Genomic DNA, 54,267 nt, shown 5'->3' with positions numbered 1-54,267 from the left:
CCGGACGGCGAGGCCGACCGCGGTCGCCTCGTCGGGCGCGAGGTCGATCTCGCCGAGTTCGTAGTCGCGGCGCGCGATGCGGTAGCCGTCGATCGCGTCGAACGCGGAGTTGCGGCCGGTCTCCAGCGGGATGCCGAGTTCCCGCAGTTCGGTCTTGTCGCGCTCGAACATGCGGAAGTAGGCCTCGTCGCTGGCCGCGTCGGCGTATCCGGGCACGATGCCCCGGATCCGCTCGGCGGTGAGGTACTGCCGGGTGGACAGGAGGGCCAGAACCAGGTTGACCAAGCGTTCGGCGCGTGCGGTGGACACCCGGCTACCCTAGCCCGCGCCGTCCGACCCGATGGTGAGAGCCGCCGATCGCGCGTCGTACCGGTTCCTGGCGGCCTCGACCTCGTCGAACCGGCTCTCGGCCCAGTCCTTGACACAGGCCAGCAGCGACCGGAGGCTCCGGCCGAGATCGGTCAGTTCGTAGTCGACGCGGACCGGCACGCACGCGGTGACCGTGCGGGTCAGCAGGCCGTCCCGTTCCAGGGCCCGCAGGGTCTGCGTGAGCATCTTCTGGCTGACGCCCGCGATCCGGCGGGAGAGGTCGCTGTAGCGCTGGGGCCCGTCGCCGAGGGCGACGAGGATCAGGCTGACCCACTTGCCCGAGACCTCGTCGAGCAGCTTCCGGGCCGGGCAGGCCGCGAGGTAGGCGTCGTAGGCCTGTTTCTCCTCGTCGCGACGTTCCTGTGCCGTGCGCGTGACCACGGTGCACGTACCTCCGCGTCGGTTGGGCACCTCGAGGTGCGTACTTCCCGATGGAGAGTAACTCCCCATACGTTCGCCTGGAACGACACCTTGGAGGAGAACGATGCGCGCAGTGGTGATCCGCCGGTTCGGCGGCCCGGAGGTCCTGGAGTTCACCGAACAGCCGACGCCCGTACCCGGCACCGGACAGGTCCGAGTGAGGATGGCGGCGGCCGCGGTCAACCCGGTCGACGCCGCGACCAGGTCGGGCTTCCTGACCGAGGCGGGGATCATCCCGCCGCGTGACGTGCTCGGGATCGGCTGGGACGTGGCCGGGATCGTCGACGCGATGGGCGACGGCGTCACCCGGTTCGCCACGGGCGACGCCGTGATCGGCTTGCGGGACCGGCCGTCGGCGGCTCTAGGGACGTATGCCGGGTTCGTCGTCCTCGACGCCGGCGCGATCGCCGCCGCCCCGCGGACCGTGTCACTCGCGGAGGCCGCGACCCTGCCCTTGAACGGTCTCACCGCACTGCAGGCGCTCGATCTGCTCGACGTGCCACCGGGAGCGACGGTCCTGGTGACCGGCGCGGCGGGCGCCGTCGGCGGCTACGCGGTCGCCTTGGCGAAAGCTCGCGGTTTCCGGGTGGTGGCGGTCGCCGGTTCCGCGGACGAGGCCTTGGTCCGGGGCGTCGGCGCGGACGTGTTCGTGCCTCGCGGCGACTCCCTGGCCGACCGGGTGCGGGCGGTGATCCCCGGCGGCGTCGACGCGGCGCTCGACCCGGCCCTGCTCGGGCTCGAAGCCTTGGACGCCGTCGCGAACCGTGGCCGGTTCGTGGTGTTCGCGGCCGGGGCGGCCCCGATTCCCTTGCGCGGCATCAGGGTCGACCATGTCTGGATCCGCGCGGACGGCGCCGCGCTGACGGAACTCGCGACCTTGGTCGACAACGGCGTGCTCACCCAGCGGGTCGCGGACACCCTGCCCATGGCGGAGGCGGTGAAAGCACACGAGCGCCTGGCCGAGGGCGGGCTTCGCGGACGGCTGGTCCTGACAAACGAATAAGTTGACGCTTAATTAAGCCCACGGTTATCTTCACCCCATGGACAACGACGTGACCCGGCTCGAACTCCGCCGCGAGTACCCGGACCCCATCGAAGACGTCTGGTCGGCGCTCACCGAATCCGACCGCATGGCGCGGTGGATCGGCACCTGGACCGGCGAGGCCGGGGTCGGCAAGACGATCATGCTGCTGATGACCGCGGAGAAGGAAACCGAACCGGGACCCGCCGTCATCCGTGAATGCGATCCGCCGAAGCACCTGGTGGTGGATCTCGGCGTGACCGATCAGCCCGCGTGGCGGGTGGAAGTGACCCTGACCCCGCGAGGCGACGGCACGGTGCTCGACTTCGTGCACCATCTGCCCAAGACCGACTGGGACACCTCGGACATCCTCAAGGGCTGGCATTTCTACCTCGACCGGCTCGGTGCCTCCCTCGTCGGCGAACCGGTGCCCGAGTGGGACACCTACACGCCGCCTAGTTTGGACACATGAAAGATCGAGTACTGCTGATCACCGGCGCCTCCCGCGGCCTCGGCGAGGCCACCGCACGCCGGGCCGCGGCCGCAGGGTTCCGGCTGGCGTTGCTCTCCCGCGACCGCGAGGCGCTGCTCCCCCTCGTCGCCGAGTTCGGCGAGGACCGCGCCCTGGCTCTCGCGGCGGACGTCACCGACTGGGAGTCGCTGTCCTCCGCCGTGGAGACGGTGAAGAAGACCTTCGGCGGCTTGGACGCGGTGTTCGCCAATGCCGGGCAGAGCGTCGTGGTCTCGTTCTTCGGCGATGGCGGCGCGGATCCCGAACAGTGGCGGGACATGGTGCTGACCAACGTCTACGGCACCGCTCTGACCGCGCGGGCGACCCTGCCGTCACTGGCGGAGTCGAAGGGACACCTTGTGCTCACCGGTTCGGTCGCCGGGCGCTACCACCGGCCGGGGAACCTCTATTCGGCGACGAAGTGGGCGGTGACCGGGCTGGCCGGTTCCATCCGCGAGGAAGCCATCGGCACCGGCGTCCGGGTCACCGTCGTGCAGCCTGGCCTGGTGGACACCTCGATGATCCCCGAGGACTCGAAGTCCAAGCCGAAACTGGACCCCGACGACATCGCGAGGGCGGTGCTCTACGCGCTGGAGCAACCGCCCTCGGTCGACGTCAACGAGATCGTGGTCCGCCCGACCGGCCAGGTCCGCTAGCGGTCAGGACACCAGCGACTCGGCCAGCCGCCGCCAGTGCGGCATGGCCGACTCGCCGGGTCCGACCCCGATGACCTGGATCCCGACATGGTCGGCGCCGGCGTCGAGGTGCCCCTGCAGTTTCGCGGTGACGGTGTCGAGATCGCCCCAGAACACGAGATCGTCGACGAGCCTGTCGCTGCCCCTGCCGCCGTCGATGTCGGCCTCGCTGTACCCGAGGCGAAGGAACTTCGCGACGTTGTACTTCGACGTCAGGTAAACGTGCAGATGCTCGCGGGCGATCTCGCGCGCCTTGGCCGGGTCGGTTTCGAACAGCACGGCGTGCTCGACACCCAGGAAAGCCTTCTCCCCCAGCACTTCCCTCGCCTGGGCGGTATGCGACACCGGAACGTGATACGTGTGCGCACCCTCGGACCGCTCACGGGCCAGTTCGAGCATCTTCGGCCCGTACGCGGCCAGGAGCCGCCGCATCGGCGCGGCGGGCAGCGGGTTCGCGCTCGTGACCGCGTCGAGTTCGTCGAGGTAGTCGTTCATCGCTTCCAGCGGCTTGACACCGGTTTGCGCGCCACCGAAGCCGAGCCCCAGGACGTGCCTGCCAGGGTAGGCATCGGCAAGCAGGACCGCCGCGCCGCGGGTCCAGCGCGCACCGCGGGATCCGATCCGCGCGATCCCGTTGACCACGGCGATGCGCTCGGTGGACGCGAGCAGGAATCCGGCGTGGGTCAGCGCTTCACGGCCGTCCCGCTCCGGGATCCAGATCGCGGGCCAGCCGAGTTCTTCCAGCTCCCGCACCGAATCCCGGAGCAGGCTCGCGGGCTGCTCCTCGAAGTCGAACGTCCAGATCCCGAAACGCCCCAGTTCCATCTGTCTCTCCTCAGTCGAGTCCAACATATCGAAGTATCGCAGATTCTCGATATGTTATTCCCGAGCGGGCTCAGATGGAGCGTCCCAGCAGGTCGACGAGCTCCCCGATCCGCTGTTCGTCGCGCCGATAGTGCGTCCACTTCCCCACACGGGTGGACTGGACGAGCCCGGCACGCTGCAGCAACGCCATGTACGCCGAGACCGTGGACTGCGCGAGCCCGAGCTTCTCCTGGAGATGACTGACGCAGACGCCGACCTCGTTCTGGTCGGCGATCGCCCGCTCCGGCGGGAAATGCCGGTCCGGTTCGCGCAGCCACCCGAGCACCTGGAGCCGGATCGGGTTGGCGAGCGCCTTCAGCACCTCGACCAGGTGCTCGGTGGCGTCTTGGCCGGGTTCGGCGTATGCGGTCATGGTCCTTCGAGTTTAACCCCGCCGAGCCGCGCGGCCCGCCCCTTCGCGCCGCTCGCCCAGCAGGCGCCGCGAGCGCAGTCGACCGAGTCCAGCGATCCGGTGTCGAACGCCTTCCAGTGCCGTCCGCCGTCCGCGCTCAGATCACTCCCGCCGGGACCGACGGCGATGACCGTGTTCCCCAGCCACGCCAGACCGGACCGATAGCCGACCGGGGCCTCCTGCGGCGTCCGCCAGGTGCGTCCCTTGTCCGCGCTCAGCGCGACCGCCGGACCGGGCGCGTTCGGCGCCGCGTAATCGCCGCCGATGGCCACGCCGTGCCGCGGGTCCCGGAACGTCACCGAGAAGACGCCCGCGGAGGCGCCGCTGGGCAGCGGGGTGTCGGCAGCCTCCCAGGTCTTCCCGCCGTCGCCGGAGTGCAGGACACGCGCGCGGGCGCCGCCGCCGGTGGCGATCCAGGCGTCATGCGGGCCTGCCGTGGTGAGGCACTGGCCGCTGGCGGCGAACCCGGACTCGCCGTCGAGTGCGGGGACCATGCCGTCGGCGGGCACGGTCTTCCAGGTACGGCCACCGTCCGAAGTGGACTGCAACCGGAACTTGCCGTCCACCGGATCGCTCATCGCGAGGCCGCGCCGGTGGTCGAAGAACGCGACACAGTCGTAGAACGCCGCCGGATCACTGTTCTGGAAGGACAGTCGCCAACTCTTGCCGCCGTCGTCGGTGCGGTAGATGCGGGACGCGTCGCCGGGCCCGATGGACAGGGCGACCGCGCGGTCGGCGTCGAAGGCTTCGATGTCACGGAAGTCCAGCGCCTCGGTACCGGCAGGGGCGACGGGCTTCCAGGTACGGCCGCGGTCGGTGGTGCGCAGGATCGTGCCCTTGCTGCCACTGACCCACGCCGTACGGGAATCCACCGCGGAAAGCCCGCGCAACTGCGCGTCCGTGCCCGTCGGGGTCTCGGTCCACGCGAGATCGGGGCATCCCGGCGCGGCGTGCGCGACGCCGGTGAACGCCAACGGGACGATCGCTCCCAGCACGACCAGCAACGCACGGCGCATCGGCGCACCTCTCCCTCGGTCGAAGAATCGCGCCGGTCACCCTAGCCTGGCCGACGGCGACCTGGCGAGACCCGCGTCAGCCGGACTCCCGCGCGAGATGCTCCTGCACCTTCTTGACGGTCGGGAAGAGCAACCGGTGGGCGACGACGAGGTTCACGACCGTCAGGATCATCGCGAGCACCGGCAGGAGCGTGTACATCACGATGCCGGGCGTCACCTCGATGCGATCCTGCGGGTTGTACCGCCCCGAACCGGCAACCCCCGGAACATAAAAGAGCAAGAAGACCGTCATTGCGAAGATCGCTCCTGCGCACAATCCCGCCTCGAATCCTCGCAGGAGGATGGCGCCTTTCGTATCGACATACCCGGTTCTCACGAGCGTCCGTGAAATCAGCATGACGATGCCCGACAACAGCGACGCACCGGCCGTGAGAGTAGCCATCCCCATGGTGACGACATTGGCACCGTCACTCGCTGTCGGAAGAATCCGCCCGGCGATCTGTATGACGATCACCATGACCAGGCCGACAGCACCCGTTCCGGCCCCGAGACTGGTGGCGATCTCGCGGATCGTGCTGATCATCCCTGCCGGCAGCCGACGATACGGCTCTGTCGGCCACGCGGTCGAATACGTCACGACTGCCGTTTCCAGTCCGATGAATGCGACATCGATTCCGTGTTGGTCCTGGGCCACGCGGCACCCAGGGAGTCCACCTTGTCCTGAATCGCGGCTTGTTCCACCCCGATGCTGTTGGTAAGCGAATCCACCGCGCTGATACTGGTGAAGATCGACGCGATGCCGGCGCCGATCACGCCGATCAGAATCACGATCGCGGCCGGGAGGCCGACAATGGTGATGGCACTGACGGCCGCCGCGGCGACAGCGATGCCCAAGCCTGCGAAGGTTCCATAGATCTGGGTCCAGAAGCTGTCGAGACCGTTGGCGAGGTTGACCAGCGAGTTCCGGATCTGCAGCCCGAGATCCTTGAGCGAGTTCAACCCTGCGATCTGAGCGGGAACGGTGGCCTTGTAGGTCTCGGCCGCTTTGCCGCTCCATTCTATGTTCGTCTTGAGCTTGTCAAGAGATACCGAACCGGCGATCTCACCGATAACGCCACCGATCTGATGCGACCATTCGGCGGCCACTTGCCTCAGCTTCGCGGGATCTCCTCGGTCGACAGCGAACTTCTTGATCGCGTCCCAGAACTCGGTCATCTTCCCGTTCAGCGCGTTCATGACCCGGCGGACAGGTTCGATAAGATCCGAGAGGACGTCCGGCACCCAGCTCAGCACGTCGTTCACTTTGTCGAACAGCTCACGGATCTTCTCTTCGATTTCACGAAGCTTTTCCATCGACTGGTCGATGACCGGATTGGCTCCAGCGGCCGTCATGGTGGATTCCCCTCGGGTGAGTCGTCAGTTGCGGCCGGCGCGATCGATGTCGTGCGCACGCTGATCCTCGTCGTGGGCATACCGATCAGCCGCCGCGCGCAAGGAAGCGGACAAGGCCCGGAAGTTACTTCCGGCCTGGTCGATCATGTCCTGAATGAGGGCGCGGGCCTGGTTGTACTGCTTGTCGAGTCCTTTCGACGCCGCGTAGGACATGACGTCACGTGGCGTCAGGCCGAGCGGATCGATCGCCGCGCGAGGAGCGGCGAGATCGTCCGCCGCCGCGTCCCAAAGGCCCGCGTCCGACCGAAGTGCGTCCAGCGCCAACGCGATGTCGTAAGCGTCCGCCATTACGACTGCTCCCCACTGATCGAAGGTTCGAGACCGACACGCCGAGCCATTCGATGTGGGTCGAAGAGCAATCCCATGATCTCGGCGATCGCAGGACCTTGCGGACCGTCGGCGAGACCCAGCGGAACGGCGGCCTTACGAAGCTGACGGAGCACGTCGAGGATTTCGCTCTCGCTCTCCCCTGTTCGGACCTGCGCCACCCATGACGGGTCGATTTCCATGGCGACGATCTGCCCGTTGACCACTGTGCCGTGGACATGGCCGCCACGGCTCCCGGCGGTGATGCGGCGGTCGACGACCGCGGTGGCCCGTTGGGTGAACTGCGCCAGCTCGGCTGTCGCGGCCTCCACGAGTCGGAGCATGTCCTGAGTGCCGAGGGGCGACTCGTCAGCATTGGACGCGGGCGTCGCGCCGAAGGTCGGCATCGGCGGCGGGTTGCGGGCGACGTCGTCAACTTGACGCCCCAGGGCGGCGATGGTGGCGGCGTTCGCGGCCGCTGTCACCGCACTGTGCAGTCCGCGTGGGTCGACCGACTGTTTCCACTCCGGCGCGAGGATCACCGAGAGGACATCGGCATCGGGTGACACGACTACGGTGACGACACCGTCCTGGTCCTGCCCGCTGATCCGGTCTTCCGCAGGAACCTGTTCAGCGGCCGACGACCTCGGTGGATCGTCGTCCCGTTCCAGCTCTTCCTCGAAAGCCCACCGCTCGTCGTCCATCCTCGCCCTCCCCGGCTCAGAACCAACAGCGACCAACACCGTACTCGGAGTGATGGTCGCGTGTCAGCCGGTTCTGAGCCGGGTGTCGATCAGAGCGAGGAAATGAGCCTTTCGACCCGTTCGTCCACCGAACGGAACGGGTCCTTGCACAGCACGGTCCGCTGCGCCTGGTCATTCAGCTTGAGGTGCACCCAGTCCACGGTGAAGTCACGTCCGGCGGCCTGCGCGGCGGCGATGAAGTCACCGCGCAGCTTCGCCCGCGTGGTCTGCGGCGGGGTGTCCTTGGCCAGTTCGATCTCGCCGTCGTCGGTGATGCGGCGCACGAGCCCCTTGCGCTGCAGCAAGTCGAAGATGCCCCGGCCACGGCGGATGTCGTGGTAGGCCAGGTCGAGCTGAGCGATCCGCGGGCTCGACAGGTCGAGATCGTGCTTGTTGCGGTAGCGCTCGACCAGCCGGTGCTTGATCGCCCAGTCGATCTCGGTGTCGATCTTGCTGAAGTCCTGCTGCTCCACCGCCTCCAGCGCCCGGCCCCACAGTTCGACGACGCGCTCGGACTGCGGCGACGAACCGGTCTCCTTGACGTGCTGGACCGCGCGGGCGTGGTACTCGCGCTGGATGTCCAGCGCGGACGCCTCACGGCCGCCGGCGAGCCGCACCTGGCGGCGGCCGGTGAGGTCGTGGCTGATCTCGCGGATGGCCCTTATCGGGTTGTCCAGGGTGAAGTCACGGAACTGGACGCCTGCCTCGATCATCTCCAGCACCAGATGCGCCGACCCGACCTTGAGCATCGTGGTCGGTTCGGCCATGTTCGAGTCACCGACGATCACGTGCAGGCGCCGGTAGCGTTCGGCGTCGGCGTGCGGCTCGTCGCGGGTGTTGATGATCGGCCGCGAACGGGTGGTGGCGCTGGAGACACCTTCCCAGATGTGTTCCGCTCGCTGGGACAGGCAGTACACCGCGCCACGTGGTGTCTGCAGCACCTTGCCCGCGCCGCAGATCAGCTGCCGGGTCACCAGGAACGGCAGCAGCACGTCGGCGATCCGGGAGAACTCCCCGGCACGGGTCACGAGGTAGTTCTCATGACAGCCGTAGGAGTTGCCCGCCGAATCGGTGTTGTTCTTGAACAGGAAGATGTCGCCGCCGATGCCCTCGTCCGCCAGCCGCCGCTCGGCGTCGACCAGGAGGTCCTCGAGGATCCGCTCCCCGGCCTTGTCATGCGTGACGAGCTGCACGAGGTCGTCGCATTCCGCCGTCGCGTACTCCGGGTGGGAGCCCACGTCGAGGTAGAGCCGCGAGCCGTTCGACAGGAAGACGTTCGAGGAACGCCCCCAGGACACGACACGCCGAAACAGGTAACGCGCCACTTCGTCCGGGGAGAGCCTGCGTTGCCCGTGAAAGGTGCACGTCACCCCGAACTCGGTCTCGATGCCAAAGATCCGCCGCTGCATCCCACCAGAGTAGGCGGTGAGGACCCACTGAAGGTGCGCCGTTCGGGCGGCGACACGCGGTCGGTACGTTGCATTCGGTGAAAGGTGTGCGGGAAGTCCCGATCGGGTATCACGCACATGACGTCCCGGCCCGGAAGTGGGGAACCCGTGTTAAAGCAGCTCAAACGCCCTTTCCGCAAGGTCGGCCGGACCGACCGGCGGCTGATGGCACGGAGCGCGGCGCTCCCGAGGACCAAGGCCGACGACGTGATCACGTCACTCTCCAAAAGTGCGGACAAATCCAAGCTCTGGTGGTGTGTCGCGATCGCGCTGGCGGCGAAGAAGGGCCCGACACGCCGAGGCGCGCTCCGCGGTGTGGCCGCCATCGCCGGGGCGAGCGCGGCGGCGAACCTGATCGGCAAGCCGCTGTTCCCCCGCCGCCGCCCCGCGGCCGAGGAAGTGCCACTTAACCGGCGCCTCGTCCGGCGTCCGACCTCGTCGTCGTTCCCTTCCGGCCACTCGGCGTCGGCGGCCGCCTTCGTCACGGCCGTCGCGATGGAATCGCCCAAGACCGGCGCGGCCCTCGTGCCGCTGGCCGCAGCCGTCGCCTACTCGCGGGTCCACACCGGCGTCCACTGGCCCAGTGACGTCGGCGTCGGGATCGGCATCGGTGTCGGCGCCGGCCTGCTGACCCGGCACTGGTGGCCGCTGAACCCCGACGTCCCCGGCCGCACCGCGCACACCGCCGAAGCACCCGAGATGCGCGACGGCGAGGACATGCTCGTCCTGGTCAACCCCCACTCCGGGATCGACGGCCAGGACCCGACCGAGGAAGCCCGGTTCGCCTGGCCCAAGGCCACCATCCTGTACCCGGATCCGAAGCGGGACCTGCGCGACCAGCTCGGTGACGAGATCGCCGCCCGCGACAACACGGTGCGGGCGCTCGGTGTCGCGGGCGGGGACGGGACCGTCGCCGCGGTGGCCGCCGTCGCGGCCGACCACGACCTGCCGCTCGCACTCATCCCGGCCGGCACCCTCAACCACTTCGCCCGCGACGTCGGCATGCGCTCGATGCCCGACGCGGACGCCGCCACCGAGGCGGGCAACGCCGTCGGCGTCGACCTCGGCGAAGTCGAGATCAACGACGACGATGACCACCGCTACTTCGTCAACACCGCCAGCCTCGGCGGCTACCCGGAAATGGTGCGGATAAGGGAAAAGCTGCAGAAGAGGCATCCGAAGTGGCCGTCCGCGGCGATCGCGCTCGCCCGCACCCTCCGGCGCGCGAAACCGCTGGAAGTGACCCTCAACGGCAAGCACACCAGCATCTGGCTGCTGTTCGTCGGCAACGGCACCTACTCGCCGAAGGGGTTCGCGCCCTCGCACCGCCCGGCGCTCGACACCGGTCTCCTCGACGTCCGCTACCTGCGGGCCGACCTGCCCTACTCGCGGGCGCGCTTCATTCTCGCGACGATCACGAACAGCCTCAACGCAAGCCACGTCTACCAGGAACTCGACGTCCCGGAACTGCACGTCAAGCTGCTCAACGGCAACCGGCGCGTCGCCACCGACGGCGAGGTCGGCCCGCTCGGCAACGACTTCCTGTTCCGGTCGCGGCCCAGCGCGCTCACCATCTATCGGCTTTAGGCGTCCAGCAGTGCGCTGCCCAGCGGCGTCAGCGAGTGCAGCACGGCGTTGCGGTCGCGTTCGGTGGTGATCAGCCCCGCGCGCCGCAACACGGTGGTGTGCTTGCTGGCCGCCGACGGCGTCACTCCCAGCCTGGCGGCGAGCTCCGACGTGCTGCAGCCGACCGCGAGGACCGCGAGCGTCGCCGCACGGGTCGGCCCGAGCAGATCGGCCAGTGCGGTGTCCGGGGATCTCCGCACGTCGCGGCCGTAGCCGGTCGTCGGCGCGGCCTGCCGCACCGACGGGTACAGCAGCCGGACCGGTGCCTTGCCCGACGCCGGGACGAGCACCGGGCACACCGCGAAGTACGTCGGCGAGATCATCAGCCCGGCGCCACCCGCGCCGCAGGAACCGACGATCCCGTCGCCGATCTCCAGCACCGGGGACAACCAGCGCACCAGTGGCCGCAGACTTGCCAGTGCCGCGTCGACCCCGTCGTGCAGCAGCAGCTGCGCCCGCATCCCCCGGTCCGCGTCGACCTGGGCACGCGCCGGTTCCCATCCCGGCGCCAGCGACAGGTCGAAGTAGTCCTGCATCGCCTGGACGAGCTTCGGCAGCCCGGCGGTGTCCCCGTCCGGCAGCCCTGCCGCCCAGGCGGGCAGCTCACGATTGACCGGGGCGTCCCGCAACGCCGATTTCAGGCACACCGGATCGGTTCTGGCGATCTCCGCGAGCCCGGCTTCCAGACCGCTCTCGTCCACGTCCGGAACGAGAAACGCCGGGATCGGCGCGTACGGACGGCACAGCCACAGCAACACCGAAGCCGACTCCGCCAGCCCGAGCCGGACCCGGTGCCGCCACCGGTTGAACAACGCCGAGCCCGCGTCGCGCCGCTGCAGGATCTGCAGGCTGGAAACCAGCTCGGCCAAGGGGTCGGCTTCGGGCGCGAGTCGGACGCGCGTCAGGTCCTGCAACGTCAGCTCGATACGCACGGATGTCCTCGCCTTGATCGAAGTCGTTGCCGTGTGATCGTGATCCAGGCCATTCCGTTACATGGCTGAACTGCTCTATTGCCGCTCCCGGAAATCTTCTCGACGGCTGTGGTTCAGACCTGAATGATGTTCGCAGAAGGTCCGCTTCTCGGGGGTTTACGCGGAGCCTTCCACGAGGGGGATTCACCGGAAAGGCCACGAGGCCGCGCTTTCGTCGCGGCCTGACGAACCCTGCCGTTCCCCTTCACCTCACTGGGAGAAAACGCTTTCCGTAAAGGGGAAAGAAAATGACCAAAATGAAGCGCCTTGCGGTAATCATCGCCGCCGCCGCGGGTGTCCTGACCCTGGCCACCGCACCCGCCACCGCGGCGCCGCACTCCACGGGCGACGGGTTCAAGACGGTCACCGTGAACGGCATGAAGCTCATCCCGGTCAAGCGCACCTCCACCGGCGCCCGCACGCAGGCCGCCGGTGTCGCCGAGGCCGACATGTTCCTCATCCCGTCCGGACTCGACGCGAACAAGTGCTGGGACGCCGACCTGAACAGCATCAACCGCAACGGCACCAAGATGCAGGTCTGGGACTGCAACATGGACGCGGACCACCAGGCGTTCTACATCACCCAGAACCCCGAGGGCTACACCCGCTTCCAGAACGTGGCCAGCGGCCGCTACCTGGACGCGGACCTCAACTCCATCAACAAGAACGGCACCATCGTCCAGCTCTGGGACTTCATCGCCGGCGCCAAGAACCAGTGGTGGGGCGGCACCGTGAACCCCGAGGGTTACGTCCGCTTCCAGAGCCCGAGCAGCGGCCGCTACCTGACCGCGGAAGGCAACTCGGCCAGCAACGGCACGCGGCTCCAGCTGTGGAGCTTCATCGCCGGTGGCCGCAGCCAGTGGTGGGGCACCGGCCCCGCCTGATCCCAGGCGGCCGCTGATCCGTCCCGGCCCAACGCCGTGAAGGCCTCCTTCCCTACTGTCAAGGTAGGGAAGGAGGCCTTCACGGGCTTTCGACCTGGGTTGCGTCCACCGTGTACAGCGGCCGGGCAGGCGAGGCTCAGTCCTTCTTGGACTTACCTTCGGGCTTGTCGCCCTCCGCTTCGTCTTTCGCCGGCTCCTCCGGCTCGGGCGGCAGCAGCGCGTCCAGCGCCGCACCCGCGACCCGGCGGAACTTGCGGCCACGACGCTCCCGCTCCAGGACGGCGACCTCGAGCTTCACCGGATCCGAATCACCGTTGGCCGGGGCAGGGGTGTTGTCGCGCAACGCCTTCACCGCGACCCCGAGCGCCACCTCGAGCTCCAGGTCCGGCTCGTAGCTCTCCTTCAGCTTCGTGGAGAGCGTGTCGGCCTGACCACCCATCACGACGAACTTCGGCTCGTCGAAGATCGAGCCGTCGTAGGTCAACCGGTACAGCTGGTCCTCGGCCGCGGTGGCGCCGACCTCGGCGACGCAGACCTCGACCTCGAACGGCTTCAGCTGCTCGGTGAAGATGCTGCCCAGCGTCGCGGCGTACGCGTTCGCCAGCGCACGCGCGCTGACGTCCCGCCGGTCATACTGGTAACCCTTCAGATCCGCGTGCCGGATACCGGCGACACGAAGGTTCTCGAACTCGCTGTAGCGGCCCACGGCCGCGAAACCGATCCGGTCGTAGATCTCAGACACCTTGTGCAACGTGGCCGAAGGGTTCTCGGCCACGAACAGCACGCCACCGCGGTACTTGAGCACGACCACGCTCCGGCCGCGCGCGATGCCCTTGCGCGCGATCTCGGAACGCTCCCGCATCAGCTGCTCGGGAGAGGCGTACAACGGCATCGTCACTGTGGTGCTCCGCTCTTTCTGGCTCTCATCGGAAAGGGACAGGGAGGACGGCTAACGGCCGCGCTCGGCTCGCGCGGCCACGATGGCCTCGGCCACCGCTGTCGTCTGCTCGAGCGGCAACGTCACCGCACCCTGCTCCGCGGTGACCGTCACGATCGTCGGGAAGATCCGGCGCACCAGATCCGGTCCGCCGGTCGCGGTGTCATCGTCCGCCGCGTCGTACAACGCCTCCACCGCGACGCGGATCGCGCCTTCGGCGTCCGCGTCCGGGTCGTGAAGCTTCTTCAACGAGCCCTTCGCGAACAGCGAACCCGAGCCGATGGCGTGGTAGCCGGCGCTCTCCTCGTAACGCCCGCCCGTCGCGTCGTACGAGACGATGCGGCCCGCGTGCTTCGCGTCTTCCGCGTCGAGGTCGTAACCGACGAACAGCGGCAGCACGGCCAGCCCCGCCATCGCCATCTCGAGGTTGGATTTCACCAGCCCCGCGAGCTTGTTCGTCTTACCGTCGAGCGAGAGCGAAACACCCTCGATCTTCTCGTAGTGCGCCAGTTCGACCGCGTACAGCCGCACCATCTCGATCGCCAGCCCGGCCGAGCCCGCGATGCCCACCGCCGAGTACTCGTCGGTGACGTGAACCTTCTCCATGTCCCGCGAAGCGATCAGGTTGCCCGACGTCGCCCGCCGGTCACCGGCGATCAGCACCCCGCCCGCGAACTTGACCGCGACGATCGTCGTCCCGTGCGGCGCGTCCAGCCCGCCCGCACCGGACGGGACACGCCGCTCCGGGAGCAGCTCGGGCGCCTGAGCCCGAAGGAAGTCCGAGAACGACGAGGTCGCCGACGAGAAGTACGCGGCGGGCAGCGCAGACTTACCCGAGGTGTGTTCCATACGTGCTCAAAGTTCCAATCTGTGTGATCCGCCGGCTCCGCACAGGCGGCCGCGGGGGCCGCCGCAAGACGGTTACTCGCCGCCCTTTTGCACGTATGCGCGAACGAAGTCCTCGGCGTTCTCCTCGAGGACGTCGTCGATCTCGTCGAGGATCGTGTCGACGTCCTCGCCGAGCTTCTCGCGTCGCTCCTGGCCCGCCGGACCGCCGCCCTCGAACTCTTCGTCCGAGTCGCCTCCGCCGTGCTTTTCGATCTTTTCCTGAGCCATCTCGCCTCCCGGTGTGGCCGATGTTTCCTAGCCTACCCAGCGGTCCCGACATTCCGTGGGATCCGTGATCGCTTAACCCCGATGAAAGGAAATACCGCTAGTCCGAACCGGTGAGCGCCTCCACCAGCTCCTCGGCGGTCGCGGAGTCGTCCAGCAACTTCCCCACGTGGGCCTTCGTGCCCCGCAGCGGCTCCAACGTCGGGATCCGCACCAGCGATTCCCTGCCGACGTCGAAGATGACCGAGTCCCAGGAAGCCGCGGCGATGGAGTTGGCGTACTTCTCCAGCGTGCGGCCCCGGAAATAGGCCCTGGTGTCCGAAGGCGGGGTCGTGATCGCCTCCAGCACCTCCTCCTCGGTCACCAGGCGCTTCATGGAACCCCTGGTGACGAGCCTGTTGTACAGGCCCTTGTCCAGCCGGACATCCGAGTACTGCAGGTCGACCAGCCGCAACCGCGGCGCACCCCAGGCCAGCTGGTCGCGCGCGCGGTAGCCCTCGAGCAACCGCAGCTTCGCCGGCCAGTCCAGCCTGTCCGCGCATTCCTGGGGGTCCCGCGCCAGCGCGTCCAGGATCTCGCCCCAGACCCGCAGGACCTCCTTGGAGGCCTCGTCCGCACCGGTCCGCTCCAGGTTCGCCGACGCGATCTCGTGGTAGGCGAACTGCAGGTCCAGCCCGGTGTACTTCCGCCCGTTGGCCAGCGACACCTTCGCCTTCAGCGTCGGGTCGTGGCTGATCTGGTGCACCGCCCGCACCGGCTCGTCCAGTTTGAGATCGTCGAACCGGATGCCGGCCTCGATCAGGTCCAGCACCAGCGCCGTGGTCCCGACCTTGAGGTACGTCGAGTATTCGGCCAGGTTCGCGTCGCCGATGATGACGTGCAGCCGCCGGTACTTGTCCGCGTCGGCGTGCGGTTCGTCGCGGGTGTTGATGATGCCGCGCTTGAGTGTCGTCTCCAGGCCGACCTCGACCTCGATGTAGTCGGAGCGCTGCGAGAGCTGGAAGCCCGCCTCCTCGCTCTGCTGCCCGACACCGACGCGACCCGAACCGGTGATCACCTGGCGGGAGACGAAGAACGGCGTCAGCCCGGCGATCACCGCGGTGAACGGCGTCGAACGCTGCATGAGGTAGTTCTCGTGCGTGCCGTAGCTCGCGCCCTTGCCGTCGACGTTGTTCTTGTACAACTGCAACGGCGGCTGGCCGGGGACGGTGGCGGCCTTGCGCGCCGCCTCCTCCATGACCCGCTCCCCCGCCTTGTCCCAGATGACCGCGTCGCGCGCGTTGGTCACCTCGGGCGCCGAGTACTCCGGGTGAGCGTGGTCGACGTACAGCCGTGCCCCGTTGGTCAGGATCACGTTCGCCGCGCCGAGGTCCTCGACGTCCGGGTCGTGCCCCGGACCGCTCGGGCCGGTCAGGTCGAAACCACGGGCGTCGCGCAAGGGCGATTCCACCTCGTAGTCCCACCGTGCCCGCCTTGCCCGCGGGATGTCCGCCGCGGCCGCGTAGGCCAGCACGACCTGGGTCGAGGTAAGTACCGGGTTCGCCGTCGCGTCGCCCGGCACCGCGATGCCGTACTCGACTTCGGTTCCCATGATCCGCCGCATACCCACCACCCTACGGGGTCGGAGCCGTGCGACGATGCCCCCCATGTCAGGCAGTGACGAACTCGTTGCGCTCTATGACCTCGCCGGAACCGTGGTGGGAGCGGCAACTCGCGCCAGGGTCCGCGCCGAAGGGCTCTGGCACGCGGCGGGCGTGGTGTTGGTCCGTTCGGGTGACGGAAGCCGCGTCTACGTGCATCTCCGTACGGCCACCAAGGACGTCTATCCCTCCACATGGGACTGCTGGGCGGGCGGCATCGTCGCGGCGGGCGAGACGCCGGAGGAGTGCGCGCGCCGTGAACTGGCTGAAGAACTGGGTGTTCACGGAGCGGAACTGCGGCCGCTTTTCGTCCATGTCACCGACGACGAGACGATCCGGGCCCACAACTTCGCCTTCGAAACGCGCTGGGACGGCCCCTTCGTCCATCAGGAGTCCGAAGTGGTCGAAGGACGCTGGCTGACGTTGCCCGAGTTGCGTTCGTGGCTCGACGATCCGGAGAGCCGGTTCATCCCGGACGGGCGCCTGGGCGCGTTGGAGTGGTTCCGGCGGGAAGACGAGGGCTAGGCCGAACGGAGGCGCTGCGCGACGACCGGCAGCAGCCGCTTCGCCGCGTCCGTCGCCCGAGCCTCGGTTCCGGCGGTCACGCTGAGGGCGGAGACGAGTTTCCCCTTGGCGAGCAACACCGTGCACGTGGTGCCCGCGCACCAAGCGCGCTGGGCTTCGATGCCGGATGGCTTCGTCAGCGTGAGCTTCTTGCCTTCGCAGTCCGCCTGGGTGACGACGTCGGAGGCGTCGCGGTCGGTGTACTCGGTGACCTGATGCTCCAGCGTCGAACCGCTCGGGTACGACCACGTCGCCGAACGGCTCGTGCCGCGGGTCAGACCGGTCAGACAGCCGGACACCTTGCTCTCGCCGGGGACGACCTCTTCCTCGGCAACGTCTTCGTCGGTGAGCAACGCGGCGGAAACGGCGACGGGGACCGGAGCCTGCGTCGACGGCGGCGGGACCGGGGCGGCCTGCGGCTTGACCGAAGGCTGCACGGGTTCGACCGTGGGCGTCGGTGACGGGTCGTCGTAGTAGGTGTCCAGGTCGTTGGGACGGTCCGCGCATCCCGACAGACCGAACAGCGCGACCGTCGCCACCGCGAGCACCTGCCGATGACGCACCCTCGAGCCTCCCCGGTGTCCCACCTGACGTTTGCCGCGAGACTAGTCCAGCCCCTCAGTGCCAGCCGAGGCAGGACCTGTGCCGCCAGTAGGCGACCGGTTCTTCGGCGAGCGCGGCCAGCTCCTCGAGTTCGCCGTCGGTCGGCTTCGCCTTCGTGGCAAGGAGGTTCTCCGCCAGCTGGGCCGTGCTCGACGGCCCGACGACGGCGACCGGCCGCCAGTCCTGCGCGAGCACCGCCGCGATCGCCACCGCGTCCGGGCCGACCTCGTGCTCCCGTGCGATCCGCGCGAGCGTCGGCGGCGGCTCGACGACAAGCCGTCCGTTCGCGACGGTTTCCTTGACCAGTACCCGTTTCCCGGCGGCTTGCGCCTCGGCGAGCGCCGGCCCGACGGAGGGTTCGAGCAGGTTCCACGTCGACTGCACGGCACTGAAGACCGGCGTTCCGGCCACTTCCAGCTCGAACGCCCGGCGGACCGCGTCGGCCTGCGCGGGGCCGGACGTGGAGAACCCGACCGGGACACCGTCCGCGGCGAGTTCCGCCAGCGCGCCGATCAGCCGCTCGTCGGCGAACAGCGGACTGTCCACAGTGAGCGAATGGACCTGGTAGAGCGAGACGGCTTTCCCCAGCAGGTCAACGGTTTCCGCCCACTGCTCGGCGAACCGCGCCGCGGTGTGCTCCTTGACCTCGTGCACCTCCGCGTCGAGTTTCCACTCACCGACGTAGCGGTAGCCCCATTTACTCGACACCGTCACGTCGTGGTGGGCGCGATCGGCGAGCCAGCCGGCGAGGAACTCCTCCGAGGAACCATACGAACGGGCGACGTCGATCCACCGGACGCCCGCGCGGTACGCGTCGTCCAGCACGGCATAGGTCGCCGCGCGCATCGCCCCGAACTCGCGTCCGGGCGGCAGCGCTTCGACCCGGCCGAGGTTGATGTACGCGGGCCTGCCGAGCGCCGCCAGTCCGACGGCGATCCGGTCGCCGATCTCCGAGTCTGTCACCGGGCTCCTTCGTTCTTGTGGCGGAGGATCGCGAGCCACTGGCCCGAGTTCTGCGCCTGCCGGTGGAGCTTTTCGAGGCGGGCAGCCGGAGCCCGAACGTAACCCTTGCCGAAGACCGGCGCGATCTGACGGAGGCTGGCGCCCTCCTCCCTGGCGGCGAGCAGCGCCCAATCGGACGCGTCGGCGCAGGCCGCGGAGGCGCGTCGCAGCTCCCCCAGGATTTCGATGAGCTCGGGGGCGCTCACCTCCCCCGCCTGGACGGCGGCAGCCGTCGTTTCCAGCCACGCCAGGACATCGGCTTCGGTGATCGGCGCGCGCGGGCGCCCGGAGGATTCGCTCACAGCCGGTCAGTATAGGTCGTTATACGCCCGACACGGCGTACCGCCACGCGCGAGGCCTTGAACACATCGTCCGAAAACCGCTGGAGCGCAAAGTGGATTCCCGATTCACTGGGCTCGAAGTCAGGAACTCGAGAGAAGGACAATTGGGACGTTTCGGTATCGCGATCCGATTCGCGGCACTCGCGATCGTATGGGGCGCGAGTTTTCTGTTCATCAAAATCGGCCTCACCGGTTTGTCGCCCGCCCAGGTGGCGCTTTCCCGTGTCTGCCTCGGCGCGGTGGCGCTGATCGTCATCGCGGCCTGGCGTCGTAAACCGCTCCCCCGCGATCCGGCCGTCTGGGGCCATCTCGCGGTCGTCTCCGTGCTGCTGTGCGTCATCCCGTTCCTGCTGTTCTCCTGGGCGGAGCAGTACATCTCCTCCGGGCTCGCCAGCATCTTCAACGCGACGACGCCGCTGATCACCATGCTCATCGCCGCGGCCGCCCTGCCGTCCGAGCGGTTCACGAAGGCCAGGACGAGCGGCCTCATCCTCGGCTTCCTCGGCGTGCTCACCATCGTCGGGGTCTGGCAAGGGATCGACGTCTCTCACGAACTGACCGCGCAACTGGCGTGCCTCGGCGCGACGACCTGCTACGGGATCTCGTTCGTCTACGTGCGGCGGTTCATCTCCTGGCGGAACCTGGACGCGCCGACCATCGCGCTCGGGCAGGTCAGCTGTGGCGCCGTCGTGATGCTGGTGCTCGCGCCGTTCATCGCGACGACACCGGTACACCTCGACACGACGATCGTCCTCAGCATGATCGCGCTCGGGGCGCTGGGCACCGGGCTCGCGTACGCCTGGAACGCGTCGATCATCGCCGCGTGGGGCGCGTCGAACGCGTCGGCGGTGACCTACCTCACACCCGTCGTCGGAGTGCTGCTCGGCGTCCTGGTCCTCGACGAACCGTTGGCGTGGAATCAGCCCGTCGGCGCGTTGCTCGTCGTTCTCGGGATCCTGGCCGCGCACGGGCGACTGAGCCCGCGCAAGAAGGTCGAGGAAGCCGTAGCCGCATAGCCGAAGGGCCCTTCACCGCGTGTCCTGCGGCGAAGGGCCCTTCGGCTTGCTCTTACAGGTACTGACCGGTGTTCGTGGCGGTGTCTATCGCCCGTCCCGAATCCTGGTTCTTGCCGGTGACGAGCGTGCGGATGTAGACGATCCGCTCGCCCTTCTTGCCGGAGATCCGGGCCCAGTCGTCCGGGTTGGTGGTGTTGGGCAGATCCTCGTTCTCCGCGAACTCGTCGACGATCGCGTCCAGCAGGTGCTGCACGCGCAGGCCGGGCTGCTTGGTCTCCAGCACGGACTTGATGGCCGACTTCTTCGCCCGGTCCACGATGTTCTGGATCATCGCGCCCGAGTTGAAGTCACGGAAGTACAGGACCTCCTTGTCACCGTTGGCGTAGGTGACCTCGAGGAACCGGTTCTCGTCCGTCTCCTCGTACATCCGCTCGACCGTGTGCTGGATCATCGCGTCGAACGTCGCCCGCACATCGCCGCCGAACTCGGCGAGGTCGTCCGAATGGATCGGCAGACCGTCGGACAGGTACTTGGAGAAGATGTCCTTCGCGCCTTCGGCGTCCGGACGCTCGATCTTGATCTTGACGTCGAGCCGGCCCGGCCGCAGGATCGCCGGGTCGATCATGTCTTCACGGTTGGAGGCGCCGATGACGATGACGTTCTCCAGGCCCTCGACACCGTCGATCTCCGAGAGCAGCTGCGGGACGATCGTGGTCTCCACGTCGGAGGACACGCCCGAACCGCGGGTGCGGAAGATCGAGTCCATCTCGTCGAAGAACACGATCACCGGGGTGCCCTCGGAGGCCTTTTCCCGAGCCCGCTGGAAGATCAGGCGGATATGCCGCTCGGTCTCCCCGACGAACTTGTTCAACAGCTCCGGACCCTTGATGTTCAGGAAGTAGGACTTCCCGTCCGCCGCGTCGCCGCGTGCTTCCGCGACCTTCTTGGCGAGCGAGTTGGCCACCGCCTTGGCGATGAGGGTCTTACCGCAGCCAGGAGGCCCGTAGAGCAGCACGCCCTTGGGCGGGCGCAGCTGGTACTCCTGGTAGAGATCAGCGTGCAGGAACGGAAGCTCGACGGCGTCGCGGATCTGCTCGATCTGCCGGGTCAGGCCACCGATGTCCTCGTAGCGGACGTCGGGCACCTCCTCCAGCACGAGATCCTCGACCTCCGCCTTCGGCACGCGCTCATAGGCGTACCCGGCTTTCGAGTCGACCAGCAGGGAATCACCCGGCTTGAGGGGCTGTTCGGCCAGCGGATCGGAGAGCAGGACGACCCGCTCCTCGTCCGCGTGCCCGACCACGAGCGCACGGGGACTGCCGCCCTCGACGTCCGGGGCCAGCACCTCGCGCAGCGCGCAGACCTCGCCGATCTTCTCGAAGTCACCGCCTTCGACGACGGTGAGCGCCTCGTTGAGCCGCAACGCCTGTCCGCGCTGCAGCGACGAGACCTCGACCGCGGGTGAGACCGAAACCCGCATCTTGCGGCCCGCGGTGAACACGTCCACCGTGTTGTCCTCGTACGCGGTCACGAACACGCCGTAACCGCTCGGAGGCTGGGCCAGCCTGTCGACCTCCTCTCGCAACGCGAGCAACTGGCCACGCGCCTCGCGGAGCGTCTCGACCAGTTTTGTGTTGCGTTCCGTGAGTTGGCTCACGCGTTCCGACGCCTCGGCGAGTCGCTGCTCCAGCACTCGGTTCTGACGTGGCGAATCGGTGAGCTTCCGGCGCAGCAGGGCGACTTCCTCCTCGAGGAAGCGAATTTGACGTGCCTGCTCGTCGGACGTGGTTCCAGCTCCGGTCGTTTCTGAAGGGTCGGCCTCCTCGCGCCGACCTCCGGGAAGGTCATGATGCATTGGGCACCTCCTCGGAGTGCTTTTCATTCCACGGTACCGGCGATCACCGACAATAAAAGGCCTTTCCGCATCACAAGATCGGCGCGTCGCGTTCCGGACGACCTGACAGCACGTACGTTCAGGCCGCGCAAGAGGCCATCCCGGTGCCGGGTCCGGCACTCTCATGGTCACAATCCGTCCACCTACCCTGACCTGCGGCGGGATACCCGGCTCCGTCCGGGTGCAAACGGGTTTCCGGTATCAGTTCGGCCCTAATCGAGCGGCGATCCGGCTCGGTGGCTAGCATCGGGCCGACGTTCGCCGGGGAGGCGGACCGGCAGGTCGTGTTGAGCATTTTCGCAGAACAGCTAGGGGGCAACAGCCATGACTTACCCGCCGCAACAGCCCGGCGGCTACGGACAGGATCCGTACGGCCAGCAGGGCGGGTACCCGCAGAGCGGTCCCCAGCCGCAGCAGGGATACCCCGGTGGCGGCCAGTACGGCCAGCAGCAGCCCGGTCAGTACGGGCAGGACCCGTACGGCCAGCAGCAGGGCGGCTACCCGCAGAGCGGCCCCCAGCCGCAGCAGGGATACCCCGGTGCCACGCAGCAGTTCGGCCAGGCGGATCCGTACGGACAGCAGCAGGGTGGCTACAACGCCTACCCGCCGGAAGGCGGCGGCTACGGAGGCGAGCCGCCCAAGAAAAAGAAGACCGGACTGATCGTCGGGATCGCGATCGGCGCGGTCGTGCTGGTCGGTGGCGGTGTCACCGCTCTCGTCATCGCGCTGAACTCGGGCGACGACAACAAGACCGCGGCGCCCCCTGCCAGTTCGAGCAGCGCGGCCCCGACCGGTTCGTCGTCGTCTTCGAAGCCGTCCACGTCCTCGACCCGGAGCAAGTCCAGCTCGCCGAGCACGTCGTCGACACCCAAGGGGTCGGGCCCGGCCCCGCTGGGCAAGGCGACGCCGGAAGAGGTCTCGGAGGCCGTGTTCAACGCATACAACACGGGCGACGGCAAGACCGTCGCGCAGTCGGCCTGCCGCAGTGTGAACACCAAGGACGACATCTCGATCGCCAAGGACCTCAAGCTCACGAAGTCCGGGGACCTCGCGACCAGCGGGGACACCGCGAAGCTGCCGATCACGGCCACCACGAACGGCAAGACCGAAACGGGAGTCCTCAACTTCAAGAAGGAATCCGACCTCTGGTGCTTCACCGGCGCGAAGCGCTGATCAGGAACCGGTGTCCAGCAGGCTGATCGCCGTTCTCGCCGGATGCGGCGCGGTGGTGGCCGGGATCGTGGTGGGGCTGCTTCTGGTGGCCCCGTCCGGTTCCGACCCCGCCGCGCCGGACTCGGTGACACCCACGTCGTGGCCTGGTTCGTCCCGTCCGGTCCCGGTGGATCCGGACGTGGCGGCGGTCGAGGTGGTCGGCAAGGCGATCGCCGCGGCCATCGTCAACCACGACGCGACGGCGTTCGGCAAGCTCACCTGCGTCCAGCAGTCGTCGGCCGATCTGGCCGCGCTCAAGCGGAAGTGGGAGGCGGCGGGCAAGGTGTCCGCGACGGTCCCCGGCCCGCCGTCGGTCGGCGGCGACTCCGCCACCGTGACCGTGCACGTCGAGGGCGCCGGCGGCCAGAAGGACACGCCCTTCCCGCTCAAGAAGCGCGATGGCAAGTGGTGCGTGCCGTGACTTCAAGTCCGTGAAGGCCTCCTTGAGGGACTCTGAGTCCCTCAAGGAGGCCTTCACGGACTTCGAACCAGGGCAGCTCTCGGCCGGGTCAGCCTTTGCCGGAGCGGCGGTGGACCCGCGGCGAGACCGTGCCGTCGGCCAGACGGCGCGCCGTCAGCAGGAACGCGGTGTGCGCGACCATCCGGTGATCCGGCCGGACCGCGAGACTCACGACGTGCCAAGGCCGCATGAGGGTCTCCCACGATTCCGGCTCGGTCCAGCACTGCTGATCCCGCAAGGCTTCGGTGATCCGCGAAAGCTGCGTGACCGTCGCAACGTAGACCGTGAGCACGCCGCCGGGCACCAGATGCGCGGCGACCGTCTCAAGCTGGTCCCAGGGCGCGAGCATGTCGAGGACGACACGGTCGACTTCGCCGGTGTGCGTCGACAGGTCCGCGACCGTCAGCGACCAATTGTCCGGTTTGTGGCCGAAGAACTTCTCCACGTTCCGTTCGGCGTGTTCGGCGTGGTCGTCCCGGATCTCGTACGACTGCACGGTGCCTTCCGAGCCTACGGCCCTCAGCAGCGAACAGGTCAGCGCACCGGAACCGGCGCCCGCCTCGAGCACCCGCGCGCCGGGGAAGATGTCGCCCCACATCACGATCTGCGCGGCGTCCTTCGGGTAGATCACCTGAGCGCCGCGCGGCATCGAAAGCACGTAGTCCGGCAGCAGCGGACGCAAGGCCAGATAGTGGCTGCCGCCTGCCGAAGTGACGACCGAACCCTCCTGCGCCCCGATCACGTCGTCATGCGCCAGTGCGCCGCGATGGGTGTGATACTGCTGTCCCTCGGCGAGCACCATGGTGTAGTGCCGCCCCTTGGAGTCGGTCAGCTGAACCCGGTCACCAACACGAAACGGCCCACGGACCGACACTGAACCTCCATACGCACAGACACTGATCGACGACCGATCCTCGCAGGTGGCCGGACCGCGCTACGCCGGGGGTCGGCTGCGGGTCATCGCGGCGCGCAGGTCTTCGCGCCGGAGGACGCCGGCGGGCCTGCCTTCGTCGTCCACCACGAGGAACTGCCAGGCGGCGGTTTCCCGGACCCGCTCGGCGATCTCCTCCCCCGACTCCGAGGAAAGCAGCACGGTGTCGGCCCGGATCGGCTCCGCGGCCATCTCCGCGGGCGCGTTCGGCGACGTTCCGGCCAGGTGCGCGGCGGCCGTCTCGTCGAGCAGTCCGGCCGCGACGCCGTCGGCACGCACCAGGACCACCCCGCGGCCTGCCGAAGCGGCCAGCGCGTCCGAAACGGGGCTTTCCGCGGGAAGCTGGAGAACGGGCCGGACGAGCTCGCTCAGCCGCACCCCTTCGGGCCACCCCCGGCGTGTTTCGGCGGCGAGTTCGCTTCGCGCGCCGAGGATCACGAACCACGCTGTCACGACGCAGACGCCGAGCCGGAGCCAGCGGTCCTCGCTGCCCGCCATCAGTCCCCACAGCGCCCAGAAGACCAGTCCCGCCGCGACGACACCGCCACCGACGACCGCCGCCCGCGTGCCCTTCTCCCGGTGGCCGGTGGCCGCCCAGACCCCGGCGCGCACCAAGCGCCCGCCGTCGAGCGGAAGCCCTGGAAGGAGGTTGAAGAGCCCGACGGCGAAGTTCGCGACGGCGCATTCGGCGATGAGCAGCCATGCCGCGCTCTCCGCCGGGACGGCGAACATGAGCAGACCGCAAAAAGCCCCGAGCAGCAACGAAACCACCGGCCCCGCAGCGGCGACGAGGCCTTCCTGGCGCGGCTGGCGGGGAGTTCTCGCGACCTCGGAAAGGCCACCGAGCAGGAACAGGCGCAGACGCCGGACGGGGATACCGAGCCGCAGCGCCACCAGACAGTGCCCGAGTTCATGCGCGAGCACCGAGAGTCCCAGAAGGACCGCGAACGCGGCCGCCAGCAGCCACGAGGTCAGCGTCGTCGCGCCGGGCAGCAGCCGTCCGACCAGCGGCGTGTAGAGCACCACGATGATCAGGGAGCCGATCCACCAGGAAGGGGCGAGCAGCACGGGGATCCCGGAGACGCGGAACAGCAGGAGCCCGCCCTCCGGTGCCACGCCTCGTCGAGGCGGGCCGTGCTCACCTGTCACCGCCATGTGTCAGAGCGTAGATGCCCAGGTGTGGGGTGCGGGTGACCCGCCCTTCCCGTCCGGGTGGTGTCGGTCATGCCGCTCCGGTGCGTTGCGGTCCCGAAACTGTCGGTGCCCGGCGATACGCTTCATCCATGCCCGACACCGACACGGTCACCGCCGATCCGCCGCCCGGCGCCGAAGTCCCGCGCCGTCGGCCGGCCCTGTCCCCGTCGCGTGCCAGCGACTTCAAGCAGTGCCCGCTGCTCTACCGCTTCCGCGCAGTCGACAGACTGCCCGAGATCCCGACGAAGGCCCAGCTTCGAGGCACGCTGGTGCATTCCGTGCTGGAGCGCCTGTTCTCCCTCCCGCAAGCCGATCGCACCCCTCCGCAGGCCAAGGAGCTGCTCGCGCCGGCGTGGGAGGACCTGTCCGCGGAACGTCCGGAGTGGATCGAGCTGTTCGATCAGGAGGATCCCGAGGCCGTCACCTCGTGGCTCTCGTCGGCCGAGCAGCTCGTCGACACCTACTTCGGCCTCGAGGATCCGAGCCGTCTGGAACCCGAAGCGTGTGAGCTGCACGTCGAGATCGAACTGGGCTCCGGGGTACTGCTGCGGGGCTACGTCGACAGGCTGGACGTGGCGCCGACCGGCGAGATCCGCGTCGTCGACTACAAGACCGGCGCCGCGCCCCGCGAGATCGGCGAGGCCAAGGCGATGTTCCAGATGAAGTTCTACGCCGTGGTCCTCTGGCGGCTTCGCGGTGTCGTGCCGCGCCAGCTGAAACTGATGTACCTCACCGATGGCCAGTCACTCGCGTACACCCCCGACGAGGGCGAGCTGATCCGCTTCGAGCGCACGCTGGAGGCGATCTGGCAGGCGATCCTCAAAGCGGGCAAGACCGGCGATTTCCGGCCCAATCCGAGCAAACTGTGCGCGTGGTGCGATCACCAGGCGCTGTGCCCGCAGTACGGCGGCACTCCCCCGCCCTATCCCGGCTGGCCGGAGCCGGATCCCGGCGAGGAGTCCGTATTGGACCGCGCGGACTAGGGTACCTGTGTGACAGAAGCCTTCTACGTACCGTCAGACGAGGGCCGGTTCCTACCGACACAGCACACCGCCGGCCCGTGGACCCCGGACGCGCAGCACTTCGGGCCGCCCTCGGCGTTGCTGGTCCGCGCGCTCGAAGAGGTCGAAGCGCCACACGCGAGCCAGCTGGCACGGGTCACGATCGAGATCCTCGGGCCCGCCCCGCTGAAGGAGCTTTCGGTCCGGGCCTGGGTGGAGCGACCGGGCCGGTCGGTCGAGTGGCTGGAAGCGGAGCTCTCCCACGGGGAGCGGGTCGTCGCCCGTGCCTCGGCTTGGCGCATCGCGACCTCGGACACGACCACCGTGGCGACGGCGGAGGGTCCCGCGCTGCCTTCGCCGGACGGTCTCCCGACGTCGAACTGGCCGGAGGGCTGGCACGGCGGCTACCTCGACGCGGTCGAGTGGCGGCGCGTCCGGGGCGCGCTGGACGAACCCGGTCCGGCGACGGTCTGGGGCCGTCAGCGCGTCGCCCTCGTGGACGGGGAGAAGCCGAGCGCGCTGCAGCGGCTGTTCGTCCTGGCGGACTCCGGCAACGGGATTTCGAACTTTCTCGACCCGCGCGAGTGGTGGTTCATCAACTCCGAGCTGACCGTGCACCTCCGCCGCCCGCCGCTGGGCGACTGGATCGGCGTCGACGCGGCCACCCTGATCGGCCCGAACGGCGTCGGCACGGCGACCACCACGCTGCACGACGCGTCCGGCCGGATAGCGTCCGGAGCACAGGCTCTCCTGGTGCGACCGCGACAGGCGGGCTGATAGACGCGCTTTCTCGGCGTGTTTCCAATAACCTTCCTGGAACAACAGACGCAGGGAGCGCTTCGGCATGCAGATCACCTCGGTGGTCAACCAGAAAGGCGGGGTCGGCAAGACCTCACTCAGCGTGGGCGCGGCGGCCGCACTGGCCGAACGCGGACGCCGGGTGCTGCTGATCGACCTCGACCCACAGGGCCACGCGACGACCGAACTCCTCGGGCTGGACGAGGTGGCACCGAACATGCCCAGCCTGGCCAAAGCCCTGACCAAGGTGTGGAAGGGCCCGATCGAAGAGCTCGCCGTTCCGCATCCACGCAGCAACCTCGGGCGGGGCGGCGCTTTCGACGTCATCCCGACGTCACCGGGAATGTTCGACCTGATCCGGCGGCTGGACCAGTTCCGGGTCCCCGGCTGGCAGCTGGCCAGGGTCATCCAGTTCGCGAACTACGACCACATCATCATCGACTGCCCGCCCGCGCTCGACGTGCTGACCAACAACGCGCTGGCCGCTTCGCACGGGATCCTCGTGCCGGTGCAGCCGGACCGGACGAGCATCCGGGCGTTGCGCCTGCTGTCGGACCAGGTGCGTTACGTCGAACAGACCGTCGGCCGTCCGCCGATCGCCTACTACGGCCTCGTTCCAGGGCTGTACCGCCGCCCGGTCTCGCATTACGCGGCGGCCGCGTTGCAGGAGCTGTACGGGTTCGGGATCCCGATGTTGTCGCACGTCCCGCTCGGCGTGGTGATGAACGAGGCGGCCGCGCACGGGGTGCCGGTGACGACGTACGCGCCGGAAACGCTGCAGGCCCTGTCGTTCCGGGAGATCGCGGAAACGCTGGACGGGTACCTGAAGAACCACCCCGCCCCGGCGATCGTGCCCGCGGACGAGGAGTTCGTCTTCGAGGACTTCATCACCGAGGTCTCGGTGACCCGCAGCGCCAACGACAACGGCGCGCGGAAACGGCTCTACGACCTCATGCCCAAGAAGCCGAACCGGCCCCGCTAGCAACAAGCGTGTGAAGGCCCCCTTCCCTTGGCTGAGCTGAGGGGAAGGGGGCCTTCACACGCGATTGGCTTACAGCCGACAGGCCCGGATGTCCGAGGCCAGGACGGCCTTGGCGCCGGTCTCGGCGAGTTCGTCCATGATCCGGTTGACCTCCTTGCGCGGCACCATCGCCCGCACGGCCACCCAGTCTTCGTGCGCCAGCGGCGCGACGGTCGGCGACTCGAGGCCCGGCGTGATCGCGATGGCCGCTTCCAGCAGCGAACGCGGGCAGTCGTAGTCCAGCATCATGTAGTGCTGGGCGAACACGACACCCTGCAGCCGCGCCTTCAGCTGGTCCTTGGGCCGGGTGTGCTCGGTGCCCGCCCGCTGCAGCAGGACCGCCTCCGACACGCAGATCGGGTCCCCGAAGGCCACGAGGTTGTGCTGGCGCAGCGAACGCCCCGACTCGACGACGTCCGCGATCGCGTCGGCCACGCCGAGCTGGATCGAGATCTCGACGGCGCCGTCGAGGCGGATCACCTCCGCCTCCACCCCGTGCTGCTTCAGGTTCTCCCGCACGAGCCGCGGGTACGACGTCGCGAGCCGTTTGCCGTGCAGGTCCTCGGCCTTCCACTCCCGGCCCGCTGGTGCGGCATACCGGAAGGTGGAACCGCCGAAGCCGAGGCCGAGGATCTCCTCCACCGGGGCGCCGGAGTCGAGCGCGAGGTCGCGGCCGGTGATGCCGAGATCCAGCTCGCCGGACCCGACGTAGATCGCGATGTCCTTGGGACGCAGGAAGAAGAACTCGACCTCGTTGACCGTGTCCAGCACGGTCAGATCGCGGGCCTCATGTCGCTTGCGGTAGCCGGCCTCTCCGAGCATCTCCGTCGCGGCGGCGGCGAGGGCTCCCTTGTTCGGCACGGCGACACGCAGCATTGCTTCTCCTTGGTTCTCCGGACGCGGACGCGTCACAGGTACCGGTACACGTCCTCTTTCGACAGTCCACGGCCGATCATGAGTACCTGCAACCGGTACAGCAGCTGTGAAATCTCCTCCGCGAGCCTGTCGTCGGATTCGTGCTCGGCGGCGATCCACACTTCGCCCGCCTCTTCGAGCACCTTCTTGCCCTGTGCGTGCACTCCCGCGTCCAGCGCGGCGACGGTGCCGGAACCGTCGGGGCGCGTACGGGCGCGCTCGGCAAGCTCGGCGAACAGCTCATCGAAGGTCTTCACAGTCTGGAGATCCTTCCATCCGCGCTCACGTCGCGCTGCCTCGGGCCGGTGTGTTGCCGCTCGCGTCACACCTCAGAACAGCGTCGAGCCTCCGCGTTCGAAGTCGAGCAGGTGCCGCTTCCGTTCGACACCACCGCCGTAGCCGGTCAGATCGCCGTTGGAGCCGATGACGCGATGACACGGCACGATGATGCCGATCGGGTTCTTCCCGTTCGCGAGCCCGACCGCGCGGGACGCGGACGGCTTGCCGAGCCGGTCGGCGAGTTCGCCGTAGGAGACCGTCTCGCCATATGGGATCCCGAGCAGCCCTTCCCACACCATCCGCTGGAATTCAGTGCCTCCGAAGCTCAGCGAGAGGTCGAAGTCCTTCCGCTGACCGGCGAAGTACTCCTTGAGCTGTTTCTCGGTCTCCACGAAGATCGGCGCGCCCGGATCCGGATGGCCGAAGGTCTCCTCGGCCGGGCGGTGCCGCTGCTGGACCATGTACAGACCGCAGAGGCTCTCGCCCTCGGCGACCAGGGTCAACCGGTCGTAAGGGCTGTCGATGACGGTGTGCGTGCGCATGGCGCTCCTCGGAACTCAGGCGGCGGGCAGCCGGTTGATCGGGTGATCTCCGGTCGCCCAGAGGTGTTGTACGGCGTAGGCGCGCCACGGGCGCCAGTGCTCGGCGTGCGCGGCGAACGCGGCAGGGGTGAGCCCGAGCCCCTTCGCGGCGACCTTGACGCCGAGGTCGGTCGGCAGGAAGGCGTCCGGGTCGCCGAGCGACCGCATCGCGATGCTCTCGACGGTCCAAGGACCGAAACCCGGCAGCGCGTGCAGCCGTTCCCTGGCTCGCTGCCAGTCACTGCCCGCACCGAGGTCGAGTCCGCCGTCGTTCAGTTCGGCGACGAGGCCGAGCAGGGTCCGTTTGCGGCTCTGCGGCATCGCGAGGCTTTCCGGGTCGATCTCCGCGAGCGCGGCGGCGTCCGGGAAGACATGGGTGAGACCGCCGTCCGGATCGTCGACGGGCTCGCCGTGCGCGAGGACCAGCCGGGCGGCGTGAGTCCGGGCGGCGGCGGTGGACACCTGCTGGCCGAGGACGGCGCGGACGGCGAACTCGTCGCCGTCGACCGTCCTCGGCACCCGCCTGCCGGGCGCGGCGCTCACGAGCGGCCCGAGGAACTTGTCCGCGGCCAGGGCGTCGTCGACCGCGACCGGGTCGGCATCGAGGTCGAGCAGACGGCGGCAGCGGCTGATCGCGGTCGAGAGGTCCCGCAGGTCCGACAGGGTGAGCCGGCAGCCGATGTGGCCGTCTTCGGGCTTGAGCGCGACGACGGCGGGGCCGTGCGGCAACCGCAGTGTCCGGCGGTACGCGCCGTCGCGCCATTCCTCGACGCCGGGGACGCCTGTCGCGACCAGATGCCCGAAGAGGTTGTCCGGGAACAACGGCTTCCGGTACGGCAGGCGCAGGTTCAGCGTCCCTGACGCGGTCGCCGGAGCGGTGCGGACACGGGCCCGCAGTTCGGTCGGGGACAGCGCGAAGACCTCTCGGACCGTGTCGTTGAAGGTCCGGACGCTGCCGAAACCCGCCGCGAGGGCGACGTCGATCATCGACAGGCCGGTCGTCTCGATCAGCAGCCGTGCCGTCTGGGCTCGCTGCGCGCGGGCGAGACTGAGCGGACCCGCGCCGAGTTCGGCCCGCACATGCCGCTCGACCTGCCGGACGCTGTAGCCGAGCCGGGCGGCCAGCTCGCTCACGCCGCCGGTGTCGACGACGCCGTCGGCGATCAGCCGCATCGCCCTGGCCACCAGGTCCGCGCGCTCGTTCCACTGCGGCGAACCGGGGCTCGCGTCCGGCCGGCACCGTTTACAAGCGCGGAACCCGGCCTCCTGCGCGGCCGCCGCGCTCGGGTAGAAGCTCATGTTCTGCGGTTTGGGCGGGACGACGGGACAACTCGCCCGGCAGTAGATCCGCGTCGTCAGGACGGCCGTGAAGAACCAGCCGTCGAACCGGGCGTCCTTCGCCTGGACCGCCCGTACGCAGCGCTCGAAATCCTCATGCACCCGGCAAGCATCACCGACCGCACCGGGCGCGGTCTAGCGGAAATGCGACATGGCTGTCAGGGCAGCAACGCGGTCAGCGTGGGCACGTCGAGACCGACCAGCGACGAACGGAACACGCGCCGCTCCCCCGGTTCGACGTCGACGTCGTTCGGGATCACCACCACCGTGCAGCCCGCCGCGGCGGCGGAAGCCGCGCCCGGCGGCGAATCCTCGATCGCGACGCACCGGGAAGCCGGGACTCCCAGCAGCTCCGTCGCCAACCGGTACGGCCTGGCGTCCGGTTTGTTCAGACCATCGACCTCGTCACCGCAGACGGTGGCCGCGAAGTACTCGCGGCCGATGGTGTTGAGCGCGAGTTCGGTCAGCGACCGTTCGGTGGAGGTGACCAGCGCCATCGGGACGCCGTTGGCGCGCAACAGTTCGAGCAGCTCCTGCGCGCCGGGACGCCACGGGAGCGGGCCGTCGAAGAGGTTGGCCGTCCGCTTGCGGATCCACTCCCCCATCTCCGCGATCGACTCACGCGTGACGGGTTTGCCGCACACTTCCAGCAGGAACGCGGCCGTGTCGTCCATATTGGATCCGACAAGGCTCAGGCGCTGCTCCTCGCTCAGCGTGCCGCCGAGGGTTTCGACGGCCTCGTAGAGGGCGACGTCCCACAGCTTCTCCGAGTCGACCAGCGTGCCGTCCATATCCCACAGCACGGCGGCGAGTCCGTCCAGTGTGGACGGTTCGGTCACGGTTCCCCCTCAGCATCGGGTGGTGCACGATTCGCGCGTTCCGTACCCCACGGTAGCCGAGACCGGATCACGTCGACGTCGAGGCATCTTGCCTGAAATATCCCCTTGCCTCCGCTCTGCACTGTTCGCCCTGAGAGAAGGCGATCGGACATGCTCAACGGTGAATGGCCGCCTGGTCGTAGGCTGGTCCGGTGAGTGAGCCCGTCGACGAGACCCAGCGGCCCGGCCGCGACCACCCGGATGACACCAAGCCGATCATGATCGTCGCCTTCGAAGGATGGAACGACGCAGGTGACGCGGCCAGCCGGGCGGTCGAGCATCTTCAGCTCAACTGGGATGCGACACCGCTGAGCGAGCTGAGTCCGGACGAGTACTACGACTTCCAGGTGAGCAGACCGACCGTCCGGATGGTGGACGGCGTCACCCGAAGGGTCGATTGGCCGACCACGCGGCTCTCGGTGTGCCGCCCGGAGGGCCTCAGCCGGGACATCGTGCTGGTCCAAGGTCCCGAACCGAACATGCGCTGGCGTGCCTTCTGCGCCGAACTGCTGGAGCACATCCAGCAGCTGGACGTGGCCACCGTCGTCACCCTCGGCGCGCTGCTGGCCGACACCGCGCACACCCGTCCCGTTCCGGTCACCGGGACGGCGTACGACAAGGACACCGCTTCCCAGTTCGGCCTGGAGCTGAACAACTACCAGGGCCCGACCGGCATCGTCGGGGTCCTGCAGGACTACTGCGTGCAGGCGGGTGTGCCGGCGGTGTCGATCTGGGCGGCCGTGCCGCACTACGTCTCGCATCCGCCGTCACCCAAGGCCACGCTGGCGCTGCTGCACAAACTCGAGGACGTCCTCGACGTCGAGATCCCGCTCGGCGCGCTTCCCGAGCAGGCCGAGGAGTGGCAGCGGACGGTCACCGAGATGGCCGAAGAGGACGAGGAGATCACCGAGTACGTCCGCGGGCTCGAGGAGCGCGGTGACGCCGAAAGCGAGTTCACGCTGGACGACGTGAGCGGGGACAAGATCGCGGCCGAGTTCGAGCGGTACCTGCGGCGACGGCGTCCCGGCCAGGACGGTCCCGGACGGGGCTGAGAACGCTGTGTCGTAGGCGGTGAGGGCGGACCCGTAATTTGCCTACTGACGCCTGACCTGACGAAGGGCGACGGCCGAGCGGGGAAGATTCGGGACGTTCAACGTCCCGAATCTTCCCCCGTCAGACCTTCCACCCAGCACGAAGACACCGACGCGAGACACTCACGAGGTGCTAGAAGATGCGCCGCAGCGGGATCGGCCCCCGCGCCCGCTTCCGCCACTCACGCGGATAGCCGAGTGACACCTCCTCGAACCGCACCCCGTCGGCCTCGGTCGAGCGCGGGATGTGCAAATGCCCGTAGACGGCGACCTCGGCCCGGAACCGCTGGTGCCAGTCCTCGGTCTCGGTCGTCCCGCACCACAGCGCGAACTCCGGGAAGTACAGCGGCGCGGTCGGGTGGCGGTGCAGTGGCCAGTGCGACATCAGGACCGTCCCGTGGTCCTCGGGGATCGCCTCCAGCCGCTCCGTGCTGATCTTCACCCGGTCGGCGCACCAGGCCTGCCGGCTGGGGTACGGGTCGGGGTGCAGGAAGAACTCGTCCGTGCACAGCACGCCTGCCTCACGCGCCTGCTCGACGGCCGCCTGCAACAGCAGTCCCTCGGCCGAGGGGGTCCGCCAGCTGTAGTCGTACAGCACGAACAGCGGGGCGATCGTGAGCGGTTTCTCCTGGTGCTCCCAGACCGGGTACGGGTCCTCCGGGGTGAGCACGTCGATCTCCCGGCAGCGCTCGACCAGGTGCTCGTAGCGTGCTTGGCCGCGCAGCTGACATTCGTCCTTCTGCGTGGTCCACAGCTCGTGGTTTCCGGGCACCCAGACGACCTTCGCGAAACGTTCACGCAAGGTCTTGAGCACCCCGATCACGGATTCGGCGCGTTCGGCGACGTCACCGGCCACGAGCAGCCAGTCGTCGGGGGTCCGGGGGACGACCTCGTCGACGATCGGGGCGTTGCCCTCATGGGTGACGTGGAGGTCGCTGGTGGCGAAGAGATGCGGCACTCCTCCACCGTAGCTTCACCCGGACCGGCGAACCGCCAAAATCGCATCACGGCGTAAGCGGCCCGACGCCGACACGCCCAGCACGGTCAGCGCCGAGGCGACGTGCAGACCCGCCTGCACGTTCAGCAGGACACCGGTGCCCAGCACGGTCACCAGCCCGCCCGCCAGCAGCGCGCCCAGCGCGGTGAACCCCGCGGTCCCGGCGAACACGGTGCTCAGGACCCGGCCGGATCGCTCGGGCGACGCGGTCGTCTGGACCAGTGAGAGCAGGCCGGAACCCGCCAGCACCCCTGGGGCGCCGACCAGGCCGAAAAGCCCGATGAAGACGCCCAGCGGCAGCGACACTGTGAGCGCGGGCAGGTTCCAGATCACCGCCGACAGCAGGCCGAGCGCGAGCCCGCCCCAGCCGAGCAGGGCGGTGGGCGCGACCTTGCGGGCGACGGTGGCGACGGCGAATCCCGCGGCCAGCCCGCCGAGCGCCTGCACACCGCGCAGCAGACCGACGTCGCCTTCGGTGCCGTTGAGGATGTCGAGCACGAAGACCACGAACAGCACCAGGAACATTCCCTGCGCCAGCGAGGTCAGCACCACGACGACACCGGCGAGGCGAAGGCGCCCTTCGCGGCCGATCTCGCGGAGCCCGTCGAGCCAGGCTCGCAGCACCGGCTCGTGCGGGCCAGCCGGGATCGGCGCGGCGGCCCGCCGGAACGGGCGCGCCAGCAGGGCGGAGCCGATCACCAGCACGCCGAGATACGCGACCACGACCCAGCCCAGGCCGCCGAAACCGAGCAGGAGGCCGCCCGCCCACCCTCCGGCGAGACGCGCGACGCTGCCGTTGATGCTCATGAGACCGTTGGCGCCGATCAGCTCGTCCGGCGCGATCAGTTCCGGCACGAGCGCGTTGCGGGCGGGCTCGAACAACGAGGCGAGGCCCGCCTGCGCGGCCATGACGCCGTAGATCACGAACACCGGGCCGCCGGACGCGACGAACAGCAACGGCAGGGCCACGAACGCCTGCCCCGCGCACACCACGCACAGCACCAGCCGCCGGTTCCAGCGGTCCGCGAGCACGCCGGCGACCGGGCTGAGCAGCACGGCGGGCACCAGGCCGAGCACGATGCTCGTCGCCGTGGTGGCGGCGGAACCGGTCGCTTTGAAAACGAACACCGGCAGCGCGATCTGCAGCATCCACTCGGCGGTCTCGGAGAAGAAGGCGGCGATCCACAGCCGCGCGAAAGCGGGTTCTCTCAGCGGTTTCACGCGCTCGGCTTCCCTTCGGCGTCGATGCGCGGGAACGCCCGCAGTCCCAAGTGGACCGGCAGGGTTCCTTCGGGGACACCTTCGCGGATCGCGCTGACGTAAGGCCGCACGAGCGCGTCGATCCTCCGGACGAGCTCGTCCAGCTCCGCCGCGGTCACCCGCAGGGAGTAGCCGTTGAGACCCGACGCGTCCTGCCATTCCTTGTCGAGCCTGTCGAACGCGTCGAGATAGCGCTCGGTCAGCTCCTTCTCCCGCGCCAGCGCGGTGCCCGCGACCGCCAGCTGCGCCCCGTGCAGCTCCGGATCGTCGCCGAACTCGATGCCGACCTGACAGGCCCGCCAGGGCCGCTCCCGCCCGTCCTCCCCCTCGGCCCGTTCCACAAGGCCGTGCTGGGCCAGCTGACGCAGGTGCCAGCTGCAGTTCGAGGCGGTCGAGCCGACAGCCTTCGCGCATTCGCTCGCGGTCCGCGGACCGACCGCCATCAGATGGTCCACCAGCGCCGACCGCAACGGATGCGCCAGCGCCCGCATCAGCTCGACGTCTTCGATCCGCTTGCGCGGCGACAGCCCGGTCATCGGCTCGATCCAATCTGAAAGAAGTCTTTCGAAAGTTCTCTTTCAGATTCACAGGCGACCTCGAAGATGTCAAGCATCCCCTCCCGATACCCTTGCCCAGACAGTTGCTGACTACCGCAGTAACTGCGCAAGTCAGCTACTGCACGAAGGAAGCACATGCCTGACCAGCGAGAACTCGCCACCGCGGCGGCTTTGGAGATCCCCCGGTTCGTCAGCGCGACCGTTCTGTTCCAGACGGCCATGGCGGAACGGCTCGGGATCAGCGCGACCGAGCTGCACGGGCTTCAGCTCGTCATCAGCGGTGCCGCGACCTCACCGACCGAGCTGGCGCGCGCCCTCGGCATGACCACCGGCGCGGTGACCCGCATGCTCGACCGCATGGAGTCGCGGCGCCTGGTCGAACGCGCTCCCGATCCCGCCGACCGCCGACGGCTCGCGGTCCGCCCGCTCCCCGACCGGCTGGCCGACGTGGCGGACCTCTACTCCCCCGTGGCCCGCTTCTTCGGCGACCGGCTCGCCAGGCTCGACCGGCGCCAGCTCGCCGCGCTTCTCGGCGTCCTGACCGACGGGCGCGCCTTCGCCGAACAAGAGGCAGCCCGGCTGCGCTCGGAGCCTCGAAAAGAGGGGGTTGACTAACGCTACACCCGTTGCGTTAGACTGCTCCCATCATGGACAACTGACATCGCACCTTCCCCGCTCCGAGGCGGCTTCGGTCGAGCACTGCTCCCGTAAGCGACGAGGCCCGGTGGGGATTCCTCATGTCCGAAGAAACACGGTGATGTCGTATGTCTCTTTCCCTGATCGCCAAGGACCTCGTCCACTCCTACGGCGCCCGTATCGTGCTCGACGGCGTGAACCTGACCGCTTCTGCCGGGCAGCGGCTCGGCCTGGTCGGCGAGAACGGCGTCGGGAAGTCCACGCTCCTGCGGCTGCTGGCCGGGGTCGAAGAGCCCGACGGTGGCGAGGTGCTGCGAGGCGACGACCTCGGATTCCTCTTGCAGGAGCTGCCTTTCCCCCTGACAGCGCGATTCTCCGACGTCATCGACGACGCTCTCGCCGAGATACGGCGAGCGTCGGCGAGGCTCGGCGAACTGACCGAAGCGCTCACGGAGCACCCGGACGACACGGCGGTGCTCGACGAGTACGGCACGGTGCTCGAATGGGCCCAGGCACACGATCTCTGGGATGCCGACCGGCGGGCCGAGGTCGTCTGCGCGGGACTCGGGCTCGCCGGGATCGACCCGGCGCGCGAACTGGGCACCCTGTCCGGCGGGCAGCGGTCCCGGCTCGGCCTCGCCGCGCTGCTGATCCGGCGTCCGGGCACGCTGGTACTGGACGAGCCGACGAACCATCTCGACGATGCCGCGATGGAGTTCCTGGAGCAGCATCTCGCGTCGCTGACCGGTGTCCTCGTGCTGTCGTCACACGATCGCGTGTTCCTCGACGCGGTGTGCACCGACATCGTCGACCTCGACCCGGCGCTGGGCGGCCCGACCCGGTACGGCGGCACGTATTCCGACTACCTGGACCAGAAACGGGCCGAACGGGCGCGCTGGGAGCAGCGCTACGCCGAAGAGCAGGACGAGCTCAAGGAACTGCGCGAATCGGTGGCCGTCACCGCGCGCAACGTCGCGCACAACCGGCCGCAGCGCGACAACGCCAAGATGCTCTACGACTTCAAGACCGGGAGGGTGCAGAAACAGATCTCGCGCCGGGTCCGCAACGCGCAACTGCGGCTCGACGAACTGGAACGCGACCAGGTGCGGAAGCCGCCCGCGCCGCTGCGGTTCCAGGGCGGCCTGACCGGCGAACCCGGCGAGGACAAGACGGCGATCTCGGTGCGGGACATCGAGATCGCCGGGCGGCTGCGGCTGGCGACGCTCGACATCACGACGACGTCGAGACTCCTGATCACCGGCGGGAACGGTGCCGGGAAGTCGACGCTGCTGTCCGTGCTGGCAGGCTCACTGGCACCGGACTCCGGGACCGTCCTTTCCGGACGCGGGGTGCGGATCGGCATGCTGGCCCAGGATGTCGTGTTCGCCGAGCCGGAGAAGACCGCGCAGCGGACCTACGCCGAAACCCTCGGCGAGGACGCTCCCCCGTTGCGCGGCCTGGGACTGCTGGCCCCGCGCGATCTCGGGACCAGGGTGGGCGCGCTCTCGGTCGGGCAGCGACGGCGGCTCGCACTCGCGTTGCTGATCGCCGATCCGCCGGAGGTGCTCCTGCTGGACGAGCCGACGAACCACATCTCGCTCACCCTGGCCGAGGAGTTGTTCGCCGCGCTCGAGTCCGCGCCTGGCGCCGTCGTCATCGCTTCTCACGACCGGTGGCTGCGGCGGGACTGGGCGGGCGATCACCTTCGGCTGGAAGCCGGTCGCGCCGCCGTGTAGGGCGTTATACACAGTGCCGGGGCGGTGGAATCCGCCCCGGCACTGTCTTCGGAGTCCTCAGAGCTCGATGCCGAGCAGGGCGTCGACCGCGTTCCGGATCAGGCCGGGGGCGGCCGGGTCGGTGCCGGAGCGGTTCAGGGCCTGCTCGGCCCAGGCGTCGACGGCCGCGAGCGCCTTGGGCGTGTCGAGGTCGTCGGTGAGGTGGTCACGCAACCGGGCGACGGTGTCCTCCGCGGCCGGGCCGGTGCCGAGGGAGACGGCGTCGCGCCAGCGCGCGAGGCGGTCTTCGGCGTCCGCGTGCAGCTGCGCGGTCCACGGCCGGTCCTCGCGGTAATGGCCGGCGAACAGCGCGAGCCGGATCACGCCGGGGTCGACCTTGTCGGCCCGCAGCCGCGAGACGAACACGAGGTTCCCGCGCGATTTCGACATCTTCTCGCCGTCGAGGCCGATCATCCCGGCGTGCACGTAGTGCCGGGCGAAGGGCCGGTCCCCCGCGACGGCCTCCGCGTGCGCGGCGCTGTACTCGTGGTGCGGGAAGATCAGGTCCGAGCCGCCGCCCTGGACGTCGAAGCCGAGGCCGAGGCGGTTGACCGCGATCGCGCTGCACTCGATGTGCCAGCCTGGCCGCCCCGCGCCCAGCTCGGACTCCCAAGACGGCTCACCCGGCCGCGCCATCCGCCACAGCAGGGCGTCGAGCGGGTGCCGCTTGCCGGGCCGGTCCGGGTCACCGCCGCGTTCGGCGAAGAACTTGGCCATGGTCTCAGCGTCGTAGTTCGACTCGGAACCGAAATGCCCGGTCGCGTTGTGGTCGAAGTAGATGTCCGGGTACTCCGCGTCGTCCGCGCGGTACGCGCTGCCGTTCGCCACCAGCTTGGCGATGACCTCGACGATCTCCGGGATGCTCTCCACCGCGCCGACGAACTGCCGCGGCGGCAGGACCCGCAGCGCCGTCATGTCCTCACGGAACAACGCCGTCTCGCGCATGCCGAGGACGACCCAGTCGTCCTTGTCCCGCTCCGCGCGCTCCAGCAAGGGCTCGTCGATGTCCGTCACGTTCTGCACGTAGTGGACGTCGTGCCCGGCGTCCCGCCACAGGCGGTTCACCAGGTCGAACGTCAGGTACGTGGCGGCGTGTCCCAGATGGGTGGCGTCGTACGGCGTGATGCCGCAGACGTACATCCGGGCGGTGGACCCAGGCGCCGTGGGGCGGATCTGCCCCGTCGCGGTGTCGTGGAGCCGCAGCGGACGGGGGGTGCCGGGAATACGGGGCACGTCGACCGATGACCAAGTCTGCATACTCCGACTGTAAGCGGAGCCGCCGCGCCGTTCCCGTCCGGTGGGAGACGAACACGACCGGAGTAGCCGGACCCGCTATTCCGCGGCCCGGTCGGCGTTGGCGTGGACGGCGTCCCGGATGTACTCGCCGAGGCCCGGCCGCTGGTCCGGCTCACGCACCAGGAAGCCGAGCTGGACCGGTTCGGTCGCGTACAGCCCGGCGAGTTCGCGGTGCGTCGTGAAATCGCACTCCCCCATGAACGCGGCGAGCAGCAGACGGTGCTCCTCGGCGAGGTCCATCGCCGAGGCGCTGTCGGCGGGAGCACCGGAGTCGACGACGTCGAGCAGCCGCCGGACCCAGTCCTGCCGGGCCTTCTCCGCCTCGATCCATTCCTCCTTGGACAAGGGCGCGACTCCCGCTCGCCACTGCGGGGTCTCGCCCCAGCGGCGGACGGCCTCCTCCGCGTAACCCTCCGGCTCACGGAACCCGCCGAAGACCTCGAAGTGCTCCTCCGGCGTCAGGGCATTACCGAGCTCCTTCGCCGTGATCACCCGGTCGACGGATTCGACCATCCGCGTGAGCTCCCCGATCCGCTCCACGAGCAGCGCCCGCTGACGCCTCAGGTGCTCCAGCGCGTCCAGGCCGGGGTCGTCGATCATCTTCGCGATCGTCTCCAGGCCGAAGCCGAGCTCACGGTAGAACAAGACGCGCTGCAACCGCTCGAGATCGTCGTCGCTGTAGCTGCGGTACCCGGCGGCCGTCCGCCCGCTCGGTGACAGCAGGCCGATCTCGTCGTAGTGGTGCAGCGTCCGCACGGTGACCCCGGACAGCGCCGCGACCTTCCCCACCGAATACCCCATCGGCCCAGCGTAGGTGGACGCCTTCCGGCTCCGCGCGTAGAAACGAAGCATGCGGAAAGCGGGAACCATCGTGTCGGCCACGCTCCCGCCTGGTCCCCCGCTGCCCGGTCTGGTCCAGACGCTCGCCTTCGGCAACCTCCGGCATCAGGTGCTCCCGCTGCTCAAGCGCCGCTACGGAGCCGTCGTGCGGCTGAGGTTCGCGCCGCACCGCGACGTCGTCGTACTCACCGATCTCGACGACATCAAGGCCGTGTTCTCCGGACCGGTCACGACGTTCCACGCCGGCGAGGGGAATCTCCTCCTGAAGCCGGTGATGGGCGATCACTCCGTCCTGGTCACCGACGAAGACCGCCACCTGCGGGCACGGAAACTGCTGATGCCCGCCTTCACCGGCGCCGCACTACGCGGATACCGGGACATGATCACCGGCCTGACCAGGGCTGAGCTCGACCGCTGGCCGGAGAACCGGGCGTTCGGCGCGCACGACCGGATGCGCGCGCTGACCCTGGAGATCATCCTGCGGGTGGTGTTCGGCGTCACCGAAGGGCCACGGCTCGACGAACTCCGGCGGCTGATCGGGCATCTGGTGGAGATCGGCCTGGTCCAGGTGATCGGCTGGCACGACTCACGTCTGCGGCGCTACCGGCCCTGGCGCACGTACCTCGAGCGACAGGCCAGGGTCGACGAACTTCTTTACGCCGAGATCTCCGACCGGCGCCGGGCCTCCGACCTCGATCGGCGCACGGACGTCCTGTCCCGGCTTCTCACGGTGCCCGCCGACGGGGACGAGCTGAGCGACGTCGAACTCCGGGACCAGCTGGTCACGCTGCTGCTCGCCGGTCACGAGACCACGGCGACCGCGCTCGCCTGGGCGCTGCACGAACTTTCCCGTGATCCCGAGCAGGCGGCGTTCACCACGCGTGCGGCGGACGAGGGCGACGAGAAGGCGCTCGAAGCGGTGGTCAAGGAGGCGATGCGACTGCGGCCGGTGGTCGGCGAGGTCGTCCGGCGGCTGACCGAGGACGTCGAAATCGGCGGCTACCGGATCCCAGCCGGGTTCGACGTCATGCCGTCGATCTTCCTCGTCCACGCCGACGACGGCCATCACCCCGATCCGAAGCTCTTCCGGCCGCGACGATTCCTCGACGGTGCTCCCCCGGCAGGCAGCTGGCTTCCGTTCGGAGGCGGTGCCCGCCGGTGCCTCGGCGCGGGTTTCTCCCTGATGGAGGCCACGATCGTGCTGCGGGAGCTGTTCGGCCGGTTCTCCGTCGCGCCGGAACACACACGGCCGGAACGGATCCGGTCGCGGCCGATCACCCTGGAACCGGCACGGGGCGCCAGGATCAAGGTGACCGGCCGCTGACCTACCGCTTCCTGGTCCGCAGGTAGTCCCCGACCACGGCGGCGCCGAGCCCGTCGAGATCCGGGGCGACCACGCGGCCGCCCGAGCGGCGCGCGAGCAGATCGACGAACTCGGTCAGACGCGGGTCGTCGCCGAGCCGGAACACCGTCACCGACGCGCCCAGCTTCGCCATCCGGTCCACTTCGGACAGCGTCTTGAGCAGCGTCCGAGGCTGGGGCGGGTAGTCGAACTCCGCCGTGCCGTCGGGTTCCAGATGCGCCGTCGGCTCACCGTCGGTGACCATCAGGACCACCGGCTGCGCGTCGGGATGCCGCCGCAGATGCCGTCCGGCCAGCAGGAGGGCGTGGTGGGCGTTGGTCCCCTGTTCCCAGGCGCCTTCCAGCCCCACGAGCTCGGCCAGTTCGACAGACGTGGCGTAGCGGCCGAAGGTGATCAGCTGCAGCGCGTCGTTGCGGAACCGGGTGCTGATCAGCTGGTGCAGCGCGAGCGCCGTCCGCTTCATCGGCAGCCAGCGGCCCTCCTGCACCATCGACCACGAAGTGTCCACGAGCAACGCGACCGCCGCGCGCGACCGATGTTCGGTCTCGATCACCTCGACGTCGGAGACGTCCATCCGCACCGATCGCTCGCCCACCGAAACCGAGCGCAGGACGGAGTTGCGGACCGTCCGCGAGACGTCCCACGGCTGCATGTCCCCGAACCGCCACGGCCTGGTCGCGCCGGTCGGCTCGCCCGCGGCACCGGCGGACTCGGTCTCCCGCTGCCCGGCCTTGCCTCGCAGCGCGTTCACGACGTCGGCGAGCGCCGTCTCCCCCAGCCTCCGTAACGCCTTGGGAGACAAGCGAAGGGTGCCGTCGGGGGCCCGTTCGAACAGCCCCTGCCGCCGGAGTTCGCGTTCCAGTTCGGACAGCCGCCGCGCGTCGACGCCGGCGTCCGGTCCGAGCTGTCGTTCGAGTGCGTCGACGTCGATGTCCTCCAGCCTCGCGCCCGGATAGGACTGGCCGAGCTGTTCGGCCAGCGCGTCCAGTTCGGCCAGATCGGACATCGCCCTGGCACCCTCGCCGAGGCCGAGCGGATCCTTGCCCCGGAACCGTTCCGACGACGTCCAGTCCTCGCCGGGCCGCAGCGCGCGCAGCTGGGCGTCCAAAGTGGACAGCTGCTGCGCGAGCCGGGGATCGCCGAACGCCTGCTGGGACAATTCGGCCAGTTCGGCGCGCTGCTCCGGGGTCATCGAGTTGAGCATCCGCTGCGCGGCGGCGGCGCGAGCGGAGAGGACGTCGACCAGTTCCTCGACGTTCTTCGGGTTCTCCGGGAAGAACTCGCCGTGCTCGCGCATGAACTCCGCGAACCGCTCGGGAACGTCCTCGCGGCCCTGTGCGTGTGCGGCCAGCAGGTCGTTGAGGTCGGTGAGCATCTTGTTCGCCCGCTCGGCGTCCTCCGGCCCGGCGTTCCGGAGTGCTTCCTTCATCCCCTCGAACCGGGAATCCAGCAGTTCACGGCCGAGCAGGTCGCGGATCTTCCCGTAGTTCTCCCTGCCCTGCTCCGAACGCCAGTCGTACTGCGCGAGTTCGCGCACGGCCGCCGCCGTTCCCGGCGGGAGCGCGTCCAGCTGGGCCTCACGGAAGCGGGCGTCGTCGTCCGGATCGGGGAAGAGCTCGCGCCGCTCGGCCTCCAGTGCCCCCTCTAGCAGCCGCTGGACCTCCTGGAGTGTGCCGTCCAGCCGGTGCCGCCGCTGGATTTCCGACCGGCGCTGCCAGAGCCGCCTGGTCAGCTCGTCGAGACCGGCGGTGCGCGGGGTGCCGCGCCGCAGCAGTTCTTCCAGCGCGGACCGGGGCGAGGAGCCCGCCATGACGTCGCGGCCGATCTCGTCGAGCGCGTCCCGCAGGTCCGCCGGTGGTGCCAGCGGATCCGGGCCGTCGTGCCACGGCCCGTACGAATAGCCCTCCGGGAGGAAACTCATCGGCCGTAGACGGTGGTCGAGTCGTCGGAGTCCTTGGCGAGTCTCCTCGACAGGAACAGCGATTCCAGCGCCAGTTCGACCGCGGCCGCGATCCGCCCCGCCGGTTCGTCCGGGCCCACCCCGGCACGAGCGGCGACGTCGTGGAGCACGGGCAGTTCCGGCAACGCGGCGAGGACGTCCTTGCCGGGGACGCGTTCCCCGGTGGCCACCAGATGCCCGGCTTCGACGGCGTCGGCCAGCGGCACGAGGTCCAGTCCGGCGAACCGCGAGCGGGCCGTCTCCGCGACCGCCCGGCGCAGCAGGTGCACGAGGTGCTCGGTCTCGCGTCCCTCCTCCCCCGGCTCGAATTCGAGCTTGCCGCGCAGGACCGCGGGAACGGCGTCGAGGTCGACCGGACGCGCCACCGCGGGTTCCTCGCCGGTGAGCGCCGAGCGGCGCAGCGCGGCCGCGCCGACCGTTTCCGCCGCCGCGACGGCGAACCGGGCCGAGACACCGGAACGCTGGTCGATGACCGGCGATTCGCGCAGGTTGCGCACGAACCGGGCGAGCACCTCCAGCAGCGGCTCGCCGACCTCGGCGACCAGATGCGCCTCCTGCCGGACGACCGTGATCTCCGCGTCGACGTCGAGCGGGTAGTGCGTCCGGATCTCGGCGCCGAACCGGTCCTTGAGCGGGGTGATGATGCGGCCGCGGTTGGTGTAGTCCTCCGGGTTGGCTGTCGACACCAGGAGCACGTCGAGCGGCAGGCGCAGGGTGTACCCGCGGACCTGGATATCCCGTTCCTCCATCACGTTCAGCAACGCGACCTGGATACGCTCGGCCAGGTCCGGCAGCTCGTTGATCGCCACGATGCCGCGGTGGGCGCGCGGGACGAGTCCGAAGTGGATGGTCTCGGGATCGCCGAGGCTGCGGCCTTCGGCGACCTTCACCGGGTCGACGTCGCCGATCAGGTCACCGACCGAAGTGTCCGGTGTGGCCAGTTTCTCCGTGTACCGCTCGTCGCGGTGGCGCCAGGTCACCGGCAGGGCGTCACCGAGTTCGGCGGCGCGGCGGCACGATTCCGGGGTGATCGGGTCGAGCGGGTGCTCGGCCAGTTCGGCGCCCTCGATGACGGGCGTCCACTCGTCGAGCAGTCCCGCGAGGGTGCGCAGCAGGCGGGTCTTGCCCTGGCCGCGCTCGCCGAGGAGGACGACGTCATGCCCGGCCAGCAGCGCGCGTTCCAGCTGCGGCACCACGGTCCGCGAGAAACCGATGATCCCCGGCCAAGGGTCTTCCCCGGCGCGGAGCTTGGCGAGCAGGTTGTCGTGCAGTTCTTGTTTGATCGAACGCGGCAGGTGGCCTGCCGCGCGGAGATCCCCGGCGGTCCGGGGCAGGTTTGCGGGAACATCGTTCACCCGTTCGACGCTACGTCGCGATCAGGGCCCCTGTCGACGTGAAGCAACTCCAGCCCTGGATCAACCGATCGGTTGATCCAGGCTCAAGGGATCGGTCGATGTGCCGGGCGCTCCGGCCCGGAAGGCTGGAGCCATGCCCAAGAAACCACCCGTGCCGGACGCCGAGCTCGGTCACCCTCGCGTTCGCACCGCCTTCCTCCGGATGAAGGTGCTCGTCTCCTGCTACCTCGGCCTCAGTGTCCTCGCCCTGGTCGTGGCCTACCTCTGGCGGAACAGGCCGGAGCTGGTGACCGACCTCGTCTGGGTCCGCGGCGAGGGCGTCCTCATCGCGTCCGTGGTGCTGCTCCTGTTCGTCCTCGGGACCGCGCGAGGACGGCACGGCGCTTACCTGCGGCTGCGGATCGCCTCGGCCGCCATGGTCGTGGCCATCGCGGTGCTGATCTCGCTTCCCGGCCTCCTCCCGGTGTGGATGCGGGTCGAACAAGGACTCTGCGGACTCGTCCTGATCGGGGTCGCGGTGATCGCGAACGGAACCCGTCTGCGATCGGTGTTCGCCCGCCGATGAAACGAGAAGTCAAACCGGGATTAACCCGCCCATTTCCGGGTTTCACCGGAACCACGACTAAAATCAGTCCGGTGTGCCGTCCTAGTGCGACCCTCGCGGTCTGGTCTTCGGCGTGGCTGAACGGAGCCGCCGCCTCCGACGACGTCCTTGACGCCCTTCAGGTCTGGGGCGAAGCCCACGACTTCGTCGCCGCCGACGCGGCGGCTGCCGAGGCGTTCGACCTGCCGCTCGCGTTCAACCGTGCGGCGACCCCGGTCCAGCTGCTGCTCGCCCTCCGCTCGCAGGGCGCGAAGAGCATGCAACTGCTGCTCCCGGTGCCCGGTGACGTCCGCGGGCTGGGAGGTGGCGGGCCGTTCACCGAAGCCGCGTTGCGGACCGGCGAGGCCGTCGTGCTCCCGGACCTCGGCTACGGCGTGGTGCCCGAGGCGATCGCCGAAGGCCTGATGCGGTGGACCGTGTACTCGGTGCCCATGCCGGGTCTCCTCGAGTATCGGCCGCTGGGCGAGGCCGAGCACGGCCTGACCGACGCGATCCGCGCGAGCGCCGGCGCGCTGCAAACCCTGGACGTCGCCAGTGAGCGGCCAGGGGTGCGAGCGGAACTCTCGGCGCGGCTGCGATCGGCCACCGACGCCCCCTGGCCGGCGGGGATGCCCGGCCGGGCGCTGCGGGTGCTTCAGCGGTCCGAGGAGATCGCGGCGATCCTGGCCATCGCCGAGTCCGACGATCCGGGCGGCGCGCTCTCTGCGTCGGCGGCACTTCAGCGGGCGGAAGCCTTGCGGCCGCTGAACGAGGCCGTCCGCAACGCCCGCTGCGCGGCGATCAACGAAGCCGTGCGGGTGTTCGCGGAACAGGCGGACAGGCACCCGTAATCACGCGGCCACGGCGTGTCCCTTCAGGACCTTCTCGGCGTAGCGGGCAGACCACAGGGAAAGCCCGCCGATGACGGCGATGAGCAAGACCACGCTGAGCGCGTTCATCACGTCGGCCGACAACGCGTAGACCAGCGGCACCCGGACCACGGCCTCCAGCAGCAGAACCACGCCCCACACCGCCGACATCCGGGTGAAGGCCCGCCGAAAGGCAGGGACCTCGTCGCCAAGCTGGTCGATCTCGGCACGTTTGGCCGCGCCGGAACCGGCGCGCACGGCGACGAGCACCATCGGCGTGCGACCGAAACAGCTCACCAGCAGCACGATCGCGGCGGTCGCGGTGCCGAAGGATTCCTTCAGCAGCAGGAATTTCGCGTCACCGGTGACCAGGGAAAGCACAAGCCCGACCCCGAGCACACCGGCCAGCAACGCGGCGAAGCCGTCGAAGGACCGGTCGCGGACCGCGACCCAGGCGATCCGGCAAGCGGCCATCACCGCCCCGGCCAGCAACGAGACCTGTTCGCTCTGTCCGGCGAGCCGGAGGCCGTAGTAGGCGGCCAAAGGAAGCGCGATGTCCCACAGGAGCAGGGAAAGCGTCGGGTTCTTGCCGCGCGTCGTCACGACGGCGTCTTCCCTTCCGCGTCGCATTCGGTCAGGAAGGCCGAGATCCGCGTGTTGACCTCGGCCGCCGCTTCACCCGCGATGGCGTGAGTCGCCGACGGCCAGAGTTCGACCTGTCCCCGCGACAGCAACTTGCGGGCGCGGGAGGCCGCGTGTTCCGGTCGGTGGATGACGCTGCGCCCGGCCACCAGGGCCAGCACGGGCATCCGCAGAGAACGCAACTGCGCGTCGGTGAACAGCTTGGGCGACGGCAGGGCGATGCGGTAGGTCCGCATCCCTTCGTCGATCACGCGCGCGACCGGATCCGTGGCGTCGACCTCCGCGCCGCCGGAGATCCAGCGGAGGAATGACGGGCGCGCCCACCGGTTGACGACGGGGATCGCGGTCAGCGTGGCACGGACGACCAGTCCCGCGGTCAGTCCGCCGAACGTCAGCACCGGGTCGATCACGGTGAGCGATTTCAGCCGTTCCGGCGCGCTCACGGCGAGGTTGGCCGCGAGCCAGCCACCGAACGAGTACCCGATCAGGTGCACGGCGTCCAGGTCGAGTTCCGTGACCACCGTGGTCAGCCAGGCGGCTTGGTCCGCTCCGTCGCGGATGGGGGCGGTCTGTTCACTGCGCCCGGCCTCGCCGATGAGGTCCACCGCGTAGACCTCGCCGTGCTCGAGCAGCGCCTTGAGGTTGGGCTCCCACATCACGACGGTTCCCGCCCGCCCTGGCAGCAGGACGATCGGCGTCCCGCCCGGTTTCCCGAACCGGTACACGCGCGCCACCCCGAACGCCGTCTGGATGTCGTGTGTCCCGGCCGGTGCGGGCAAAGCCGCCAGACCACGTTCATAGACGGCCTCGTACTCGGCTCGCGCCTCCGACGAGGCGAACCCGCCCACCTTCATTAGTCCTCCCCTTTTTCACGGTACGATCGGATTGTAAAGCAGTTGGTGATATGTTGGCAATCCGATCGGACTGCCAAAAGGAGGAGCGGATGCCCAAGCGTGTCGATCACGAACTCCGGCGGCAGCAGATCGCCGCGGCCGTCCGCCGTATCGCGGCCGACCGGGGGCTGGAAGGTGTCAGCCTGAACGAGGTCGCGGCCGAGGCCGGGATCTCGAAGGGATTCGTCCAGCACTACTTCGCGTCGAGAGACGACATGCTGCGCTTCGCGGTCACCACCTTGCGAGGTGGACTCGAGGAGCGCATCGCCACCCCGCCGGAGGTGCAGCCCCGCGTCCGGGATCTGCTCATCGCCTTGCTGCCCCTCGACGAGCCCGGCCGGGACGCCGCGCTGGTCGCCAACGCCTTCGTCGTGCGCGCGCTCAAGGACCCGGAGATCGCCGGTCATTTCCGGACCGGTCACGGGCTGCTCCGCGACGCGGTGGCGGCTCTGCTCACCGCCGCCCAGGACGACGGGGATCTCTTGCCCGCCGTCGACCCCACGACCGAAGCGGCCCTGCTCCTGGCCCTGGTGTCCGGCCTGGGAGACGCGGTGCTGCTGGGTTACCAGACCGGCGAAGAGGCCGTCGCGTCGATCGACCTCCATCTGTCGAGGATCACCTCTACCCCGAGGAAAACCCCATGACACGTCGCGCCGCGCCGGTACTCGCCGTCGCCTGGCTCGCCCTGCTCAGCGCGTGCGGACCGAGATACGACGAGGCCACCACGGAACTCGTCCCCAGCCCCGCGCCCACCTCGGCGGCGAAACCGGAGGAGTCTCCCCGCGACCTCGTGGGCAAAGTCCGGCACGACATCAAGGAGCGGGCCGAGACCATGATCGGCGGGCCGGATCCCGGACTCACGCTTCAGTGCGGCGAGTTCTCCGGCTCATCGCTGAGCTGCTCGGCCCGCTTCAAGGACCAGACCGTCCAGATCGACGCCAGGGTCTACGACTACTCCCCCGGCAAGGCCTTCGACAGCTACAAGCAGGAGATCACCGCGAAGGCCCGGCTCCTCGTCCGGGATGTGGTGCACCGGGAGTTCCACAAGTCGATCATGGCCTCCAGGACGGCGACCCTCTCGACGCCGAAGACGTCCTTCGCTGCGACAAGATCCCTGAGGTGACCACGGTTCGGCTGGGCGTCGACGACGAGTTGGCGGACACCGGTATCCGCTGCTACCACTACGGCGGGACGCTGACCACGACGAAGCACCTGAAGGTCAGGTCCACCAGCATGGGCTTCTACGACTGAGCGGCTCGTGAACGGTGCCGTGTCCTGCTCCTTCGGGCGCCCTTCGGGATGCCTCAAAGGAGGCCTTCAGGACGTTCAACGTCCCCAAGAGGACCTTCGAGACACGGCACCCGACCCCAGGTTGCGCCCACTGTGGCAGCGGACCCTCAACGCCCCCAACGCCATAGTGGGTGCACACCCCGACGGCCCGACACATTTGCCTCACCCCTCAATAAGTCTGCTCCGTGAAGGCCTCCTTCCCTACCTTCAGGGTAGGGAAGGAGGCCTTCACGGACACTGAGGAAACTCGACCTTCACACCCACCCAGGTACCTGAAGCGAGGACGGTTCTGGCGGACCCGTATTTGCTTACCCGCTGGTGCGGCCGGCACGACCTTGATCAACGGAAGATTGGGGACGGTGAGTGTCCCGGATCCTCCGTTGATCAAAATCCGAGACCGGGCGACCGTCGTGCAGGTCAGGCACAGGTAGGCAAATACCGGTCCGCTCCAAAGAGCCCTGCCATGACGCTCAAGGGCGCGCGGGCCGCTTCGCGGGCTCGCAGCATCCGATCGCGCAAGGCGCTCCGTTGACCGTGCATCCGGCCGCCGGGAACGGCGACAGCTTCCGCGCCGGCGCCCCTTCCGTGTGCTCCCGGATCAGCTCCACGACCAGCTCCGCGAACCGCGGGTCGGTGTCCGGCGTCGCGGCCCGCGCGAAACCCATGCCGTGCTCCGCGGCGCGCTCGGCGGCCTCGTTGTCGAGGTCCCAGATCACCTCGAGGTGGTCGGACACGAAGCCCACCGGGCAGACGACCACCGAGGTGACGCCTTCCGCGTGCAGCGCGTCGATATGGTCGACGATGTCCGGCTCCAGCCACGGCACCTGGGGCGGGCCGGAGCGCGACTGCCACACGACGTCGTAGGTCTCGATACCCGCTTCGGCCGCGACGAGACGCGCGGCCTCGGCGATCTGGCGCGAGTAGCGGCGGCCGCCTTCCGATGGCGGCCCGGACGCGGTGTCGGCGGACTCGGGCACCGAGTGGGCGCAGAAGACCGTCCGGGTCCCTGGCTGGTTCCCCAGCTCCGCGTGCGCGGCGCGGACGGCGTCGGCGAAGGCCGCGATGAACAGCGGGTGGTCGAAGAACTGCCGCAGCTTAACCAGTTCCGGCGCGCCTTCGCCGACGGCAGCGCGGGCGCGCTCGATGTCCTCGTCGTACTGGCGGCAGGCGGAGTAGCCGCCGTACGCGCTCGTGGGGAAGACCAGGACACGCTGGGCGCCCGCCTTGGTGATCTCCGTCAGCGTGTCCTCGACCATCGGCCGCCAGTTGCGGTTGCCGAAGTGCACGGGCAGATCGATCCCGGCCGCCGCGAGCTGCTTCTCCACCGCGGAGATCGCGTCCCGGTTCAGGCGGTTGATCGGCGAGACCCCGCCGAAGTGCTGATAGTGCTCGGAGACTTCCAGTAGTCGTTCCCGCGGGACTCCTCGTCCCCGCGTGACGTTCTCCAGGAACGGCATCACTTCATCGGGCCCCTCGGGACCACCGAACGAAAGCCAAAGCAGCGCGTCGTAACCCACCCCGTCATCTTGCCGTTGTGGCGCCCCGCACGCTGACCCGACCCATTTTGAACTGACCGATCCAAAACCTGGTACGGTCGTTCCCATGGCCAGGCCCAAGGAATTCGACGAGCGCGCCGCTGTCGGGCGTGCCATGGACGCGTTCTGGGCCCGCGGCTACGAGGGCACGTCGACACAGGCTCTCTGCGAAGCCACCGGCCTGGGCCGCAGCAGCATCTACAACACCTTCACCAGCAAGCACGAACTGTTCATGCGCGCGCTCGATCACTACGCCGAGCGTGGAATCGTGCTCAGAACGGCCCTGCTGGAGGAATCCGGGACCGGCGCCGAGCGGTTCCGGGCCTTGTTCTCGTACACGATCGACGAGGAAGTCACCCACCGCGGCCGAGGCTGCCTCGTGGTCAACACCGTGGCCGAGTTCGGCGATCGCGATCCCGAGATCAAGGCGCGGATCGACGCCGACACCCGGCGGCACCTCACCCTTCTCGCGGCCAGCGCCAGGGAAGGACAGCTCGACGGGACGATCGACAACGCCCGCGAGCCCGGCGACGTCGCCGAGTTCGCGCACAGCACCGTCGCCGGACTCCGGCTGATGTCCCGCCGCGGCGCCGGACGGGCGGCCATGGAGGCCGTCGCCGGCATCGCACTGGACGCGATCACCGCGAAGTAAACCGAACCAAGCCTTGTGCGCAACGCTGCCCACATTTTGGACTGATCAATACAAAACTGGAGGGAAGTTCCCGTGCCTTTGGCAGTCTGCGTACTCGGACTGAGCGTGTTCGCGCTCGGCACGTCCGAGTTCATGATCACCGGCCTGCTGCCGGGGATGGCGGCCGATCTGAACGTCGGCATCCCGGAGGCCGGGCTGCTCATCTCGGCCTTCGCCATCGGCATGGTCGTCGGCGCTCCCCTGCTCGCGATCGCGACGCTGAGGGTGCCGAGGCGTGCCACCCTGATGGCCCTGCTCGTCGTCTTCGGGATCTCGCACGTCATCGGCGCGCTGGGGTCCGGGTACGCCCTGCTCTTCGCGACCCGCGTCGTCAGCGCCGTCGCCTGCGCCGGTTTCTGGGCGGTCGCGGCGGCCACCGCCGTCGCGCTGGTCCCGGTCGAACGCCGCGGCCGCGCGCTGGCCATCCTGGTCGGCGGGCTCACCGTCGCGAACATCGCCGGGGTCCCCGCCGGGACCTTCCTCGGCCAGCACGCGGGCTGGCGGGCCGCTTTCTGGGCGGTCACGGCGCTGACCGTCATCGCGTTGATCGGCGTCTTCGCCCTCGTCCCGGAAACGCAGAACGGCGAGGACAAGACGGACGTCGCGACCGAGCTGCGCTTGTACCGCGGAGGCCGGTTCTGGCTGGCGCTCGGCGTGATCGCCTTCGCCCAAGCGATGATCTTCGCGACCTTCAGCTATCTCGCTCCCCTGTTGACCGAAATCGCCGGACTGCCGGAGAGCTGGGTGCCGGGAGTGCTGTCGCTGTTCGGACTCGGCGCGCTGATCGGCATCACCGTCGGCGGACGGCTCGCCGACGCGAGGCCCTTCGCGACTCTCTACGGCGGCCTCGCCGTCGCCCTGCTCGCTCTGGTATTGCTCGCGCTCTCCGGCCCGGCGACCCCGGTCGCGATCTTCGCCGTGTTCCTGTTCGGCGTCGCCGGATTCGGGATCAACCCCGCCTTGAACGTCCGCGCCTTCGCCGTGGCAGGCAACGCTCCCACGCTCGTCGGCGCGAGCACGACCGCCGCCTTCAACGTCGGCAACACCGTCGGCCCCTGGCTCGGCGGCGAGTCGATCGACGCCGGACTCGGCTATCCCAGCGTCGCGTGGGTGAGTGTCGGACTCGGGGTCGCCACCGTGCTAGCCCTCACCTTCGCCGTCGGGATCCAGCGCACCGACGACACCCGCCTGCTTCGCGAACCTGTTACCCAGTAAGGAGAATCATGTCCGACCGAACCCGAACCGTCCTCGACGAGTTCTTCCGCCGAATGTCCACAGGGGACACTGACGGCGCCACGGAACTCTTCGCCGAAAACGTCGCCTGGGACATCCCCGGCGCCACGGAACTGGTCCCATGGATCGGCCCGCGCCGGAACCCGGCGGAAATCCGCGAGTTCTACGATCTGCTCGACAAGGGCCTGATCAAGGACCGGTTCGACGTCGAACGGGTGCTCGCCGACGGGCCGCACGCGGTCGCGATCGGCCGTCTCCGCTCGATCATCCGCAGCACCGGCAAGGTCATCGAGACGGCGTTCACCATCGAGTTCGAGGTGAACGACGACGGCCTGATCACCAAGTACCTGCTGCTCGAGGACTCCTGGCACGTCGCGAACGCCGTCCTGCCCTGAAGTACATGAAGGCCCCCTTCCTTGCGCCTGACGCAAGGAAGGGGGCCTTCATGTACTCGCGAACTCAGATGCCGAGGGCGTGCACTCCGCCGTCGACCATGATCATCGAGCCGGTCGTGGCGGGCAGCCAGTCCGACAGCACGGCGCAGACCGACTTCGCCGTCGGGTCCGGGTCGGAGCTGTCCCAGCCGAGCGGCGCGCGGTCACCCCAGCCCTCCTCCAGCTCGGAGAAACCGGGGATCGACTTCGCCGCCATGGTCTTCATCGGACCGGCGCTGACCAGGTTGACCCGGATGCCCTTCGGGCCGAGGTCGCGCGCCAAGTACCGGTTCACCGACTCCAGCGCCGCCTTCGCCACGCCCATCCAGTTGTAGACGGGCCACGCGACGCGCGCGTCGAAGTCCATGCCGACGATCGACGAACCCGGCGAGAGCAGCGGCAGGGTCGCGACGGCCAGGGACTTGAAGGAGAACGCCGAGACGTCGACGGCCACCTTCACGTCCTCGCCGGGGGCGTCCAGGAACGGCGCGCCGAGGCAGGACTGCGGGGC

Annotated in this window: 61 protein-coding genes (2 of these 61 only partly in view); 24 read left to right on the top strand and 37 right to left on the bottom strand. The window is 69.0% G+C overall.

Translation table 11 applies throughout. The annotated features are described in order from the left end of the window. On the bottom strand, positions 1 to 309 hold the 5' end (the start) of the coding sequence (locus tag AMYAL_RS0131030; RefSeq protein ID WP_020635177.1) for a helix-turn-helix transcriptional regulator. Its footprint begins 672 nt before the window's first position; the window shows 309 of its 981 coding nt (coding positions 1–309); its start codon is at positions 307 to 309; the stop codon falls past the left edge of the window. A 9-nt stretch (positions 310 to 318) separates the two neighbouring features. Further along, positions 319 to 750, bottom strand: a complete 432-nt coding sequence (locus tag AMYAL_RS0131025; RefSeq protein ID WP_020635176.1) for a winged helix-turn-helix transcriptional regulator — start codon at positions 748 to 750, stop codon at positions 319 to 321. A 103-nt stretch (positions 751 to 853) separates the two neighbouring features. Here AMYAL_RS0131025 and AMYAL_RS0131020 point away from each other — a divergent pair, with 103 nt between their 5' ends. The 3 genes from AMYAL_RS0131020 to AMYAL_RS0131010 are packed head-to-tail and all read left to right on the top strand — an operon-like array spanning position 854 to position 2,977. Beyond that, complete coding sequence (locus AMYAL_RS0131020; protein ID WP_026467590.1) at positions 854 to 1,792, top strand: NADP-dependent oxidoreductase; 939 nt, start codon at positions 854 to 856, stop codon at positions 1,790 to 1,792. 37 nt (positions 1,793 to 1,829) lie between these two features. After that, entirely contained in the window at positions 1,830 to 2,282 is a 453-nt protein-coding gene (locus tag AMYAL_RS0131015) for an SRPBCC family protein (RefSeq protein WP_020635174.1), read from the top strand. Then, entirely contained in the window at positions 2,279 to 2,977 is a 699-nt protein-coding gene (locus AMYAL_RS0131010; RefSeq protein ID WP_020635173.1) for an SDR family oxidoreductase, read from the top strand. Before AMYAL_RS0131015 ends, AMYAL_RS0131010 begins: the two co-directional genes overlap by 4 nt. Positions 2,978 to 2,980: 3 nt before the next feature. Here the strand turns inward: AMYAL_RS0131010 and AMYAL_RS0131005 are convergent, their stop codons facing one another. The 8 genes from AMYAL_RS0131005 to pafA all read right to left on the bottom strand — a co-directional run bounded on the left by AMYAL_RS0131005 (position 2,981) and on the right by pafA (position 9,218). Continuing rightward, a complete protein-coding gene (locus AMYAL_RS0131005; RefSeq protein WP_020635172.1) occupies positions 2,981 to 3,841 on the bottom strand; it encodes a TIGR03620 family F420-dependent LLM class oxidoreductase in 861 nt (286 codons plus the stop codon). 70 nt (positions 3,842 to 3,911) lie between these two features. Then, positions 3,912 to 4,253 (bottom strand): ArsR/SmtB family transcription factor, encoded by a 342-nt coding sequence (locus tag AMYAL_RS0131000; protein ID WP_020635171.1) that lies wholly within the window; start codon positions 4,251 to 4,253, stop codon positions 3,912 to 3,914. Further along, positions 4,250 to 5,308 carry a beta propeller repeat protein gene (locus tag AMYAL_RS0130995; protein WP_020635170.1) on the bottom strand — a complete coding sequence of 353 codons (1,059 nt, stop codon included), beginning with the start codon at positions 5,306 to 5,308 and terminating at the stop codon, positions 4,250 to 4,252. Before AMYAL_RS0130995 ends, AMYAL_RS0131000 begins: the two co-directional genes overlap by 4 nt. 76 nt (positions 5,309 to 5,384) lie before the next feature. Further along, positions 5,385 to 5,945, bottom strand: a complete 561-nt coding sequence (locus AMYAL_RS0130990) for a hypothetical protein (RefSeq protein WP_245193160.1) — start codon at positions 5,943 to 5,945, stop codon at positions 5,385 to 5,387. Next, positions 5,942 to 6,700: a hypothetical protein gene (locus AMYAL_RS0130985; RefSeq protein ID WP_020635168.1), complete on the bottom strand. Its 759-nt coding sequence runs from the start codon at positions 6,698 to 6,700 to the stop codon at positions 5,942 to 5,944. Before AMYAL_RS0130985 ends, AMYAL_RS0130990 begins: the two co-directional genes overlap by 4 nt. Before the next feature lie 24 nt (positions 6,701 to 6,724). Next, entirely contained in the window at positions 6,725 to 7,048 is a 324-nt protein-coding gene (locus AMYAL_RS0130980) for a hypothetical protein (protein WP_020635167.1), read from the bottom strand. Continuing rightward, on the bottom strand, positions 7,048 to 7,770 hold the full coding sequence (locus AMYAL_RS0130975) for a YbaB/EbfC family nucleoid-associated protein (RefSeq protein WP_020635166.1): 723 nt from the start codon (positions 7,768 to 7,770) through the stop codon (positions 7,048 to 7,050). Before AMYAL_RS0130975 ends, AMYAL_RS0130980 begins: the two co-directional genes overlap by 1 nt. 89 nt (positions 7,771 to 7,859) lie before the next feature. Next, on the bottom strand, positions 7,860 to 9,218 hold the full coding sequence (pafA, locus tag AMYAL_RS0130970) for a Pup--protein ligase (RefSeq protein WP_020635165.1): 1,359 nt from the start codon (positions 9,216 to 9,218) through the stop codon (positions 7,860 to 7,862). 147 nt (positions 9,219 to 9,365) lie between these two features. On the opposite strand from pafA, the gene AMYAL_RS0130965 reads away from it, so the two are divergent. Further along, positions 9,366 to 10,844: a bifunctional phosphatase PAP2/diacylglycerol kinase family protein gene (locus AMYAL_RS0130965; RefSeq protein ID WP_020635164.1), complete on the top strand. Its 1,479-nt coding sequence runs from the start codon at positions 9,366 to 9,368 to the stop codon at positions 10,842 to 10,844. On the opposite strand, the gene AMYAL_RS0130960 is transcribed toward AMYAL_RS0130965, so the two are convergent. Further along, positions 10,841 to 11,815, bottom strand: coding sequence for an ArsR/SmtB family transcription factor (locus AMYAL_RS0130960; RefSeq protein WP_020635163.1), 975 nt, complete (start codon positions 11,813 to 11,815; stop codon positions 10,841 to 10,843). The two genes, AMYAL_RS0130965 and AMYAL_RS0130960, sit on opposite strands and share 4 nt — an antisense overlap. A gap of 287 nt (positions 11,816 to 12,102) precedes the next feature. Here AMYAL_RS0130960 and AMYAL_RS0130955 point away from each other — a divergent pair, with 287 nt between their 5' ends. Continuing rightward, positions 12,103 to 12,738, top strand: coding sequence for an RICIN domain-containing protein (locus AMYAL_RS0130955; protein ID WP_020635162.1), 636 nt, complete (start codon positions 12,103 to 12,105; stop codon positions 12,736 to 12,738). A gap of 136 nt (positions 12,739 to 12,874) precedes the next feature. Here AMYAL_RS0130955 and prcA read toward each other — a convergent pair whose 3' ends face one another. From prcA to dop, 4 genes are all read right to left on the bottom strand, one after another. Beyond that, entirely contained in the window at positions 12,875 to 13,636 is a 762-nt protein-coding gene (gene prcA / locus AMYAL_RS0130950; protein WP_020635161.1) for a proteasome subunit alpha, read from the bottom strand. 51 nt (positions 13,637 to 13,687) lie between these two features. Continuing rightward, positions 13,688 to 14,524: a proteasome subunit beta gene (gene prcB / locus AMYAL_RS0130945; RefSeq protein ID WP_020635160.1), complete on the bottom strand. Its 837-nt coding sequence runs from the start codon at positions 14,522 to 14,524 to the stop codon at positions 13,688 to 13,690. 72 nt (positions 14,525 to 14,596) lie between these two features. Then, on the bottom strand, positions 14,597 to 14,791 hold the full coding sequence (locus AMYAL_RS0130940) for a ubiquitin-like protein Pup (protein WP_005150863.1): 195 nt from the start codon (positions 14,789 to 14,791) through the stop codon (positions 14,597 to 14,599). A 97-nt stretch (positions 14,792 to 14,888) separates the two neighbouring features. Beyond that, positions 14,889 to 16,391: a depupylase/deamidase Dop gene (dop, locus tag AMYAL_RS0130935; protein ID WP_020635159.1), complete on the bottom strand. Its 1,503-nt coding sequence runs from the start codon at positions 16,389 to 16,391 to the stop codon at positions 14,889 to 14,891. A gap of 43 nt (positions 16,392 to 16,434) precedes the next feature. Here dop and AMYAL_RS0130930 point away from each other — a divergent pair, with 43 nt between their 5' ends. Then, a complete protein-coding gene (locus AMYAL_RS0130930) occupies positions 16,435 to 16,953 on the top strand; it encodes an NUDIX hydrolase (protein ID WP_020635158.1) in 519 nt (172 codons plus the stop codon). On the opposite strand, the gene AMYAL_RS0130925 is transcribed toward AMYAL_RS0130930, so the two are convergent. From AMYAL_RS0130925 to AMYAL_RS0130915, 3 genes are read right to left on the bottom strand one after another with little or no spacing between them, the layout of a single operon-like run. After that, positions 16,950 to 17,555: a hypothetical protein gene (locus AMYAL_RS0130925; RefSeq protein WP_026467589.1), complete on the bottom strand. Its 606-nt coding sequence runs from the start codon at positions 17,553 to 17,555 to the stop codon at positions 16,950 to 16,952. The two genes, AMYAL_RS0130930 and AMYAL_RS0130925, sit on opposite strands and share 4 nt — an antisense overlap. Positions 17,556 to 17,610: 55 nt before the next feature. Next, the gene (locus AMYAL_RS0130920; protein ID WP_020635156.1) at positions 17,611 to 18,558 is read right to left on the bottom strand and encodes an aldo/keto reductase; all 948 of its coding nucleotides are present in this window, start codon (positions 18,556 to 18,558) and stop codon (positions 17,611 to 17,613) included. Beyond that, a complete protein-coding gene (locus AMYAL_RS0130915) occupies positions 18,555 to 18,899 on the bottom strand; it encodes a hypothetical protein (RefSeq protein ID WP_020635155.1) in 345 nt (114 codons plus the stop codon). The genes AMYAL_RS0130920 and AMYAL_RS0130915 overlap by 4 nt, the downstream gene beginning before the upstream one ends. A 143-nt stretch (positions 18,900 to 19,042) precedes the next feature. Between AMYAL_RS0130915 and AMYAL_RS0130910 the strand changes: the two genes are divergently transcribed. Next, positions 19,043 to 19,954, top strand: coding sequence for a DMT family transporter (locus AMYAL_RS0130910; protein ID WP_020635154.1), 912 nt, complete (start codon positions 19,043 to 19,045; stop codon positions 19,952 to 19,954). Between the two features lie 52 nt (positions 19,955 to 20,006). Here AMYAL_RS0130910 and arc read toward each other — a convergent pair whose 3' ends face one another. After that, positions 20,007 to 21,809, bottom strand: a complete 1,803-nt coding sequence (gene arc, locus AMYAL_RS0130905; RefSeq protein WP_020635153.1) for a proteasome ATPase — start codon at positions 21,807 to 21,809, stop codon at positions 20,007 to 20,009. A gap of 363 nt (positions 21,810 to 22,172) precedes the next feature. Between arc and AMYAL_RS0130900 the strand changes: the two genes are divergently transcribed. Together AMYAL_RS0130900 and AMYAL_RS0130895 are read left to right on the top strand one after the other, a co-directional pair. After that, entirely contained in the window at positions 22,173 to 23,021 is an 849-nt protein-coding gene (locus AMYAL_RS0130900; protein ID WP_020635152.1) for a hypothetical protein, read from the top strand. Positions 23,022 to 23,031: 10 nt separating this feature from the next. Then, positions 23,032 to 23,481 (top strand): MTB12 C-terminal domain-containing protein, encoded by a 450-nt coding sequence (locus tag AMYAL_RS0130895; RefSeq protein ID WP_051137571.1) that lies wholly within the window; start codon positions 23,032 to 23,034, stop codon positions 23,479 to 23,481. A gap of 88 nt (positions 23,482 to 23,569) precedes the next feature. Here AMYAL_RS0130895 and AMYAL_RS0130890 read toward each other — a convergent pair whose 3' ends face one another. Both AMYAL_RS0130890 and AMYAL_RS0130885 read right to left on the bottom strand, forming a co-directional pair. Further along, the gene (locus tag AMYAL_RS0130890; protein WP_007035384.1) at positions 23,570 to 24,394 is read right to left on the bottom strand and encodes a tRNA (adenine-N1)-methyltransferase; all 825 of its coding nucleotides are present in this window, start codon (positions 24,392 to 24,394) and stop codon (positions 23,570 to 23,572) included. Positions 24,395 to 24,454: 60 nt separating this feature from the next. Beyond that, a complete protein-coding gene (locus tag AMYAL_RS0130885; protein WP_051137570.1) occupies positions 24,455 to 25,606 on the bottom strand; it encodes a M50 family metallopeptidase in 1,152 nt (383 codons plus the stop codon). A 128-nt stretch (positions 25,607 to 25,734) separates the two neighbouring features. Between AMYAL_RS0130885 and AMYAL_RS0130880 the strand changes: the two genes are divergently transcribed. The 3 genes from AMYAL_RS0130880 to AMYAL_RS0130870 all read left to right on the top strand — a co-directional run bounded on the left by AMYAL_RS0130880 (position 25,735) and on the right by AMYAL_RS0130870 (position 28,426). Next, the gene (locus AMYAL_RS0130880; protein WP_020635148.1) at positions 25,735 to 26,628 is read left to right on the top strand and encodes a RecB family exonuclease; all 894 of its coding nucleotides are present in this window, start codon (positions 25,735 to 25,737) and stop codon (positions 26,626 to 26,628) included. Between the two features lie 9 nt (positions 26,629 to 26,637). After that, complete coding sequence (locus AMYAL_RS0130875) at positions 26,638 to 27,423, top strand: thioesterase family protein (RefSeq protein WP_020635147.1); 786 nt, start codon at positions 26,638 to 26,640, stop codon at positions 27,421 to 27,423. Positions 27,424 to 27,490: 67 nt separating this feature from the next. Continuing rightward, a complete protein-coding gene (locus tag AMYAL_RS0130870; protein ID WP_020635146.1) occupies positions 27,491 to 28,426 on the top strand; it encodes a ParA family protein in 936 nt (311 codons plus the stop codon). Positions 28,427 to 28,495: 69 nt separating this feature from the next. Here the strand turns inward: AMYAL_RS0130870 and hisG are convergent, their stop codons facing one another. From hisG to AMYAL_RS0130845, 5 genes are all read right to left on the bottom strand, one after another. After that, a complete protein-coding gene (gene hisG / locus AMYAL_RS0130865; RefSeq protein ID WP_020635145.1) occupies positions 28,496 to 29,341 on the bottom strand; it encodes an ATP phosphoribosyltransferase in 846 nt (281 codons plus the stop codon). Positions 29,342 to 29,373: 32 nt separating this feature from the next. Continuing rightward, entirely contained in the window at positions 29,374 to 29,637 is a 264-nt protein-coding gene (locus tag AMYAL_RS0130860; RefSeq protein ID WP_020635144.1) for a phosphoribosyl-ATP diphosphatase, read from the bottom strand. A 72-nt stretch (positions 29,638 to 29,709) separates the two neighbouring features. Beyond that, positions 29,710 to 30,201 (bottom strand): methylated-DNA--[protein]-cysteine S-methyltransferase, encoded by a 492-nt coding sequence (locus AMYAL_RS0130855; protein ID WP_020635143.1) that lies wholly within the window; start codon positions 30,199 to 30,201, stop codon positions 29,710 to 29,712. Positions 30,202 to 30,216: 15 nt separating this feature from the next. Further along, positions 30,217 to 31,680 (bottom strand): DNA-3-methyladenine glycosylase 2 family protein, encoded by a 1,464-nt coding sequence (locus tag AMYAL_RS0130850; protein ID WP_020635142.1) that lies wholly within the window; start codon positions 31,678 to 31,680, stop codon positions 30,217 to 30,219. A gap of 56 nt (positions 31,681 to 31,736) precedes the next feature. Next, the gene (locus AMYAL_RS0130845; RefSeq protein WP_020635141.1) at positions 31,737 to 32,417 is read right to left on the bottom strand and encodes an HAD family hydrolase; all 681 of its coding nucleotides are present in this window, start codon (positions 32,415 to 32,417) and stop codon (positions 31,737 to 31,739) included. Between the two features lie 191 nt (positions 32,418 to 32,608). Between AMYAL_RS0130845 and AMYAL_RS0130840 the strand changes: the two genes are divergently transcribed. Then, the gene (locus AMYAL_RS0130840) at positions 32,609 to 33,508 is read left to right on the top strand and encodes a PAC2 family protein (protein ID WP_020635140.1); all 900 of its coding nucleotides are present in this window, start codon (positions 32,609 to 32,611) and stop codon (positions 33,506 to 33,508) included. 172 nt (positions 33,509 to 33,680) lie between these two features. Here AMYAL_RS0130840 and AMYAL_RS0130835 read toward each other — a convergent pair whose 3' ends face one another. From AMYAL_RS0130835 to AMYAL_RS0130825, 3 genes are read right to left on the bottom strand one after another with little or no spacing between them, the layout of a single operon-like run. Further along, entirely contained in the window at positions 33,681 to 34,505 is an 825-nt protein-coding gene (locus tag AMYAL_RS0130835; protein WP_020635139.1) for a metallophosphoesterase family protein, read from the bottom strand. 15 nt (positions 34,506 to 34,520) lie between these two features. Then, entirely contained in the window at positions 34,521 to 35,765 is a 1,245-nt protein-coding gene (locus AMYAL_RS0130830) for an MFS transporter (RefSeq protein WP_020635138.1), read from the bottom strand. Further along, positions 35,762 to 36,340: an ArsR/SmtB family transcription factor gene (locus tag AMYAL_RS0130825; protein WP_020635137.1), complete on the bottom strand. Its 579-nt coding sequence runs from the start codon at positions 36,338 to 36,340 to the stop codon at positions 35,762 to 35,764. Before AMYAL_RS0130825 ends, AMYAL_RS0130830 begins: the two co-directional genes overlap by 4 nt. 156 nt (positions 36,341 to 36,496) lie before the next feature. On the opposite strand from AMYAL_RS0130825, the gene AMYAL_RS0130820 reads away from it, so the two are divergent. Next, positions 36,497 to 36,976, top strand: coding sequence for a MarR family winged helix-turn-helix transcriptional regulator (locus AMYAL_RS0130820; protein WP_020635136.1), 480 nt, complete (start codon positions 36,497 to 36,499; stop codon positions 36,974 to 36,976). Between the two features lie 149 nt (positions 36,977 to 37,125). Continuing rightward, the gene (locus AMYAL_RS0130815; RefSeq protein WP_020635135.1) at positions 37,126 to 38,733 is read left to right on the top strand and encodes an ABC-F family ATP-binding cassette domain-containing protein; all 1,608 of its coding nucleotides are present in this window, start codon (positions 37,126 to 37,128) and stop codon (positions 38,731 to 38,733) included. 57 nt (positions 38,734 to 38,790) lie between these two features. On the opposite strand, the gene mshC is transcribed toward AMYAL_RS0130815, so the two are convergent. Together mshC and AMYAL_RS0130805 are read right to left on the bottom strand one after the other, a co-directional pair. Continuing rightward, positions 38,791 to 40,029, bottom strand: coding sequence for a cysteine--1-D-myo-inosityl 2-amino-2-deoxy-alpha-D-glucopyranoside ligase (gene mshC, locus AMYAL_RS0130810; protein WP_026467587.1), 1,239 nt, complete (start codon positions 40,027 to 40,029; stop codon positions 38,791 to 38,793). A 75-nt stretch (positions 40,030 to 40,104) separates the two neighbouring features. After that, on the bottom strand, positions 40,105 to 40,869 hold the full coding sequence (locus AMYAL_RS0130805; RefSeq protein ID WP_026467586.1) for a MerR family transcriptional regulator: 765 nt from the start codon (positions 40,867 to 40,869) through the stop codon (positions 40,105 to 40,107). 49 nt (positions 40,870 to 40,918) lie between these two features. On the opposite strand from AMYAL_RS0130805, the gene AMYAL_RS0130800 reads away from it, so the two are divergent. Beyond that, positions 40,919 to 42,232 (top strand): cytochrome P450, encoded by a 1,314-nt coding sequence (locus AMYAL_RS0130800; protein ID WP_020635132.1) that lies wholly within the window; start codon positions 40,919 to 40,921, stop codon positions 42,230 to 42,232. A gap of 1 nt (position 42,233) precedes the next feature. Here the strand turns inward: AMYAL_RS0130800 and AMYAL_RS0130795 are convergent, their stop codons facing one another. Then, positions 42,234 to 44,192, bottom strand: coding sequence for a vWA domain-containing protein (locus tag AMYAL_RS0130795; protein WP_020635131.1), 1,959 nt, complete (start codon positions 44,190 to 44,192; stop codon positions 42,234 to 42,236). Beyond that, positions 44,189 to 45,586, bottom strand: a complete 1,398-nt coding sequence (locus AMYAL_RS0130790) for a sigma 54-interacting transcriptional regulator (RefSeq protein ID WP_020635130.1) — start codon at positions 45,584 to 45,586, stop codon at positions 44,189 to 44,191. The genes AMYAL_RS0130795 and AMYAL_RS0130790 overlap by 4 nt, the downstream gene beginning before the upstream one ends. A 133-nt stretch (positions 45,587 to 45,719) precedes the next feature. Between AMYAL_RS0130790 and AMYAL_RS0130785 the strand changes: the two genes are divergently transcribed. After that, positions 45,720 to 46,151, top strand: a complete 432-nt coding sequence (locus tag AMYAL_RS0130785) for a hypothetical protein (RefSeq protein WP_020635129.1) — start codon at positions 45,720 to 45,722, stop codon at positions 46,149 to 46,151. A 71-nt stretch (positions 46,152 to 46,222) separates the two neighbouring features. Then, positions 46,223 to 47,020: a hypothetical protein gene (locus AMYAL_RS0130780; protein ID WP_020635128.1), complete on the top strand. Its 798-nt coding sequence runs from the start codon at positions 46,223 to 46,225 to the stop codon at positions 47,018 to 47,020. On the opposite strand, the gene AMYAL_RS0130775 is transcribed toward AMYAL_RS0130780, so the two are convergent. Together AMYAL_RS0130775 and AMYAL_RS0130770 are read right to left on the bottom strand one after the other, a co-directional pair. Continuing rightward, positions 47,021 to 47,668, bottom strand: a complete 648-nt coding sequence (locus AMYAL_RS0130775) for a DUF3159 domain-containing protein (protein WP_245193159.1) — start codon at positions 47,666 to 47,668, stop codon at positions 47,021 to 47,023. Then, positions 47,638 to 48,534, bottom strand: coding sequence for an alpha/beta fold hydrolase (locus tag AMYAL_RS0130770; protein ID WP_020635126.1), 897 nt, complete (start codon positions 48,532 to 48,534; stop codon positions 47,638 to 47,640). Before AMYAL_RS0130770 ends, AMYAL_RS0130775 begins: the two co-directional genes overlap by 31 nt. 89 nt (positions 48,535 to 48,623) lie before the next feature. On the opposite strand from AMYAL_RS0130770, the gene AMYAL_RS0130765 reads away from it, so the two are divergent. The 3 genes from AMYAL_RS0130765 to AMYAL_RS50865 are packed head-to-tail and all read left to right on the top strand — an operon-like array spanning position 48,624 to position 49,824. Continuing rightward, positions 48,624 to 49,217 (top strand): TetR/AcrR family transcriptional regulator, encoded by a 594-nt coding sequence (locus tag AMYAL_RS0130765; protein ID WP_020635125.1) that lies wholly within the window; start codon positions 48,624 to 48,626, stop codon positions 49,215 to 49,217. Continuing rightward, positions 49,214 to 49,696, top strand: a complete 483-nt coding sequence (locus tag AMYAL_RS46495) for a hypothetical protein (RefSeq protein WP_020635124.1) — start codon at positions 49,214 to 49,216, stop codon at positions 49,694 to 49,696. The genes AMYAL_RS0130765 and AMYAL_RS46495 overlap by 4 nt, the downstream gene beginning before the upstream one ends. Then, positions 49,693 to 49,824 carry a hypothetical protein gene (locus tag AMYAL_RS50865; RefSeq protein ID WP_020635123.1) on the top strand — a complete coding sequence of 44 codons (132 nt, stop codon included), beginning with the start codon at positions 49,693 to 49,695 and terminating at the stop codon, positions 49,822 to 49,824. The genes AMYAL_RS46495 and AMYAL_RS50865 overlap by 4 nt, the downstream gene beginning before the upstream one ends. Positions 49,825 to 50,333: 509 nt before the next feature. Here the strand turns inward: AMYAL_RS50865 and AMYAL_RS0130755 are convergent. Continuing rightward, entirely contained in the window at positions 50,334 to 51,380 is a 1,047-nt protein-coding gene (locus AMYAL_RS0130755) for a ferrochelatase (protein ID WP_020635122.1), read from the bottom strand. An 85-nt stretch (positions 51,381 to 51,465) separates the two neighbouring features. Between AMYAL_RS0130755 and AMYAL_RS0130750 the strand changes: the two genes are divergently transcribed. From AMYAL_RS0130750 to AMYAL_RS0130740, 3 genes are all read left to right on the top strand, one after another. Next, complete coding sequence (locus AMYAL_RS0130750) at positions 51,466 to 52,050, top strand: TetR/AcrR family transcriptional regulator (RefSeq protein WP_020635121.1); 585 nt, start codon at positions 51,466 to 51,468, stop codon at positions 52,048 to 52,050. Between the two features lie 72 nt (positions 52,051 to 52,122). Then, positions 52,123 to 53,304: a Cmx/CmrA family chloramphenicol efflux MFS transporter gene (locus tag AMYAL_RS0130745; RefSeq protein WP_020635120.1), complete on the top strand. Its 1,182-nt coding sequence runs from the start codon at positions 52,123 to 52,125 to the stop codon at positions 53,302 to 53,304. A gap of 8 nt (positions 53,305 to 53,312) precedes the next feature. Beyond that, entirely contained in the window at positions 53,313 to 53,717 is a 405-nt protein-coding gene (locus AMYAL_RS0130740) for a nuclear transport factor 2 family protein (RefSeq protein WP_020635119.1), read from the top strand. Between the two features lie 64 nt (positions 53,718 to 53,781). On the opposite strand, the gene fabI is transcribed toward AMYAL_RS0130740, so the two are convergent. Continuing rightward, positions 53,782 to 54,267: the 3' portion of an enoyl-ACP reductase FabI gene (gene fabI, locus AMYAL_RS0130735; protein ID WP_005150156.1), read on the bottom strand. It continues 282 nt past the right edge of the window; only the last 486 of its 768 coding nucleotides appear in the window; the start codon falls outside the window, past its right edge — the gene reads right to left on this strand; it ends in the stop codon at positions 53,782 to 53,784.

Origin of the sequence: Amycolatopsis alba DSM 44262 (assembly GCF_000384215.1) — a bacterium.
Classification (GTDB): Bacteria; Actinomycetota; Actinomycetes; order Mycobacteriales; family Pseudonocardiaceae; genus Amycolatopsis; species Amycolatopsis alba.
The sequence above is the reverse complement of the archived record's forward strand: the minus strand, read 5'-3'. Positions and strand labels throughout refer to the sequence as shown.

Coding starts and splice junctions, on each gene's coding strand:
- pafA (WP_020635165.1), bottom strand. CDS start 9,218: ATGCAGCGGCGGATCTTTGGCATCGAGACCGAGTTCGGGGTGACGTGC.
- mshC (WP_026467587.1), bottom strand. CDS start 40,029: ATGCAGACTTGGTCATCGGTCGACGTGCCCCGTATTCCCGGCACCCCC.
- AMYAL_RS0130855 (WP_020635143.1), bottom strand. CDS start 30,201: ATGCGCACGCACACCGTCATCGACAGCCCTTACGACCGGTTGACCCTG.
- AMYAL_RS0131010 (WP_020635173.1), top strand. CDS start 2,279: ATGAAAGATCGAGTACTGCTGATCACCGGCGCCTCCCGCGGCCTCGGC.
- AMYAL_RS0131020 (WP_026467590.1), top strand. CDS start 854: ATGCGCGCAGTGGTGATCCGCCGGTTCGGCGGCCCGGAGGTCCTGGAG.
- AMYAL_RS0130885 (WP_051137570.1), bottom strand. CDS start 25,606: ATGGCGGTGACAGGTGAGCACGGCCCGCCTCGACGAGGCGTGGCACCG.
- AMYAL_RS0130815 (WP_020635135.1), top strand. CDS start 37,126: ATGTCTCTTTCCCTGATCGCCAAGGACCTCGTCCACTCCTACGGCGCC.
- AMYAL_RS0130975 (WP_020635166.1), bottom strand. CDS start 7,770: ATGGACGACGAGCGGTGGGCTTTCGAGGAAGAGCTGGAACGGGACGAC.
- AMYAL_RS0130955 (WP_020635162.1), top strand. CDS start 12,103: ATGACCAAAATGAAGCGCCTTGCGGTAATCATCGCCGCCGCCGCGGGT.
- AMYAL_RS0130900 (WP_020635152.1), top strand. CDS start 22,173: ATGACTTACCCGCCGCAACAGCCCGGCGGCTACGGACAGGATCCGTAC.
- AMYAL_RS0130800 (WP_020635132.1), top strand. CDS start 40,919: ATGCGGAAAGCGGGAACCATCGTGTCGGCCACGCTCCCGCCTGGTCCC.
- AMYAL_RS0130820 (WP_020635136.1), top strand. CDS start 36,497: ATGCCTGACCAGCGAGAACTCGCCACCGCGGCGGCTTTGGAGATCCCC.
- AMYAL_RS0130870 (WP_020635146.1), top strand. CDS start 27,491: ATGCAGATCACCTCGGTGGTCAACCAGAAAGGCGGGGTCGGCAAGACC.
- AMYAL_RS0130770 (WP_020635126.1), bottom strand. CDS start 48,534: ATGAAGGTGGGCGGGTTCGCCTCGTCGGAGGCGCGAGCCGAGTACGAG.
- hisG (WP_020635145.1), bottom strand. CDS start 29,341: ATGCTGCGTGTCGCCGTGCCGAACAAGGGAGCCCTCGCCGCCGCCGCG.
- AMYAL_RS0130930 (WP_020635158.1), top strand. CDS start 16,435: ATGTCAGGCAGTGACGAACTCGTTGCGCTCTATGACCTCGCCGGAACC.
- AMYAL_RS0131000 (WP_020635171.1), bottom strand. CDS start 4,253: ATGACCGCATACGCCGAACCCGGCCAAGACGCCACCGAGCACCTGGTC.
- AMYAL_RS0130795 (WP_020635131.1), bottom strand. CDS start 44,192: ATGAGTTTCCTCCCGGAGGGCTATTCGTACGGGCCGTGGCACGACGGC.
- AMYAL_RS0131005 (WP_020635172.1), bottom strand. CDS start 3,841: ATGGAACTGGGGCGTTTCGGGATCTGGACGTTCGACTTCGAGGAGCAG.
- AMYAL_RS0130980 (WP_020635167.1), bottom strand. CDS start 7,048: ATGGCGGACGCTTACGACATCGCGTTGGCGCTGGACGCACTTCGGTCG.
- AMYAL_RS0130785 (WP_020635129.1), top strand. CDS start 45,720: ATGCCCAAGAAACCACCCGTGCCGGACGCCGAGCTCGGTCACCCTCGC.
- AMYAL_RS0131015 (WP_020635174.1), top strand. CDS start 1,830: ATGGACAACGACGTGACCCGGCTCGAACTCCGCCGCGAGTACCCGGAC.
- AMYAL_RS0130880 (WP_020635148.1), top strand. CDS start 25,735: ATGCCCGACACCGACACGGTCACCGCCGATCCGCCGCCCGGCGCCGAA.
- AMYAL_RS0130775 (WP_245193159.1), bottom strand. CDS start 47,668: ATGCGACGCGGAAGGGAAGACGCCGTCGTGACGACGCGCGGCAAGAAC.
- AMYAL_RS0130985 (WP_020635168.1), bottom strand. CDS start 6,700: ATGACGGCCGCTGGAGCCAATCCGGTCATCGACCAGTCGATGGAAAAG.
- AMYAL_RS0130765 (WP_020635125.1), top strand. CDS start 48,624: ATGCCCAAGCGTGTCGATCACGAACTCCGGCGGCAGCAGATCGCCGCG.
- AMYAL_RS0130750 (WP_020635121.1), top strand. CDS start 51,466: ATGGCCAGGCCCAAGGAATTCGACGAGCGCGCCGCTGTCGGGCGTGCC.
- AMYAL_RS0130740 (WP_020635119.1), top strand. CDS start 53,313: ATGTCCGACCGAACCCGAACCGTCCTCGACGAGTTCTTCCGCCGAATG.
- prcB (WP_020635160.1), bottom strand. CDS start 14,524: ATGGAACACACCTCGGGTAAGTCTGCGCTGCCCGCCGCGTACTTCTCG.
- AMYAL_RS0130940 (WP_005150863.1), bottom strand. CDS start 14,791: ATGGCTCAGGAAAAGATCGAAAAGCACGGCGGAGGCGACTCGGACGAA.
- arc (WP_020635153.1), bottom strand. CDS start 21,809: ATGCATCATGACCTTCCCGGAGGTCGGCGCGAGGAGGCCGACCCTTCA.
- dop (WP_020635159.1), bottom strand. CDS start 16,391: ATGCGGCGGATCATGGGAACCGAAGTCGAGTACGGCATCGCGGTGCCG.
- AMYAL_RS0130995 (WP_020635170.1), bottom strand. CDS start 5,308: ATGCGCCGTGCGTTGCTGGTCGTGCTGGGAGCGATCGTCCCGTTGGCG.
- AMYAL_RS0130805 (WP_026467586.1), bottom strand. CDS start 40,869: ATGGGGTATTCGGTGGGGAAGGTCGCGGCGCTGTCCGGGGTCACCGTG.
- AMYAL_RS46495 (WP_020635124.1), top strand. CDS start 49,214: ATGACACGTCGCGCCGCGCCGGTACTCGCCGTCGCCTGGCTCGCCCTG.
- AMYAL_RS0130825 (WP_020635137.1), bottom strand. CDS start 36,340: ATGACCGGGCTGTCGCCGCGCAAGCGGATCGAAGACGTCGAGCTGATG.